Raw genomic sequence first — 57,671 nt, 5'->3', positions numbered from 1 at the left:
AGATCGCGGCGGCCATGGCGTCCTGGTCGCCGGTGTCGAGCAGGCCCTTCAGCACGACCCAACGGTCCGACACCGCCCGGTCGACGGCGAGGTAGATCCAGCCCAGGCCGCCGTGCGCGAGGCAGCCCACGACCTCGTACTGGCCGTGCACGACGTCGCCGGCCTTCAGCTTCGGGACGAACGAATACGGGTGGCCGCACTTGGTGCAGAAGCCCTCGGTGCGCCCGGGACGGTCCCCGCGGGCGCGGCCCACCGGCGCCCCGCAGTCCGAGCGCGAGCAGAACCGCTTGCGCTCCGGCACCTCCGGGTTGTCCAGGACCATCGCGCGCGGGTCGGGGCGCGGAACCTGCGGCACCTGGACCAGCCCGGCACCCAGCCGGCCACGGCCGGAGGAACCGGCGGTGGAGCCGGAGCTGCGCACCGACACCGAGCGGCCCGTCGAACGGCCCGACAGCGCGCGCGACAGCCGCCCCGACACCGAGCGGCGGGACTTCGACGACTGCGACGACGTACGCGAACTGCGCGCACTGGAACGTGAGCTGCCGCTGCCCGCCGAACCGCGCGAGCCCCGGCCGCCGCCCGTGATCCCGGTGGGCGGCGATGCGACCATGCCGCTGGCGGACACCACCGGCGCCAGGCCGCAGGTGTCGCAGTAGAGCTCACCACCGCCGACGTCCTCGTACGACCCCTCGCAGCCGGGCCGCTGGCAGGACTGCTGTGCCTCACTCATCTCGCTGCATCCCCCTTGTCGCTCACCGCGCCCGGCCCCCTGCGGTCCTGCGGCCCCGCCTGCCCCGGCACCCGCGGGGCGGTGCCGAGCAGATCGGCCGCCGTCTGCTGGTAGCGCTGCACGGCCTGTTCGGCGACCCGCAGGTCGCAGGGTGCGCTCCACAGCATGCGGCGCGCCGCGTCGTACCGCTCGATCAGCAGCGGGTCCTCGGCCAGTCCGTGCCGGGCGACCTTCGCCTTGTACGCGTCCAGACGGCCGCGCAGCTCCGCACGGACCGCCAGGGGTGCGGTGACGGCGGTCAACGACTCGCGGGCGCGCAGCAGTTCGTCCTCGGCCTTCTGCTCCAGGGACTCCAGGAGCGGCGACAGCCGGTGCCACTGGGCCTGTCTGCGGTACTCGGCGGCCGCCGCCAGCTGCTCCTGAAGTGCGGTCGGCGGTCCGCTGACGACCGGCACCTCCGTGGCGGCGATCTTGGCGAGGACCTCGCCGCGCGCGGTGCGGGCCTCGGCGAGCGTGCGGTCGGCCCGGGACAGCACGTCCCGCAGCTTGATCAGCCGCTGCTCGGCATCCTGGCGGACCGTCAGTACGGCGTCGATCTCCCGGCGCACCTCCTCCAGGGCGCGCGCCTCACGGTCGTACACCGTGGTGTCCGGTCTGCCGCCGCCCGGTGCCGAACTGCCCTCGGCGGGCAGCCAGAACGCCAGCGGATCGGAGACCACCTCTTCGCGCAGCTTCGTCAGCGTGCGCGTGATGCGCTCCAGGTCGTCGCCCGCCGGGTGCTCGCCGGGGCGCACGCCGACGGAGTGCGCGAGCCTGCGGGTGCGCTGGAGCTCGGCGGCCAGTAAATCGATCCGCGCGGGCAGCGCGGACCACACCGCGTCGGCGGCGACGACCATGTCCAGCGACGTCGCGTACAGCTCGTTCATCCGGTCCACCAGCCCGGCCAGCGAGAACTGCTGGCTGAGCTTGCCCGTGCCGTGCAGTGTGGGCGCGTTCGCCGTGGCCGCGGCGCTGCCGGCGACCATGACGGACTCGCCGCGCAGCAGCTCGGTCAGCTCCAGCAGGTCCTCGCGGCTGGACCAGCGGCGGCGGGCGCGGATCTCGCGGGCGGAGCGCAACGCGCCCGTGTACGCGTCGAAGTACGCCCACAGCAGCGTGATCGACGCCTCCGCGGCCGCCCAGCGCTCCTTGGTCGTGCCGGTGAGCTCGGCGCCCTCGAGGAGTCGGCGGCCCGCGTGGTCCTGCAGGGCGAGGAGCGAGGTCTCGATGGCCTCGTGTTCCGCGCCGAGCCGCGCCAGCGCACGGTCCACCTCGTCCCGGTCCATTACCGGACCGGAGGCTCCCGCGACGCCCATCGATCACCTCTCGTTGCTGGTGTGTTCCGTGCCGGCGTGTGCCGGTGTGTGCCGTCGGCCGTCCTTCATCCGGCCGTCTGCCGACGGCCGGTCATGCGTAGGTGGGCCGGGGCGGAGTCGCCGACTCCGAGTCACTGCCCAGCGTGGCCGACAGCCATGTGCCGTACGACCGCTTCCAGCCGCCGTCCTCGCGGTAGTCCTCCAGTATTCGGTTGACCCGGCGTACCAGATCGTCGGCGTCCTTCTTCATCGCCACGCCGTAGTACTCCGTGGTGAAGCGGTCGCCCTTCAGCTCCACCGTGGGGTCCTGCGCGGCCTGGCTCGCGGCGAGCGCGCCGTCCGTCACCACCGCGTCGACCTGGCCGAGTTGGAGCCGGACCAGGCAGTCGAGCTGGTTGGGAACGGTGACGGAGATGTCGGTGGAGGCGGGCAGCCGGCCGGCCTTCCGGTCCGCGTCCAGTTTGTCGTACGCCGTGGAGCCCTTCGCCGAGCAGATCTTCTGGTCGGCGAGGGTCTCGTCGTAGCCCTCGATCGTCGAGGAGGTGGGCGCGAGGACCTGCTGGCCGGTCAGGAAGTACGGGGCGGAGAAGGCCACCTGTTCCAGTCGGTCGCAGTTGATGGTCATCGTGCGCACCACCATGTCGACCTGCCCGCTCTGGATCGCGGGGATGCGCTGGTTGGTGGGGATGGCCTTGAACCGGATCTTGTCCGCATCGCCCAGCAGGTCCTCGGCGATCCGGCGGGCGAGGTCGATGTCGAAGCCCTCCAGCTCGACGTCCTTCGCCGTGCTGTTCGGGTTGCGGTAGCCCCAGCGGTAGCTGTTCTGGTCGACGCCCACCGAGACATAGCCGCGCTTCTTGATCGTCGCGATCGACGCGCCCTCGGCCGTCGACGGGGACAGGCTCTGGTCCTCGGGGTCCTTGCACTCCTCGGCCTTCGCGTGCGACCCGTCGGCCACGCCCTGGCCACCGACGCCCGTGCTGCCGTCGCCGGCCGGCCGGGTGTGCGGCAGCAGCAGCGCGAAGGCCACGGCGAGGGCGCAGACGACGGCCATCGCGCCCACGCCGCCCCAGCCCTTCAGGCTGGCCCGCAAACGTCGTGCATGCATCGTCACGCCCCCTTTCACCGGTACTCCGAAAGCCTGCGGCCGATGCCGAGCACCGCGCCGGCCGCGCCCAGCACCGCAGGGGCGGCCGCGCCGGCCGACAGGCCGGTCATCGCGTCCAGGCCGTCGCCCGCGGCCTGCTGGAACTCACGCTGTTCGTGCTTCAGGGCGGTGTCGAGGTTCTTGTCGACGTTGTCGAAGCACTCGCCCGTGGGTTTGTCGCTCTTCGCGCCGATGACCTTGTTCAGCGCCGCCTGGTAGTCACCCGCGTCGTCGGCGGCACGGGCCTGCTGGTGGCGGTCCTGCCATTCGTCCATGTTGCCCACCGCCGACCGCACGGGCTGCTCGCCGGACCGGTCGTCGGCGAGGGACTGCGCCGCGGTGAGGCCCTCGGCCAGGTCCTGCATCGACTCCTTGTAGGCGACGTCGAACTTGTCCTGGAACTCGCCCGGCTTGACCTCGACCGTCTCCGCACCCCGGCTGACCAGGGTGAGGTTCTCGTTGCCACGCGCCTTGAGGGAGGCGATGCGGGCGTCGTGCAGGACGTTCAGCGAGCGGACGCCGTGGTCGTAGGAGTCGTTGAGGCCGGCGCGGGCGACACTGTGGCCGACGACGAGCCAGAGCAGGACCACGGTGGTGGCGGCGCCGGCGGCGACCAGGCCGTGGTTCAGGACCCGGTTCGTGCGCCGGTAGTTGCGGTGCTGCGCCCAGGCGAGGGCCGCGAGGGCGACGATGCCGAGGGCGATGGCCGCCCACGGGTAGGGCGTGGCGTCCGCGTAGTCGCCGCGCAGCCGCTCGTTCTCCGACTTGTAGAGGTCCTCGGCCGCCGGGAGCATCTCGTTCTGCATCGTGTCGTTCGCGTAGCGCAGGTAGGCGCCGCCGAGCGGGTAGCCCTGGCGGTTGTTGGCGCGGGCGCGTTCGATGAGGCCCTTGTACTGCGGCAGGAGCCGGTTGAGTTCGGCGATCGTCGCGGCGGACGGGGAGCCGGGGTCGGAGTTGTTGGCGGCCGTGACGAGCTTGGCCGCCGCCGTGCGGATGCCCCTCTCGTAGCGGTCGCGGGAGGTCTTCGTCTCCTGACCGCCCGCCAGGAAACCGCTGGACGCCGCGGTGTTGGCGTCGGCGAGGGAACGGTAGATGTCGGCCGCGGCGGAGCTGAGGGGCTGGCTCTTGTGCAGGACGTCGTCGGCGGCGGACGCCCGGTCGGTGGCCTGCCAGGCGGTCACCGCGCCGAAGGAGACGACCAGCAGGGCGAGGACGGCGCCGATGATGCGCAGCCGGCCCGGCTCGGTGGTCGCGGCGGCGCGCACCCGGTCCACGCCCTCGGCGAACGCGGTGCGGCGGGGCGGCTCCCCGGCGGGTGCCGGGGAAGCGGGGGAGCCCGTGGAGGTGGGCTGCGGCGGGATGCCCGGCATCGTGGGCAGGCCGGAGCCCGACGCCGGGCCCGGTGGTGCCGTGCTGCTTTTCGGCGGTTGTGTCACTCTTGACCTCCCCCATGGTCATCCGTCGCCGCCAGTATCGCTGCCGGGACTGACATCCGCACCGGCCTTGCCCCGATCTTGATCGGATCGCAGTGCGGTGAAGCGTATTTCGGCGCACCGCGGAGCGCCCCGCACCGCCCCCTGCCCATGAATACGCCGGTGGAATCGGTTCGGTTCCACCGATCCGGCGGTCAGCCCTCGAAGTGCGCCCGCAGCCGCGCCTGCACCCGCCCTCCCGCGCCGATCCGGTCCAGCCCCAGCAGCGCCGCCCCCAGCACCGGGCTCGCCGTCACCACGCGGGGGACGGCCTTCGGCGCCCGGGCGCCCAGCAAGTCCCGGATGCGGTCGTCGAGTCGGGCGTGCCGGGCGGCGAGGACGCTGCCACCGAGCAGCACCGGGGTTTCCTCGGCCAGCAGGTCCAGCCGGGTCAGCGCCACCGTCGCCATGGTCACGACCTCGTCGGCGAGCCGGTCGACGATCGCACGGGCGACCGGGTCGCCGCCGGCCGCCGTGGCGAACAGAACCGGCGTCAGTTCGTGGCGCCGCGCGGGTTCCAGCCGCTCCAGGTGCAGTGCCTCGATCAGGGCGTACACGGAGTCCAGCCCGAAGTGCGCGGGCAGGGTCCGGGCCAGCTCGGTGGGGCTGCCGCGCCCGTCCTCCGCGCGGGCCGCGTGGAAGAGCGCCTCCTCGGCGAGTCCCCAACCTCCGCCCCAGTCCCCGGAGATACGCCCGACGGCAGGGAAACGGGCGGTGCGGCCGTCGGGGCGCATGCCCACGCAGTTGATGCCCGCGCCGCACACGACGGCCACCCCGCGCGGCTCGGGGACACCGGCCCGCAGGATCGCGAACGTGTCGTTGCGCACCTCGACGGTCGTCCCCCACGCGCGCGTGTGCAGCGCGGCCGTCAACCGCTCCTCCTCGACGGGGAAGTCGGCATTGGCGAGACAGGCGGAGACGTGCGTGACGGAGGTGACTCCGGCCATGGCCCAGGCACGTTCCACCGCCTCGGCGAGGGCGTCCGTCGCCGCCTCGACACCCACGGCCGGCGGCCGGAAACCGCCGCCGCGGGCCTCGGCGAGCACGGTTCCGTCGGCCGCCACGACCGCGACGTCCGTCTTGCTGTTGCCCGCGTCGACGGCGAGGACGGCTGCGGTCAGGCCCACGCGAGGTGCTCCCGGTTGTGTGCGATCAGCTGGTCGGTGAGGGTCTCGGCGTACTCGTACTGGCCGATGAGGGGATGCGCGAGCAGCGCCCGGAAGACCCGGTCGCGGCCGCCGCGCAGGGCCGCCTCCAGCGCCAGGTCCTCGTACACCGTCACGTTCGCCATGAGACCCGCGTACAGGGGGTCCACGGTGGCGACGGGCAGCGGAGCCGGCCCGCCCTCGGCCCGCACCGCCGCCTGCACCTCGATCACCGCGTCGTCCGGCAGGAAGGGCAGGGTGCCCCGGTTGAGGGTGTTCACCACCTGGTACGGGCTTCCCGCGCCGCTCAGCAGCGCCGCCGCCAGGTCCACCGCCGCCTCGGAGTAGTAGGCGCCGCCCCGCCGGGCCAGCAGCGCCGGCTTCTCGTCGAGCGCGGGATCGCCGTACGTCGTCAACAACTCCCGTTCCATCGCAGCCACTTCGGCCGCCCGCGAGGGCTTGGTGCGCAGCTCCCGTACGACCTCGTCGTGCGCGTAGTAGTAGCGCAGGTAGTAGGAGGGGACCACGCCCAGGCGGTCCAGCAGGGCGCGCGGCAGCCGGAGGTCCGCGGCGATCGCGTCGCCGTGCTCGCGGAGCAGCTCGGGCAGGACGTTCTCGCCGTCCACGCGTACGCCCGTCTCCCAGGTGAGGTGGTTGAGGCCCACGTGGTCGAGGTGGATGTCGGCCGGGGCGACGCCCAGCAGTGCGGCGAACTTCCGCTGGAGCCCGATCGCCACATTGCACAGCCCCACCGCCTTGTGACCGGCCTTCAGCAGGGCACGGGTGACGATGCCGACGGGGTTGGTGAAGTCGATGATCCAGGCGTCGGGGTTGGTACGACGCACCCGTTCGGCGATGTCGAGAACGACCGGGACCGTGCGCAGCGCCTTGGCCAGGCCGCCCGCGCCGGTCGTCTCCTGGCCGACGCAGCCGCACTGAAGCGGCCAGGTCTCGTCCTGCTCGCGGGCCGCCTGGCCGCCCACGCGGAGCTGGAGCAGGACCGCGTCGGCGCCTTCGACGCCCGCGTCCAGGTCGGAGGTGGTGACGACCCGCCCGTCGTGCCCCTGGCGGGCGAAGATACGGCGGGCCAGGCCGCCCACCAGGTCCAGACGGTCCGCCGCCGGGTCGACGAGGACCAGTTCCTCGATGGGCAGGGTGTCCCTGAGCCGGGCGAAGCCGTCGACGAGTTCGGGGGTGTAGGTGGAGCCGCCGCCTACGACGGTGAGTTTCATACGGTCTGTCAACCCCTTTGGGCGAGGCGCCGATGGAGCGTCAACAGCGAACGCCCCCGGGCAACGTAGTCGTTACTCAGGGGCGGGAGGGAACTGGTGGTCAGTTGTCGACGAAGGGCTTGGTATCCAGGGTGGGGTAGGGCGTAGGCAGGGGGAGCGGCTCACCGAAGTTGACCTTGTCGTCGGTTGCGTAGTAGGCCTCGGTGGGGTCGTCGCCGGGGAGGACGGGGTCTGTGTAGCAGTGAGCCGTCTTGGAGTGACGGTCGATGAGGACGTAGACCGGAACGCCCGCAGCGGCGTAGGCGCGGAGTTTGGGGCCTGTGTCCGTTTCATGGTTGGTGGAGGTGATCTCGCCGACCAGAGCGAGCATGTCGATGGGGTACCAACCCTTGTTGGCCTTGGAGTAAGCCTCGTCGAGCTCGGACGGTCGACGGCGGCGGACATAGAAGTCGGGGACCACCAAGGCCATGGTGCTGCCGTCCTTGTGGGCGGCGCGGTAGCCGTTGTTGAAGCCGGCCAGACGGACCCCGGCAGCTCGGAACTGGTAGTACAGCTCCCCGGCTCCGTCGTTGTGGTGGTCGTTCGGTTGCGGCGGCACGATGGCCATCCCCTCGACGTACTCGGGCCGAGTCGGCGCCACGGACGCCTCCTCGATCGCGATCAACAGATCGATGGGGTCCTGCTTCGGCTTCACGGCCTGCTCCGGGATGGGGTCGGCGGTCATCGCTGAATCTCCTCGTCGCGTCGCTGCCAGGCTACGCCCGTGCTGGGTGCCCCGGCAGAACCATGGAGTACGCGGCTCACGTGCGATCCCGGAATGCCCGACCGTTCACTCGAACGAGTGTGCTGAACCGTTCCGCTACTTCGTCACGCTCGGCGGCGTCAGCGGCGTGGCCGCCTGGGCCTGCGGGGACGTCGTGTTGGCGTACGCCGACGGGGCCGCCATCCCCGCCGTCGGGTCGGTGTCCGCCTCCGTCTCCTGCTGCAGCGGCAGGCCGCCGACGATGCGGATGCCCTCGCTGTCGAAACGGCGCTTGATACGCCAGCGCAGCTCGCGTTCGACGGTGAGGGACTTGCCCGGCATGGTCCTGGCGGAGACGCGGACGACCATCGAGTCGAGCAGGACGCTGTCCAGGCCCAGGATCTCGACCGGGCCCCACAGCATCTCGTTCCAGGGGTCCTCCTTGCTCATCGCCTCGCCGACCTCGGTGAGCACGGCCTTGACGTGGTCGAGGTCCTCCGAGGGGCGGACCGTGACGTCGACGCCGGCCGTGGCCCAGCCCTGGGAGAGGTTGCCGACGCGCTTGACCTCGCCGTTGCGGACGTACCAGATCTCCCCGTTGTCGCCGCGCAGCTTGGTCACGCGCAGGCCGACCTCGACGACCTCGCCCGAGGCGACGCCCACGTCGATGGAGTCGCCGACGCCGTACTGGTCCTCCAGGATCATGAACACGCCGGACAGGAAGTCCGTGACGAGGTTGCGCGCGCCGAAACCGATCGCGACGCCCGCGACACCCGCGGACGCCAGCAGCGGCGCCAGGTTGATCTCGAAGGTGGCGAGGATCATCAGGCCCGCGGTGCCGAGGATCAGGAAGCTCGCCACCGAGCGCAGCACCGAGCCGATCGCCTGGGAACGCTGCCGGCGGCGCTCCACGTTCACCAGCAGACCGCCGATCGCCGTACCGTCCACCGCCTGCACGGTGCGGTTCATGCGGTCTATCAGCTTGGTGATCGCCCGCCGTACCGCCACCCGCAGCACCGTCGCGATCACCACGATCAGCAGCACCCTGAGGCCGATCGCGAGCCAGGTCGACCAGTTCTCCTCGACCCAGCCGGCGGCGTTCGTGGCACTCTCCTGGGCGTCCCGGAGAGAGGGAACGGACGGGGCCGTCTCCGACGGGGACGGCGACGGCGACGAACCGGCGGCGAGCAGGTCCGAGAAGGGCGACACAGCAGGTACCTCCAGGTGCAGCGGTCCGCCCCCGGTACGGCGGTCACAGTTCAAGGTCGTGAAGGTGGTCAAGGTCACGGAAAGGTCACCGGGCGGGCGGATTCACCACACTATCGGGGCATCGTGCGGGGATCGTTGCGATGTTCGAGGGAGAGACGGCGTCCCCGTGGGGATGAACAGACCAGACGAACACCAGGTGGGACGAGCAGTGACACCAGGAGGGGGAATGAAGTGGTCGTGATCCGGGGGAGGAATCGGATGTGGTCGAAAACACTCCCAGCCCGTTACCGGGACATGGTGGCGCTTTCACCAGGCATGAGGGGAGACTGACTGCAGATCGTCCCGGCGCGAGCCACGCGCCGCCGGCGTACAAGGAGGCATCCGTGCCGCACGTCCTGGTCCTCAACGCGTCGTACGAGCCGCTCGGCGTCGTACCGCTCCGCCGCGCGCTCGTCCTCGTCCTCGAGAACAAGGCCGTATGCCTCGAGGAGTCCGGCGCCTTTATGCACAGCGCAACCGTCACAGTCCCCGCACCCAGCGTGGTCCGGCTCAAGCGATTCGTCCGGGTCCCCTATCGGGGACCCGTTCCATTGACCCGTCGAGCGCTGTTCGCGCGCGACGGGGGCCGGTGCATGTACTGCGGTGGCGTCGCAACCAGCGTCGACCACGTCATCCCGCGCTCACGCGGGGGCAAGCACGTCTGGGACAACGTGGTTGCGTCCTGCCGTCGCTGCAACCACGTCAAGGCCGACCGTCACCTCGGCGAGATCGGCTGGCGGCTGCGGCACAAACCCGCCCCGCCCACCGGCCTGGCCTGGCGCATCATCGGGACCGGCCATAGGGATCCGCGCTGGCTGCCGTACTTGCAGCCGTACGGCGCGGACGACGCCTTGGCCCGGATCGACGGCATTTCCGCCTGACGATCCGGGCTTTTGCATGTCCCGGCAGCGGGCCTGCCTACGGGACCGGGGAGACCTCCGTCACCCCGGTCCCGTAGGCGTGGCCTGTCCTGTCCTATGCGTACCGAAGCTCCCCCGGCCGCACCGACCGCCGCAGCAGCGGCAGGGAGGTGACCGCCGCCAGCAGGCAGGCGGCGTACACGCCGGCCGGCACCAGCAGCGCGGCCCACGGCGTCGACCAGCCGCCGCCGTCGGCGAAGCCGGCGTACCCGGTGCCGATCGCCATGCCTCCGGCGCCCGCGAGGAGCACCGCCGGTGCCAGCGGCAGCGCGGTCTCCAGCAGCAGAGCCTGGCCGAGCACCGCCTGCGGCACCCCGGCGGCGGCCTGCGCGGCCAGCCCCCGGCGGCGGGTGGCCAGGGACTCGGCCGTGCCGACGGCGAGCGAGGAGAGCGTGATCGCGAGGGCCACGGCGATGGCGGCGGCCGTCAGGTCGAGGCCGGTGGTGTAGTAGGAGGCGTCCTCGGACAGCTGCTTGTCCGAGTGCAGTACCTCCAGCAGCACCTGCCGGATTCCCACGAAGGCCGTCCCCACCATCGTCACCAGCAGCACCGCCGCATGCGTACGGGCGGCCGCCCACGGGTCGTCGCGCAGCCGTTCCGCCGCGATCAGCACCGCCGGGCGGTCGGTGCGCGACGCGAGCAGCCGTCCGGTCAGCCGGGCGGTGGCGCCGACCAGCCACAGTGCGGCCGTCCCCGTCACGATCAGCAGGGTGAAGACCAGCAGGGGCGCGGAGGGGGTGGACCGGTTGCCCGAGTCGGACACGACGGCGTACGACCCGAGCGCCACCCCCGCGAACAGCAGTACCGCCAGCAGGAACATCACCCCCGGACGGGACTGCGGCCGCACCCGGCGTACCCGGCCCAGCGGCGAGGCCACCACCCGGCGCAGCGCCAGCACGCTCACCAGGGCACCGGTCACCGGCACGGCCGCCGCCACCACCGCGATCCCGGCCCACGCGTAGCCGCTCGGCACCTCCCACGCCACCAGCAGAAGCAGCACCGAGAACACCGTCCCGACCGCCGAGCCCACCAGGCAGGCCAGCCCCGCCTCGGTAGCCGCGATCCGCCGCACCTGCCACGGCGAGGCGCCGGCCAGCCGCAGCCCGGCCAGCCGCCGGTCCCGGTGGACCGCGCCGATCCGGGCGCACTGGCCGAGGAACCCGAAGACCGGGATCAGCAGAAGCAGCAGCGCGACGACCACACCCCCACGCTCGCCCTGGTTGTCCAGCAGTCCGTTCGCGAACGGCACCCGATGGTGGCCGCGCAGCGCGGCCAGCGTCACCGCCGCCAGCGCGAACCCGGTAGCGAGCAGCGCGCCGAACGCCGTCAGCGCGACCCGCCACCACTCGCGCCGGTCGGATCCCCGCGTGAGCAGCCAGGCCAGCCGGATCTCGGCCCTCATGCGGCCACCTCCGCGCGAGCCACGGTCCCGTCGCTCAGCGTCACCTCGCGGTCCGCGTACGCCGCCACCTGCGCATCGTGCGTGATCAGCAGCACCGACGTGCCGGACTCGCGGGCCGTGTGCACCAGGGCCGTCATCACCTGCTCGCTCGCCAGCGAGTCCAGCGCGCCCGTCGGCTCGTCCGCGAAGACGACCTTCGGCCCGGTGACCAGGGCGCGGGCCAGTGAGGCCCGCTGCGCCTGCCCGCCGCTCATCTCGCCCGGCCGCAGCGCGCCCTGCCCGCGCACCCCGAACCGCTCCAGCCACTCGCCCGCCCGCTCCTGCGCCTGTCTGCGCCCGGCGCCGCCCAGCATCAGCGGCAGCGCCACGTTGTCCAGGGCCGTGAGCTCGGGGATCAGCTGCCCGAACTGGAACACCACACCGAACTCGGTGCGCCTGAGCTCGCTGAGCCGCCGCTCCGGAAGTCGGTCGATGTGCTCCTCGCCGTACGACACCGAGCCCCCGTCGGGCCGGACGATCCCGGCGAGGCAGTGCAGCAGCGTCGACTTTCCGCTGCCGCTGGCGCCGGTGACGGCGAGTATCTCGCCGGCCTGCAGTTCGACCGAGGCGCCGCGCAGGGCCTCGGTCCTGCCGTGCGCCTTGGTGAGGTCACGGGCCGCGAGCAGCGGCACTGGGTTGCTCATGCTGAGTCGACCTCCGCGGTCAGGGTGGTGAGCCGGGCCGCCGTGGTGGTCATCCAACGGAGGTCGGCGTCGAGGTGGTTGAGGGCGTAGTCCGCCGAGAGAACGGTCGCGAGGTCGGCGCCCGGGCCGGTCTTGACCGCCGTGAGCTGCCGCATGCGCTCCATATGGGCGGTGCGCTGGGCGTGCAGATAGGCGGCGGGATCGCCGCCGGACAGGATCGAGACGACGACCTTGGCGAAGATCTCGTTCGTGACGAACGGCGCGGGCGGGGCGACCTCCCCGGCCCAGTGGGCCAGTTCGCGCTCTCCGTCGGCCGTCGAGCGGTACTTGGTGCGCTCGGGGCCGCCGTCCGAGTCGGTGCCGTCGACCTCCGCGAGACCGTCGCGGACCAGGCGTTGCAGGGTCGTGTACACCTGCCCGTAGGCCAGCGGACGAGCCTGTGGGAAGCGCTCGTCGTGCCGTCGCTTCAGGTCGTAGCCGTGGCTGGGACCCGTGGCGAGCAGTCCGAGCAGGATGTGGCGGGTGCTCATGGAGATCATTATGTACTGAGTACATGTACTGAGTGAATAGTTGGCACGGAAAAAAACCGGACGGTCTGAGCAGGCTCGGTTCGCCACCGGAACGCACGAATGTGACGAGAAGGGCATTGTCGGTCGTGGGGCGTCTGGCTTCGCGTTCGCTGGGTAGGGCTGCGATGAACCCGTTGCCGAACAAGGAGGCCACCGTGGCCGCATCCGCACACCTGCTGCTCTCGGCCCTGTCCGAACGCTCCAAACGCCCGGCGGACCTCTCCGCCCACGCCGAGGACCTCCATCTGTGCATGTTCAGCGCGGAAGGAGCCTGCGCCCAGGCCCCGCTGACCAGCGAGCCCCCGCTGCCCGACGCCGAGCCCCTCACCAGCGAGCCGCCGCTCGCCGCCCCGGACGCCGACACCACGAGGCCGTAGATGACCGCATCCCGCCCGGGCGAACCCCCCGACGAAGACCTGTGCAGGCTCGCCGAGCTGCACGGCGTCGCCACCTCCTACAGTCCCTCCCCGGACCGTACGGTCACCGCCTCGGCTGCCGCGGTCGTCCGCACCCTGGGCGCCCTCGGCGTCGACGCCGGCACCCCCGAGGCCGTGCGCACCGCGCTCGCCGCCCGGCGCCGGGAACTGGACGAACGGCTGCTGCCGCCGACGGTGGTGTGCTGGGGCACCGCCGCGCCGGACGCCCTCGCGACGCTGCCCGCGGGAACCCGGCTGCGGATCGAGACCGAGCAGGGCGAGACCCGCGCCTCCGCCGAGCAACTCCCACTCGGCATCCACCGGTTGACGGCCGTGGCCCCTGACGGCCGTACGGCCGAGACCCACCTGGTCGTCGCCCCGGCCCGCCTGCCCACGCCCACGGGACGCTCGTACGGACTCCTCGTCCAGCTCTACTCCCTCCTGTCGCACCGCTCCTGGGGCATGGGTGACGCCGGTGACCTCGCGGAACTCACCGCCTGGGCCGGCCGCGCCCTCGGCGTCGGATTCGTCCAGGTCAACCCGCTGCACGCGGCCGTGCCCGGCGCCCCCACCGACCCCTCCCCCTACCGCCCCTCCTCCCGCCGCTTCCCCGACCCCGTCCACCTGCGCGTCGAGGCCGTCCCCGAGTTCGCGTACATCGGGGACCGCGAGCGTGTGCGGGCGCTGACCGAGCGGGCCGAACGGCTGCGGGAAACGGTGCTGGAGAAGGGCGCGTTGATCGACCGCGACGCGGTGTGGGAGCTGAAACGGGAGGCGCTGGAGCTCCTGCGCGACGTGCCCCTCGGCCCCGGCAGACGCGTCGCCTACTGCGACTACCTCGCCGAGCAGGGCCAGGCACTGGAGGACCACGCCACCTGGTGCGCCCTGGCCGAGGTGCACGGCCCGGACTGGCACCGGTGGCCCGCCGGTCTGCGCGACCCGCGCTCGACGGAAACCGCCCGCGCCCGCGGCGAGTTGATGGGCCGCGTCGACTTCTTCTCGTACCTCGCCTGGCTCACCGACACCCAGCTGACCGCCGCCCAGCACAGTGCGCGCGAGGCGGGCATGCCGGTCGGGATCGTGCACGACCTCGCGGTCGGCGTGCACCCCCAGGGCGCCGACGCCTGGGCGCAGCAGCAGTACTTCGCCGCCGGGATGTCCGTGGGCGCCCCGCCGGACGCCTTCAACGCCCGCGGCCAGGACTGGGGCCTGCCGCCCTGGCGCCCGGACCGGCTCGCCGCCGCGGGCTACGCCCCCTTCCGGGGCCTGCTCCGGGGCCTGTTCCGGTACGCCGGCGCGCTGCGCATCGACCACGTGATGGGACTGTTCCGGCTGTGGTGGGTGCCGCGCGGACTGCCGCCGACGGAAGGGACGTACGTCCGCTACGACGCCGAGGCCATGCTCGCCGTGCTGGTGCTGGAGGCCTCGCGGGCCGGGGCGCTGGTCATCGGCGAGGACCTGGGGACCGTCGAGCCCGGCGTACGGGAGACGCTGCGCGACCGCGGGGTGCTCGGCACGTCGGTGCTCTGGTTCGAACGCGACTGGGACGGCGACGGCCGGCCCCTGCCCCCCGAACGCTGGCGCGCCGACTGCCTCGCCACCGCCACCACCCACGACCTGCCGCCGACCGCGGCCCGTCTCACCGGCGAACACGTCGAACTCCGCGACCGCCTGGGCCTGCTCACCCGCCCCCTCGACGTGGAGCGCGCCGAAGCCGCCGCCGACACCGGCGAATGGCTGGCCCTGCTCACCCGGCTCGGCCTGCTGCGGGGCACGGGCGGCGGTCTGGTTACGTCGGAGGAGGAGGCCGAGATCCAGGCCGTCCACCGCTTCCTGCTGCGCACCCCCGCCCGGATGATCGGCGTATGGCTGCCGGACGGGGTCGGTGACCGGCGCCCGCAGAACCTTCCCGGGACGTGGGACGAGTACCCGAACTGGCGGCTGCCGGTGGCGGACGCGGAGGGGAGGCCGGTGACGTTGGAGGACCTGGCGGGGTCGGCGCGGCTGCATGCGCTGGCCGAGGTGCTGCGGGGGAACGTCGGTCGGTGTTGATCAGCCGACGCCGGTCTCATAGGGCACCCCGGACGCGCGTATCAAACCGGCGTTGGATACGTTGGCACCGTGGACAAGAAGAACGCCCCGCGCGCCGGCGCCCTGGCTGCCGGTACGACGCTGATGATGCTGCTCATGACGTCCCCCGCGCTCGCGCTCACCCCGGACGACGGTGACGACCCCGGCACGGGCCTGAGCGTCATCGAGACGCTGGGGCTGTTCGTCATTGCCCCGCTCGCGCTGTTCGCGGTCATCGCCGGGCTGGTGATGGTCCTGGACAAGTCGCACAAGCAGAAGGACACGACCAGCACCAACATCACGACCAAGGCCGGCTCGAAGGCCTGACGCAGGGCTCCGCACGAGCCCGCCGCGCACCTCCCGAGGGCGCCGTCCCCGTCGTCGTACGCACGCGCACAGCGCTGTACGCCGACGGGAACGGCGCCCTCGGCATGTTTCCGTGGGCGTGACTCAGGGGCTCACGGGCTCGGTGCGGTGAGGTAGCGCTGAAGCGTCGGTGCCAGCCAGGCCACGATCTCCTCGCGGACCAGCGCCACGACCGGCGGGAGCCGCAGGACGTAGCGGGTGAGCGCCAGCCCGAGCACCTGCGCCGCGCAGAGTGCGGCCCGGATCGGTACTTGTTCCGGGTCGGGGCAGACGTGGTGCGCGGTCGGCAGCAACTGGTCCCGGAAGATGCCCTGCATCCGCTCGGCCCCGGCCTGGTTGGTCACCCCGACCCGGAGCAGGGCCGTGAGCACCTCGTTCTCCTCCCACATGTCGAGGAAGTGCGTCACGAGGGCGCGGCCGACGTCGTCGCGGGGGAACGCGCCGAGGTCGGGCAGCTGGAGATCGATGGCGACGGCCGCGGCGAAGAGGCCTTCCTTGTTGCCGTAGTAGCGCATCACCATCGACGGGTCGATGTTCGCGTCCCTGGCGATGGCCCGGATGGTGGCCCGCTCGTATCCGTCGGCGGCGAAGCGCTCGCGGGCGGCGTCGAGGATGGCGGTGCGGGTTGCGTCGGAGCGGCGGGAGGCGGGCTTGGAGTCGCTGTCGTTCATGCCAACAAGCGTAGGCCAACACAAGTAGGCCAACAAGCGTTGACATCTCCGGCCGCTGCGCCCTACTGTTGCCAACAAGCGTTGACCAACAGACGTTGGCCAACAAGCGTTGGCACCCAGGAGGTCAAAATGAACGGCAACCTCGGCACCAGCACCCCCCGCTCCGTCATCGTCGTCGGCGCCGGCCCCACCGGCCTGCTCCTGGCCGGTGACCTCGCCGCCGCCGGCGTCCCCGTCACCCTCCTCGAAAGGCGCCCCCGCAAGATCAGCAACCTCTCCCGCGCCTTCGGTGTGCACGCCCGCACCCTGGAGCAGCTCGACGCCCGCGGCCTCGCCGACCCGCTGATCGACACCGGCGCCACCATCACCGAACTGCGACTCTTCCGCCGCCTGGCCCTCGACCTGGGCACGCTGCCGTCCCGCTTCCCGTTCCTGCTCATCACCCCGCAGTACGAGGTCGAGCGGCTGCTGGAGCGGCGGGCCCGCGAGCTCGGGGTCGAATTCGCCCACGAGAGCGAGGTCGTGGGGCTGCGACAGGACGACACCGGCGTCGACCTCGACGTACGCGGCTCGGACGGGACGGTCGTGACCCACCGCGCGGCGTATGTCGTCGGCGCGGACGGCCATCGCAGCGCTGTACGGGAGGCGATCGGCCTGCCGTTCCCCGGCGTCTCCGTCATCAGGTCCCTGATCCTGGCGGACGTCCGGCTCGCGCAGCAGCCCGAGGGCGTGCTCACCGTCAACGGCGAGGGCGACGCCTTCGCGATGATCGCCTCCTTCGGCGACGGCTGGTACCGCGTCATGGGCTGGAACCGTCGCCACGAGGTGTCCGACGACGCCCCGCTCGACCTCGACGAGGTCAAGGAGATCACCCGCCGCGCCCTGGGCACCGACTACGGCATGCACGACGCCCGCTGGCTGTCCCGCTTCCACAGCGACGAGCGCCAGGCGCCCAAGTACCGGGTCGGCCGGGTGTTCCTCGCCGGCGACGCCGCGCACATCCACTCCCCGGCCGGCGGTCAGGGCATGAACACCGGCCTGCAGGACGCGGCCAACCTCGGCTGGAAGCTCGCCGCGGCCGTCCAGGGCTGGGCGCCGGAGGGCCTCCTGGACACGTACGAGGCCGAGCGCCACCCGGTCGGCAAGGCGGTGCTGCGCAGCAGCGGCGGGCTGGTCCGGCTCGCGCGGGCGCACAGCCCCGTACTGCGCGCAGCACGCGCTCTCGTCTCGGCCTTCGTCAACCTGGCCCGCCCCGCCCAGCAAAAGGCCCTGGCCCAGATCTCCGGCATCGGCTACAAGTACGCGGCTCCCCGCGGCTCCCACCGCCTGACCGGCACCCGCATCCCGGACGTCGCCCTCAAGAACGGCCGCCTCTACGAGGCCCTGCGCGGCGGCCGCTTCGTCCTCATCACCCCCGCCGGGTCCTACGAGGAGTCCGGCGACCGCACGAACCGCCTGACCGTGGAGAGCTGGGCAGGCGACCGGCGTACGACCGTCCTGGTCCGCCCCGACGGCTACGTGGCCTGGGCGGCGGAGAACGCGGACGCCACGGCCGTGGAGACGGCCCTGACCGCCGCGCTCGGACGCTGAGCGCTCTGCCATCGCCGAAGGGGCGGGTGACCGGACCGGTCACCCGCCTTTTCGCACCGGCTACGCGGCCGCGGCGTCCGCCGCCCGGGCCTTCAGCGCACGCTCGATGCCCGCGCGCGACTCCGAGACGAGCCGGCGCAGGGCCGCGTTCGGCTCGGCCGAGGACAGCCAGGCATCCGTCTTGCGCAGGGTCTCCTCCGAGACCTGGACCGCCGGGTACAGGCCGACCGCGATCTGCTGGGCGATCTCGTGCGAGCGGGACTCCCACACGTCCTTGACCGACTCGAAGTACTTGTCGGTGTACGGGGCGAGCAGTTCACGCTGGTCGGTCTGGACGAAACCGCTGATCACCGCCTCCTGGACGGCGTTCGGGAGCTTGTCGGAGTCCACGACCGAGGCCCAGGCCTCCGCCTTGGCCTCCGGCGTCGGACGCGCGGCCCGGGCGGTCGCCGCGTGCCGCTCACCCGCTGCCGTCCTGTCCCGCTCGTACTCGCCCGCGATCTCCGCCTCGTCGAAGCGGCCCACCGCGGCCAGCCGCTGGACGAACGCCCAGCGCAGCTCGGTGTCCACGACCAGGCCCTCGATCGTCTGCGAACCGTCCAGCAGCGCCTCCAGCAGGTCCAGCTGCTCCGGCGTGCGCGAGGTCGCCGCGAATGCCCGCGCCCACGCCAGCTGGTGGTCGCTGCCCGGCTCGGCTGCCCGCAGATGCGCCAGCGTGGCGTCGGTCCAGCGGGTGAGCAGCGCCTCGCGGGTGGACGGGGCGGCGTACAGGTCGATGGCCAGCTTCACCTGCCGCTGCAGCGACTGCACGACGCCGATGTCGGACTCCTTGGCGATGCCCGACAGGACCAGGGAGAGGTAGTCCCGCGTGGCGAGCTCGGCGTCGCGCGTCATGTCCCACGCCGACGCCCAGCACAGCGCCCGTGGCATCGACGCCGAGAAGTCGCCCAGGTGCTCGGTCACGAACGCCAGCGACTGCTCGTCCAGGCGGACCTTGGCGTACGACAGGTCGTCGTCGTTGAGCAGGATCACCGCGGGTCGGCGCCGGCCGGCCAGGTGCGGTACGGCGGTCAGCTCACCGTCGATGTCCAGCTCGATCCGTCCGCCGTCGTCGTCCCGGATCAGCTTGCCGCTGTCCTCGTCGAGGTCGTACAGGCCGACCGCGATGCGGTGCGGGCGCAGGACCGGCTCGCCCTTGGCGCCGGCGGGCAGGGCGGGGGCCTCCTGGCGGATCGCGAAGGACGTGATGACACCGTCGGCGTCCGTCTCGATCTCCGGGTGCAGGATGTTGATGCCGGCGGTCTCCAGCCACTTCTTCGACCAGGTCTTCAGGTCCCGGCCGGAGGTCTCCTCCAGGGCGCCCAGCAGATCGGACAGGCGGGTGTTGCCGTACTCGTGCCGCTTGAAGTAGGCCTGCACGCCGCGGAAGAACTCGTCCTCACCGACGTAGGCGACGAGCTGCTTCAGTACGCTCGCGCCCTTGGCGTACGTGATGCCGTCGAAGTTGACGAGCACGTCGTCCAGGTCGCGGATCTCGGCCATGATCGGGTGCGTGGACGGCAGCTGGTCCTGCCGGTACGCCCAGGTCTTCATGGAGTTGGCGAAGGTCGTCCACGCGTGCGGCCAGCGCGACTCGGGGGCGGCCGCCTGGCAGGCGATCGACGTGTACGTGGCGAACGACTCGTTCAGCCACAGGTCGTTCCACCACTCCATGGTGACCAGGTCACCGAACCACATGTGGGCCAGCTCGTGCAGGATGGTCTCGGCGCGCGTCTCGTACGCCGCGTCCGTCACCTTCGACCGGAAGACGTACTGGTCGCGGATGGTCACCGCGCCCGCGTTCTCCATCGCGCCCGCGTTGAACTCCGGCACGAACAGCTGGTCGTACTTCTTGAACGGGTACGCGTAGTCGAACTTCTCCTGGAACCAGGCGAAGCCCTGCCGGGTGACCTCGAAGATCGCGTCCGAGTCGAGGTACTCGGCGAGGGAGGGACGGCAGTAGATGCCGAGGGGGACGCTCTGGCCGTCCTTCTCGTACACGCTGTGCACGGAGTGGTACGGGCCGACGATCAGGGCGGTGATGTACGTCGAGATCCGCGGGGTCGGCTCGAAGACCCAGACGTTGTCCTTGGGCTCGGGGGTGGGCGAGTTGGAGATGACGGTCCAGCCCTCCGGCGCACGCACGGTGAACTGGAAGGTCGCCTTCAGGTCCGGCTGCTCGAAGGACGCGAAGACGCGGCGGGCGTCGGGGACCTCGAACTGGGTGTAGAGGTAGGCCTGGTTGTCGACCGGGTCGATGAACTTGTGCAGGCCCTCGCCGGTGTTCGTGTACGCGCAGTCGGCGACGACCCGGAGGATGTTGCGCCCCTCCAGCAGTGCCGGCAGGGCGATCCGCGAGTCCTTGAACACCTCGTCGGGGACGAGCGGGTCGCCGTTCAGGGTGATCTCGTGGACGGTCGGGGCCACGAGATCGATGAAGGAGTCGGCGCCGTTCTCTGCGACATCGAAGCGCACCGTGGTCACGGACCGGTAGGTGCCGCCCTCCTGCGCGCCGGAGAGGTCGAGATCGATCTCGTACGAGTCAACGGTGAGCAGCTTCGCCCGCTGCTGCGCCTCTTCGCGAGTCAGGTTTGTGCCAGGCACGCGGTCATCTCCTCGTTATGTGTCGGTTGCGCCATCCTTCCACGGGACCTGCACGGAACGCGATGTCCGTTTACCGCCGGTGGGCGGAGCGGACGAAGGGGCGCCCACCGATCGAGCGGTGGGCGCCCCTCTGGCGTGTCGGCGGCGCCTACGCGCTCAGCTCTGCCGCCACCAGCTCCGCGATCTGCACCGCGTTCAGCGCAGCGCCCTTGCGGAGGTTGTCGTTGGAGACGAACAGGGCGAGGCCGTTGTCCACCGTCTCGTCGCGGCGGATGCGGCCGACGTAGGACGGGTCCTGGCCGGCGGCCTGGAGCGGGGTCGGGACCTCGGTGAGGGCGACGCCGGGGGCGCCGGCCAGCAGTTCCTTGGCCCGCTCGACGCTGATCGGACGGGCGAAACGGGCGTTGACCTGGAGCGAGTGGCCGGTGAAGACCGGGACGCGGACACAGGTGCCGGAGACCTTCAGCTCGGGGATCTCCAGGATCTTGCGGGACTCGTTGCGGAGCTTCTGCTCCTCGTCGGTCTCGTTGAGGCCGTCGTCCACGATCGAGCCGGCCAGCGGGAGGACGTTGTACGCGATCGGCGCCACGTACTTGTTCGGCGCCGGGAACTCGGCCGCCGAGCCGTCGTGGGTGAGCTTGGGTGCGTCCTCGCCGACCTTCTTGACCTGCTCGAACAGCTCGTCGACGCCGGCGAGGCCCGAGCCGGACACCGCCTGGTAGGTGGCGACGACCAGCGCCTCGAGGCCCGCCTCCGCGTGCAGCGGCTTCAGGACCGGCATCGCGGCCATCGTCGTGCAGTTCGGGTTGGCGATGATGCCCTTGGGGCGGCTCGCGATCGCGTGCGGGTTCACCTCGGACACCACGAGCGGCACCTCGGGGTCCCGGCGCCAGGCGGAGGAGTTGTCGATCACGACCGCGCCCTGCGAGGCGACCTTCTCGGCCAGTGCCTTGGAGGTGGCGCCGCCCGCGGAGAACAGCACGATGTCCAGGCCGGTGTAGTCGGCCGTCGACGCGTCCTCCACCGTCACACCGTCGAGGACCGTCCCCGCCGAACGGGCCGAGGCGAACAGGCGCAGCTCGGTGACCGGGAAGTTCCGTTCCGTGAGGATCCTGCGCATGACCGTGCCGACCTGACCGGTGGCTCCGACGATTCCGACCCTCACGGCGACTCCTTTACCTGGCTTGCGGGGCGCCCCGTCCCTGACCGGGGGCCTTTCCATCATGCGGGGCACCTGGGCCCCCGTGTCCAATTCTTTGCCCTTGTGCCCGAGGAATGGGACACCCACCCCGTCGGCGTCGGCTTTCCTGCGTGAACCTCCTCTCAGTTTCCGGACAGGTGTGACGTACGCCACAAATGGAGTCGAACGTTCCGGCCCGCACCCGCGTCATAGAGGAAACGCGGCGAGGGGAGGGGCGGCTGTGCTGCGCAGAAAGACCCGCCGCGACCAGGGGGGCGACGCCCAGGACGACCCGCTGGACGCGGCGCAGGAGCGCCGGGTGCGAGCGGTGCTCGCGCTGGGCGGGGTGCCGCAGGCGGACCTGCTGGACGGGGTACAGCAGGTCCGCCTGCGGCTGCTGGAGCGGGCGGCGAGCGGCCGGGAGGCGCCGCGGGACGTGTCCGCGTGGGCAGCGGTCGTCGCCTCCAACCTCGCCATGGACTGGCACCGGGCCAAACGCCGCCAGGAGCGGCTCGGCGAGCGGCTGGCCGCCCTGCGCCAGCCGGCGCACCCCTCCGGCGAGGACACCAGCGTGCTCTCGGTCGCCGTCGCCCAGGGCCTGGACGAGCTGCCCGACGCCCAGCGACAGGTCCTCGTGCTGCGTTTCTTCGCCGATCTGCCGGTGCGCGGGATCGCCGAGGAGCTCGGCATCCCGGAGGGCACGGTCAAGAGCAGGCTGCACACGGCGGTACGGGCTCTGCGCGCCCGCCTGCACGAGGACGAGGTGGTGTGACGTGACCGCCGAGCACAACACGCACGACGGAACCGGTGGACTGGACGCACTGCTGGCCGCGATCACGGACGAACCGCTCCCCGACGAGGCCCGCGCCGACGCCGCCTTCATGGCCGAGCACCGCTCGGCGACTGCCGACGTGGCGCTGCTGCGGGAACAGCTGGAGGTCATCGGACGGGTACTGACCGAGCCCGCGAAGCCGAAGGCGGCCCCCGAACCCGAACCCGAACCCGTGCCCGTACGTCCGCGTCGGCGCCGTCCCTTCGCCCTCGCCCTCGGTGCCGTCGGAGTGGCGGCGGCCGGTGCGATGGTCGTGGGCATGGGCTGGCTGTTCGTGCAGGCCGGGGGCGGCAGTGGGGACGACGCCGGTGCAACGAGCGCCGACAGCGCACAGTCCGAGTCCAAGGACGCCGGCCCCCTGGGCTCCCCGCCCTACCTCGCCTGCGCCCGCCTGGTCGCCGAGGGCGACGTGACGGACGTCCAGCCGGTCCCCGGCGAACGTCAGGAACGCATCACCCTGGACGTGACCCGTTCCTACAAGCCCGCGAAGGGCGAGGACGAGGTCACTTTCGTGATCCGGACGAGCGCGGGTCTCGACGAGGGCGATCACCTCCTGGTCGCCATCCCGCGCGGGTCCGCGTCCCCCGACTTCTGGTTCGTCGGCGAGCGCGACATCGCTCCCCAACGCCAGACCCTCACCTGGGCGTTGCCCGAGTCGCGGACCACGGCCTGCGAATAGCGGAAGCAGGAGAAAGGGCGGGCGCCCGCACGGACGCCCGCCCTTCGGTTCAGCCGCAGTCGGCTACGGCGTGACCTTCTCGATCTTCACGTTGCCCGCGCCCGCGACCGTGCCGCGCGCGTTGACCAGCTGGACCTGCCCGAAGAACTCACGTCCCTCGGGCGCGGCCGCCAGGGCGGTGACGCTGCCGGAGACCGTCGTGGAGTCGCCGGTGCCGAGCTTCACCGGCGACTCGTCGACGGTGACGGAGCCCAGGACGGCGGAGAAGAACATGTCCTGGTAGTCGTACGCGGTGGAGCCGGCCGGCACCGAGTAGCCGACGACCCGGACGGTGTACGTACCGGCGGCCGGGGAGGCGATCGAGACCGCCTCTTCCGAGTCGCCGTCGGCGGCGGAGCCGACCTCCTCGCCGGACGCGTCGTACACGTACAGGTCGAGGTCGGCGGCCGCGTCCGAGACGTTGCCGACGGCCACGTCGAGCGAGGTGGCGCCCGCGGGCACCTCGACCGTGGTGGTCTGCGTGGCACCCTGCGCGATGGTCGGGCGGGTCGTCTTCGACGAGCCGAGCGGGCCGCCGGCCAGCTTGCCGTCGATCGCGGCGTAGCCGTTGGTCACCTTCCAGGAGGCGGCGGCCGGGGTGCCGACCTTGGCCTCGGGCACGGTCACGGTCTCCGGGTCGAAGGCCGCGCCGAGGACGGTGACGTCCAGCTTGTAGGGGTTGTCGAGCAGCGGCGACGTACGGCGCGACTCGACCTCGATCTCCCAGACGCCCGGCTGCGGGTCGGCGTACGAGCGCACGTCCGGGCGGCAGGTGTTGGCCGGGTTGGTGTAGTTCGGGTAGCAGTTGATCGTCGACGTCGGGTCGGACGGGACGCCGAACGGGTGGATGGCGATGAACCGGGTCTGGCTCTTGTCCTTCAGCCCGCCGATCGCCACCTCCAGCGACTTGGCGCCCTCGGGCACGGTCACGAAGTACGACTTGGTGCTGTTGCGCTGCACCGAACCCGACGCGGAGTAGGTGTACTTCAGCGGCGCCGAGACCACGACCGTGCTGAGGACCTGCTTGTCGACGCCCTCGGTGCGCGGGTCGTCGACCTCGAGGATCGCGCTCTTGAGGCCGGCGGACTTCGGCGCGGCCTGCACCTTGACGGTCACCGGCTGGTTCAGCGGCAGCCGCACCTCGTCGGAGCCGACGATCCGGAACGTGTCGCCGGCGTTGTTGTCGAAGTCCAGCTCGTGCCGGACGGCACGGTCGGCGCCGGACGTACGGGTGAGGGTGATCTCGTACGTCTTCTTCTGACCGGCCTTCAGACCGCCCTCACGGTCGTAGAGGCCCGTGCCGTAACCCGGCGTCTTCAGCGCCCAGTCGATCGCGGTGTCGACCGGCGCCTTGACCGTGTACGTGTGGGCGGTGGCGCCGCCGCGGATGGCGTCCCAGGCGTCCACGATGTCGATCAGGCCCGCGCCCTCCTCGTAGGCCTGGACCCCGCTGATGTGGTCGGCGGTCGAGGTGAGCGCCGTGCGCAGGGTCGCCGGGGTGAGGTCGATGCCCTTCTGCTTGGCGGCGGACAGCAGCAGCGCGGAGGCGCCGGCCGCCTGCGGGGAGGCCATCGAGGTGCCCTGGAGCATCGAGTAGCCGGCCGGGAGCTGGTACCCCGCCTCGGCGACCGGGCCGCCGGGCGACCAGGTCTGGGTGGTGTTGATCGCGGCGCCGGGCGCGGACAGCGTCGGCGTGAAACCGCCGTCCTCACGCGGGCCGCGCGAGGAGAACGGCATCATCGCGTACCGCTTCTCCACCTTCGAGCCGTAGTTGGCCGCCCAGGTCTCCTTGGAGATGGTCGCGCCGACCGAGATCACCTTGTCGGCGAGGGACGGGTCGCCGATGGTGTTGGCGCCGGGGCCGGAGTTGCCCGCGGAGATCACCAGCTGGACGCCGTACTCGTCGATCAGGCGGGTGTACAGCTCGGCGCGCGCGTTGTTGCCGTCGTTCAGCGCCGGCAGACCGCCGATCGACATGTTGACGATGTCGACGCCCCGGTTGACCACGAGGTCGATCATGCCCTCGGTGAGCGCGACGTTGGTGCAGCCGCCGGACCAGGTGCAGGCCCGGGAGGAGACCAGCTTCGCGCCGGGCGCGGCGCCGTTCATCTCGCCGCCGAACAGGCCGTTCGCGGCGGTGATGCCGGCGACGTGGGTGCCGTGCGAGCCCTCGATGACGCCGATGCTGACGTAGTCGGCCTTCGCACCCGCGGCGTTGTAGACGACGTCCTTGCGGATCTCTACGACGAACGGGATGCGCTCGACGACGTCGGTGGCCGGGTCGTCGGTGCCGAAGTAGCCGACCTGGAAGCCGTCCTTGTACGGCTTCATGGCCTGGTCGTCGGTGAAGTCGAGGTCGTCGTCGAGGTCGACGCGGGCCGTGCCCGAGGCGGCGTCGTACAGCACACCCCAGACGTCCGTCTTGTCGCCGTCGCGGTTGAGGTCGCCGGCCATGTCGCCGCCGGTGGTGGCGGACTCGGAGAAGTAGTCGAACTTGTAGGTGCCCTCGGGCGCCTTGAACGTCTCGGTGCCCAGTGACTCGGTGGTGATCGAGAACGTCGGGCCGGAGACCGAGGTGGTCATCCGCCGCCAGGTGCCGTCGCCGTCGGTGACCGGGTCGGTGGCGGTCACCCAGTCGACGATCTTGCGCTCACCGGTCGTCGTCTTCTGCAGCGCCGGGTGCCCGAGGTCCACGCCCGAGTCGAGGATGCCGATGGTGATGCCGCGGCCGTCCGCCTTCGGGTGGTCCTCGACGAACTCGACGGCGCCCGTCTCGAAGGAGGGGTTGTACGGGTTCTCGGCGGGGGTCTTCTCGCCGGGGGCGGGATACGTCCCCGTGGCACCGGCCTCTTGTGAGCCGTTCGGCGCCGGGTCGTCCAGCGGGATCTCCTCGCGCAGGTCGATGCCGTGCACGGAGGACAGCTTCACGGCGGCGGCAATGGCCGCGTCCGCCTTGCCGGTCGGGACGGTGGCACGGACGTAGCCGAGCTTGTCGTGGGTACGGCCGACCAGGCCGCCGTCGACCGAGTCGAGCTGCTCGGCGACCTGCTCGGTCCGGCCGGGCGCGGTCGCGACCATCATCGTGACGCTCTTGGCGCCGTCGGCCTTGGCCTCGGCGAGCAGATCGGCGTCGTCGGAACCGAGCTTTTCGTGGGCGGACTTGACGCCCGGGTCGGCTGCCGCCGGGGTCTGGTCCGCGGCGAGGGCCACGGGTATCGGCCCGGCCGCGGAGAGCGCGGCCACCAGACCGGCGGCCACGGCGATACGGGCCACGCGTCTCGCGCCCGATATCGGATCGCTCTGGGAGGAGGGGGTCATCGGCATCCTTGTTGGTAAAGGAACGAGACAGTCCGGAATTTGATCCCGGACGACCGCTCAGCCTTACGCAAGAGGCGCATGTTTGGGGAGGGTTGACCGAATCGCAATGGATGCATGGGGAAAACCCGCGATGCGCATGCAGGGACACATGGGGTGAGCGGAACTTTTCGGGTGTCGGTCGGCATTCCCGGTTCCACGGGTTAACGTCCCTGCGTGCGCAAGAAGCTGAGGGTGGCGGCCTACGCCATATGCGTCCGCGACGGCCAGGTCCTGCTCGCCCGCTCCCCGGCACCCGACGGCACTCCCGAGTGGGTGCTGCCCGGCGGCGGCATGGAACACGGGGAGGACCCGTACGACACCGTCCGCCGTGAGGTGCGCGAGGAGACCGGCTACCGCATCGAGGTCACCGGCATCCTCGGCGTCCACTCCCTCCACCGCACCTTTCCCGGCCGCCGCTTCCGTCAGGCGACCGACCAGCACGGCGTACGCCTCGTGTACGAGGGGACGGTCGTCGGCGGCGAACTGCGGCACGAGATCGGCGGTTCCACCGACATGGCCGCCTGGCACGAACTGGACGCGGTGGCCGCCCTGCGCCGCATCGGGCTGGTCGACCTGGGCCTGAAACTGTGGCGCGAGCGCCCGGCCGCGGGGCGGGTCGACCCGGCCTAGGGACAGGTGTGTTACCCCGTCAGATGAACGCCGAGTGACCGCTCACGGGCCGTTCGACAAGCGGTCGTGGGCGCGCAGGGTAGTCCAAGATCGACGTACGGTGATCGGCGCTGCCCGTTGGCGTCTCATTAACGCGCAGGTCATTCCCGGTGCCAACGATCCAGAGCGAGCGGGGGGTTCGCGACGCGGCCGTCCGCGACCACTGCCGACGCGTTCGCACTCGGGGAGAGAAGCGCCATGTCGCGCATACGCTCTGTCGCCAGCTCCGCCGCCTCCGCACTGGCGGTCGACCGCCGTACGGTCCTCGCCGCCGCCGGAGCGGTGTCCCTGTCCGCCGGCGTCGGCTACGCCCTGCGCCCCACCGACAGCGAGGCCGCGCCCGCTGCCGCCGCCTCGGAGGGCGAGGCGCCGATCGCGTCCTCCCGCAAGGCGCCCGTCGGGCCGCTCGCCCCGTACGCCCGCGGCACCACCCTCGCCACCGTCGCCGCGCCCCGCACCAGCTCCGGTTACCGCCGGCTCGGCGACGGCCCCGGCTGGCGACGTGTCGTACGCAACGAACTCGCCGCCCCCAAGTCCGGCCGCGGCGAACGCCGTACCGCACTCGCCGCGTTCGTGCAGCTGACTGACCTGCACATCATCGACGCCCAGCACCCGCTGCGCCTGGAGTTCCTGCGCTCCACCGACGTGCACGCCTGGCGGCCGCAGGAGCTGCTGACCGTGCAGGGTGCGGTCTCACTGGTCGAGCGGGTCAACGCGCTGCGCGGCGCCCCCGTCACCGGCGCCCCGCTGCACTTCGCCATGACGACCGGCGACAACACCGACAACAACGCCCGCACCGAACTGGAGTGGTTCCTGACCGTCATGAGCGGCGGCCGCATCACCCCCAACTCCGGTGACCTGCGCCGCTACGAGGGCGTCCAGAACAGCGGCCTGAAGCAGTTCTGGCAGCCCGACTCCAGCGTCCGCGACGCCGACAAGGAACGCGGCTTCCCGCACCTCGACGGCTTCCTCGCCGCCGCCGTCCGCGAACTGCGGAGCCCCGGCCTCAACCTGCCCTGGTACTCCACCGTCGGCAACCACGACTCCCTCCCGCTCGGCTGCTACGGTCACGGCGACTCCTACCTCGCCGACTTCGCCGTCGGCGGCAGGAAGCTGATGAGCCTCGCCCCGGCCGAGGCGAAGAAGCTCCAGGACACCATCAAGCAGGCCACGGACCCGATCGGCACCCAGTTCCGCGACCTGCTCAAGGCCCACACCCGCGACCTGCGCCCCATCACCCCGGACGAGCGCCGCGCCCCCTACACCCCGGCCGAGTACGTCAAGGCCCACCTCGACCCCGCGTACACCGGCCCGGGCCCGGTCGGCCACGGCTACTCCACGGCCAACGTGGAGGCGGGCACCCAGTACTACAGCTTCCGCATCGCCGACGACGTCATCGGCATCAGCCTCGACACCACCGACCCCGGCGGCCACTACGAGGGCTCCATCGGCTCGGCGCAGCTGCGCTGGCTGGACCGCACGCTGCGCGAGAACAGGGACTCGTACGCGATCGTCTTCAGCCATCACACCAGCAAGACGATGGACAACCCGCGCCCCGACCCGGCCCGTCCGAACGAGCGCCGGCACAACGGCGACGACGTCCTCGCCGTGCTCGGTCGCCACCGCACCGTCCTCGCCTGGGTGAACGGCCATATCCACCGCAACGACATCACCCCGCACACCGGCTCCGCCGGCCACTCCTTCTGGGAGATCTCCACCGCCTCGCACGTCGACTTCCCGCAGCTCGCCCGGATCATCGAGCTGGTCGACAACAAGGACGGCACCCTGTCGGTCTTCACCACGCTGGTGGAGTCGGCGGCCCCGCACCGTACGGACTTCACCGACCTCTCCCAGACCGGCCTCGCCGCCCTCTACCGCGAAATCTCCTTCAACGCCCCCGGCGCCCGCACCGACCTGGCCGGCGCCGCACGCGACCGCAACACCGAGCTGCTGCTGAAGAAGGGCTGAAACCCGCCCGAGCGGGGCGCGGCCGGGTCATGCACGAGGAGGGGCCGCTGGGTTCGGCGGCCCCTCCTCTCCCCTCCTGGCGACTGTCCCGGTCCGTCACTAGCGGGGCAGCACCACGACATACGCCGCCGGGTCCCGGTCCGCCGACGCCATCAGCGCCGTACGGACGACGGTCGCCTGCTGTTCCATCGAGTCCCGCAGCTTCTTCGGCGTGAGGTGGACGACCGTGATGCCCAGCCGCTCCAGGTGCTCACGTTTGCGGGCGTACTCCGACCACAGCCCGTCGTCGTCCTGCCGATGGCCCTGACGCGGTGCCCGGGTGTCCAGCTCGAGGGCGACCGCCTGCTCCGGCCAGTAGGCGTCCAGACCGCCGAGGTGGGGGCCGCCCGGCAGCCGCAGATCGACGTTCCAGACCGGGTCCGGCAGGCCGTACTCCCGCACCATCCGGTACAGCCGGTCCTCCGCGATCGCCCGGCCCTCGGCCAGCAGCGAGTCCACCGCGTCCACCACATGCGGCCGGCTCAGCAGCTTCGCGTTGGTCAACTCCCGTACCACCACCGCCGGTTCGCAGTGCCGACCGCGCACCGCCTCGGTCAGCAGCCGGCGCACGGCACCCGCGTCCGCCAGATCCGCCACGGCGTCGGCCAGCGCGCGCGGCACCGGAGCCACCGGTACGCCGGTGATCTGCCGGGGGGTGGGCAGGGCCGAGGTGCGGACGATGCGCACACAGCCCGTCGAGCGGAGCCGGCGCAGCCGGGGGACCAGGACGTCGAGACGGTCCAGGGAGAGCAGCGGGGGAGCGGCCGAGAAACCGTGCAGGTTCAGTGCCGCGAGACCGGTGATCATCGCCTCGGCGTACACGGGACGGTGCGGGTCGTCCGCGTCCGGTTGGGAGGGCACGCCCGGCGACGACTCGCGGGCCGCGTACATCAGCACCGCGTGCAGTCGCTCCTCGCTGGTCGGCGGGCCGGGGTGGAGGAGGAACACGCCCGGCAGGATCTGCTGCCAGGGGCCGCCGGAGCGGCACTGCTCGTTCATCTCCGCGGCGGGGACACCGTGCGAGCGGAGCTGGGCGGCCGTCATGACACGGCGGTGCACCTCGGAGAGGTGACGCAGGGGGCGGGGGGAGAGCGGGGTGTTGTGGTTCATGACCCCGAAGTTCCCGTACCCGAACGGCCCCCTAACCGCTGTTACACGCCCGTCGACAATTCCGGACAAGCTCGCCCTAAAGGACGGATGTTCGGATGCCGAAACCTCCTGGTCCGTTCGGGTGGGCCAGAAGGGTTACGGTTCCGATTACCCGGATTCAGTAACGACTTACGACCGCCCGGCTACCCGCCCCAGCGACAGCTAACCGGCCGCCGCATCACACGCCTGCCCGCGCAACGCCCGAGCCAGATCGTCCCGCGCCTCGAGCACCAGCCGCCGCAACGCCGGCGCAGCCCCCTCATGCGCCGTCAGCCACGCGTCCGTCGCCGCCAACGTCCCCTCGGAGTCCTGCAACCCCGGGAACAACCCCCGCACCACATCCATCCCGATCTGAATCGACCGCTCCGCCCACACCCGCTCGATCACCGCGAAGTACTTCTCGGCGTACGGCGCCAGCAACTCCCGCTGCGACGGCTGCCCGAACCCCGCGATCGTCGCCTCGACCAGCGCGTTGGACAGCACGTCCGACTCGACGACCTGCGCCCACGCCTGCGCCTTGACCGCCGCAGAGGGCCGCGCGGCCAGGCAGCGGACCTGGTGACGCTTGCCGGACGCCGTGTCGTCGCGCGCCAGCTCCGCCGCCAGCCGCTTCTCGTCGGCGACCCCGTGCGCGGCCAGCGGCTCCAGGAACGCCCAGCGCAGCTCCTGGTCCACGTCCAGACCGTCGATCTTCTCCGTCCCCTCCAGCAGCCCGAGCAGCAGCTGGAGGTCGGCCTCGGCAGCCGCCGTGGACGCGACGAACCGCGCCCACGCCAGCTGGTGCTCACTGCCCGGCTCGGCGCGCCGCAGCTCGCGCAACGCACCGCCGGCGAGGAGCCGCTCGCCGGTCTCCCGCCAGTCGGGCGCCGCGTAGTGGACGAGCGCCGAGTTCGCCCAGGCGTGCAGCATCTGGAGCACGCCGATGTCGGACTCGCGGCCCCCGTACCGCAGCACCAGGTCGATGAAGTCCCGCGCCGGCAGCAGCGCGTCCCGCGTCATGTTCCACAGCGCCGACCAGCACAGGGCGCGGGCGAGCGGATCGGTGAGGTCGCCCAGCCCGTTCTTCAGCGTCTCCAGCGAGGCCGTGTCGAAGCGGATCTTGCAGTACGTGAGGTCGTCGTCGTTGACCAGTACCAGCTCGGGCGCCTCCGCCCCGGCCAGCTCCGCGACGACCGTACGCGGACCGTCGACGTCCGCCTCGGCCCGCGCGTACCGCTCCAGTGCACCGGATGCGGCGCGTCGGTACAGCCCCACCGCCACCCGGTGCGGCCGCAGCTCCGGGTGCGACTCGGCCGCCTCCTGCACCACGGTCAGCTCGCCGACCCGGCCCTGCGCGTCCAGCAGCACCTGCGGAGTCAGCGAGTTGACCCCGGCCGTCTGCAGCCAGGCCCGCGCCCACGCCCCCATGTCCCGCCCGCTGGTCTCCTCCAGGACCGACAGCAGGTCACCGAGGCGCGTGTTGCCGTACGCGTGCCGCTTGAAGTAGCGCCGCGCGCCCTCCAGGAACGCGTCCTGACCGACGTACGCCACCAGCTGCTTGAGCACCGACGCGCCCTTGGCGTACGTGATGCCGTCGAAGTTGAGCTTGGCGTCCTGCAGGTCACGGATGTCCGCCGTGATCGGGTGCGTGGAGGGCAGCTGGTCGGCGCGGTACGCCCAGGCCTTGCGGCGGTTGGCGAAGGTGATCCAGCCGTCCTTGAAGCGGGTCGCGCCGACCAGTGAGAAGGCGCCCATGAAGTCGGCGAAGGACTCCTTGAGCCACAGGTCGTCCCACCACTCCATGGTGACCAGGTCGCCGAACCACATGTGGGCCATCTCGTGCAGGATGACGTTGGCCCGGTTCTCGTAGGACGTCTGCGTGACCTTCCCGCGGAAGATGAACTCCTCCTTGAAGGTCACCAGGCCCGGGTTCTCCATCGCGCCGAGGTTGTACTCGGGCACGAACGCCTGGTCGTACTTGCCGAACGGGTACGGGTAGTCGAAGTGGTCGTGGAAGAAGTCCAGGCCCTGCTTGGTGACCAGGAAGACGTCGTCGGAGTCGAAGTAGGGCGCGAGGCCCTTGCGGCACATGGCGCCGAGGGGGACCTCCAGCGTCGTACCGTCGTCGAAGGTACGGGAGTACGTGTCCGTCACGTAGTGGTACGGACCCGCCACCACGCAGGTGATGTACGTGGAGATCGGCTTGGTCTCCGCGAACCGCCATACCCCGTCGGCGAGTTGGCCGACACCGTTGCTCCACACCGTCCAGTCCTCCGGCGCCTGCACCTCGAAACGGAAGGGCGCCTTCAGGTCCGGCTGCTCGAAGGTGGCGAAGACCCGGCGGGAGTCGGCGGGCTCGTACTGCGTGTACAGGTACACCTCGCCGTCCTCGGGGTCGACGAAGCGGTGCAGGCCCTCACCGGTGCGCGAGTAGGCGCACCGGGCGTCGACGATCAGTTCGTTGTCGGCGGCGAGGTCCTCCAGCAGGATGCGGGTGCCGTCGAAGACCTCACTGGGGTCGAGGTCCCTGCCGTTGAGCGAGACCGCGGTGACGCTCGGTGCGACCAGGTCCGCGAAGCTCGCCGCGCCCGGCTCGGCGCAGCGGAACCGGATCGTGGTCACGGACCGGAAGGTCCGCGGCCCGCCGTCCCCGGCGTCGGCGCCCACCGCGGAGCGCACGTCGAGGGACACCTCGTACCCGTCGACGGACAGCAGGGCGGCCCGCTCCCGGGCCTCGTCGCGGGACAGATTCTCACCGGGCACGGGCGGCACTCCCTCAAGGCTGGTCGGTTACGGCTGATCAGGACCGATCCTGCCATGTGCCCCTGACGCCGGGCAGCAGGGAATGAGCGGCGGGCCGACGATGTTGCCGCGTTCAAAGACCGCTTACCGAGGAGAGCCATGTCCGAGACCGCGACGACCTCCACCGAGAAGACCCGAGTCGACTTCTGGTTCGACCCCCTGTGCCCGTGGGCGTGGATGACCTCCCGCTGGGTGCTGGAGGTGGAGAAGGTCCGTGACATCGAGGTGCACTGGCACATCATGAGCCTGGCGGTGCTGAACGAGGACAAGCTGGACGAGCTGCCCGAGGAGTACCGGGAGATGCTCGCGAAGACGGCCTGGCAGCCGGCCCGGGTGGTGACCGCGGCCTGGCAGAAGCACGGTGCCGAGGTCCTGGGCCCGCTCTACACCGCTCTGGGCACCCGCTTCCACAACCGTGGCGAGGGCCCGACCCGGGAGGCCGTCGCCGCCGCCCTGGCCGAGGTGAACCTGCCCGCGGACCTGATCGACTACTTCGACCAGGAGGACTTCGAGTTCGACGCCGAGCTTCGCGCCTCCCACAAGGAGGGCATCGACAAGGTCGGTCAGGAGGTCGGCACCCCGGTCATCGCCGTCCCGGGCCCCGACGGCGAGCAGATCGCCTTCTTCGGCCCGGTCGTCACGCCCGCTCCCAAGGGCGAGGAGGCCGCCCGCCTGTGGGACGGCACCCTCGCGGTGGCATCGGTCCCCGGTTTCTACGAGATCAAGCGCACCCGCACCAAGGGCCCGGACTTCAGCAACCTGTGAGCTCCCCGACGGAGGCGGCCCCGCGAGTCACGTCCTCGCGGGGCCGCCCCTTTTCTCCGCCTGCCGCGTGAAAGGTGAGAAGACGATCACGAGGCAGGACGACTCGACGGGCCGTTACGGCGCCGGCAGCAGCACATCCGCCCGGGACTTCGCGGCCTCGTAACGCCGGGCCACGTCCTGCCCGACGTCGCCCTGGAACCCTTATTGCAAGTAGCTTGCAACTACACGTTAGCAACAAAAAGGCCCTCACGTGGGCAACGTGAGGGCCTGTGGGCAGGGGTGGAAACGCGTCAGTTCCGGGGGCGTGCCTTCTGCCAGGCGTACCCGATCAGCGCCAGGACCAGCGTCATGCCGCCCGTCGAGTACAGCTGCACCCGCGTGTCCGGCTCCCGCACCATGAGGACGAAGATCGAGGCCATGCCGGCCAGCGCGATCCAGGTCAGCACCGGGAACGCCCACATCCGCACGACCAGCTTCTGCGGCGCCTCCCGCTCCAGCCGGCGCCGCAGCCGCAGCTGCGAGACCGCGATGAAGATCCAGACGACCAGGATGACCGCGCCGATCATGTTCAGCAGCCAGGGGAAGACGTCGTCCGGACGCCAGTAGCTGAGGACCACGCAGACGAAGCCGAAGACGCAGGAGGCGAGCACGGCGAGGCGCGGTACGCCGCCGGAGACCTTGCCCAGCGCCTTGGGGCCCTGCCCGCGCTGCACCAGCGAGTAGGCGATGCGCGAGGAGCCGTAGATGTTGGCGTTCATCGCGCTCAGCAGCGCGACCAGCACGACCACGTTCATCACCTGTCCGGCGCCCGGGATGCCGAGGTGCTCGAGGGCGGCCACGTACGGGCCCTTCTCGACGACGGCCGCGGAGTCCCACGGGACGAGGGTGACGACGACCGCCATCGAGCCGATGTAGAACAGCGCGATGCGCCACATCGCCGTACGGACCGCGCTCGCCACGCCCTTGACCGGGTCCTCCGACTCGGCCGCGGCGATGGTGACCGTCTCCAGGCCGCCGTACGCGAACACCGAGGCGAGCAGGCCGATGACCAGCCCCTCACCGCCGCCCGGCAGGAAGTCGGTCAGATTGCTCGCGCCGGGGGAGTCGGTGCCGGGCAGGACGCCCGCGATCGCCAGCACGCCGAGGACCAGGAACAGCGAGATCGCGCCGACCTTCAGCGCCGCGAACCAGAACTCGAACTCGCCGAAGTTCTTCACGGCGGCCAGATTGGCCCCGCAGAACACCACCATGAACAGCGCCACCCACGCCCACTCCGGCGTGCCCGGCAGCCAGCCGGTGACGATCTTCGCGGCGCCGATGCCCTCCAGGCCGACGGCCGTGCACAGCAGCACCCAGAACGACCAGCCCGCGGTGAACCCGGCCCACGGCCCGATCGCCCGCTCGGCATGCGCGGAGAAGGACCCCGAGGAGGGATACGCGGCGGACATCTCGCCCAGCATCCGCATCACCAGCATCACCAGGAGGCCGGAGAGGATGTAGGCGAGGACGATCGAGGGCCCGGCAGCGGCGATACCGGCGCCGGAGCCGACGAACAGCCCGGCGCCGATCACGCCACCGAGGGCGATCATCGACAGGTGGCGCTGCTTCAGGCCATGGGAAAGAGACACGTCCGGCTTCGGCGGCGTCTCGACAGAGGTGCTGGGCATGGGCGCGGCTCGTCCATTACGTCGTACGGGAGAGGGGTAAAACGCCCACAGTCTGGGCGGCGTTCCCGCTCGCGGGGGCGCGGTGTTCACTATCCGGACACCGGAGACACGGAGTGTACGGCTACGCTCACGGGCGGCTCGAGCGCATGTGGATGGGTGTGCGGATTGGTGGAACCCTACAGTCCGCTCCCTGTCCGCCCCTCGTGACGCACTCATCCTCACCTCAGTGACCAGCGTCACGCCCACTCACGTGTAACCACCACTCTTTGTGCAGAGCCCACTACGTCGCGGCTCCCGCCTTTGTGAGCGGTGACGGTGTCGGCCTCAGGCGCCCTGGGTTAGCGTCACGGTGTCCCGAACCGCCCTCACTCGCGGAGTCCCCATGAGCACCGCTGCCGCCACCCCCGCCCTCCAGGGACGGGTCCTCGCCGACCTGCTCCCCTCCTCCCGTGTCCGGGACGTCGCCCTGGTGGCCGGCGGTGCCGTGCTCACCGGCCTCGCGGCCCAGCTCGCCGTGCCCGTACCGGGCTCCCCGGTGCCGGTGACCGGCCAGACCTTCGCCGCGCTGCTCGTCGGCACGGCCCTCGGCGCCGGTCGCGGTTTCCTCTCGCTCGCGCTGTACGCGCTGGCCGGTATCGCAGGTGTGCCGTGGTTCGCGGAGGGCGGCTCCGGTGCGGCCGCCCCGTCCTTCGGCTACGTCATCGGCCTGCTGCTCGCCGCCACCGCCGTCGGCGCCCTGGCCCGCCGCGGCGCCGACCGCTCCCCGTGGCGCATGGCCGGCGCGATGCTGCTCGGCGAGGCGATCGTCTACGCCGTCGGCGTCCCCTACCTGGCCCTCGCCACCGGCATGTCCGCCTCCGCCGCGATCGCGGCCGGCCTCACCCCGTTCCTGATCGGCGACGCCCTGAAGGCCGCCCTGGCGATGGGCGTGCTGCCCACCGCCTGGAAGCTCGTCGACAAGCGCTGACCGAGTCTTGCCGGACACCGACCGGGGCGCGGGAAACCGTGCCCCGGTCGGTGTTTTTTTGGTGCTCATCCCTCCTGTTGCCGCCTCGGCCGCCGCTGCGACCACCACAGACCCGCCGCTCCGGCCGCGACCAGCGCCCCGCCGGCCGCGGCCAGCGGCAGGACGTCCCGTCCGACGCCGGTCCTGGGCAGCTCGTCGCCGCCCGGCGCGACGGGCTTGTTGTCGGTGCCGAGCAGCAGCGGCGTGGCCGGGGCGTTCGGCGACGGGTTCGCCGTACCGAACGGAACCGGGCCCTGCTGCCAGAACGTCTTGCTTCCGTCACCGTTCTGGACGGGCAGGCAGATCTTCCCGGTCCTGCCCAGGTCGTAGGCCGCGTCGACGTCGTACGACTTCGACGCACCGGCGGCGAGACTGTCGAGCGAACAGCTGAATCCGCTGTTCGAACCCTCGGGCAGATCCTTTTCGGCGATCGGGGAGCAGCCTGGGACATTCCTGACCGTCAGCCCGTCGAAACCGACGACCCAGAGCCTGATCGGCCCGCTGTCAGCAGTCCCCTCATTCTTCACCGTGGCGGTGATCTCCGTTTCCTCCGAACCGTTGTCGACCGAGATCTTCTCGGGCAGCAGCGTGCTCAGTTCCACCCCCGCCGGTGCCTCGTCGACGGCCTTTCCCCCCTTACTGCTTCCGGGTCCCTGATCGTCCGCGCCGGCGGTGAAGGAAAGGATCATCACCGCCGAGAAAGATGCCGCGACCAGCGATCCCGCGATTGTCGTCGTACGACGAGCACTCATGTTCGTCCCCCTTGGCTGCGCCTGAATTCGCAGTACTTGAAGAGGTACCACAAGATTTCTCCGCACTATGCTGGTACGGCCTGAAGTGTGGCCATTGTGTTTCAGTCATGGGGTTGTCGAGGGGGTGCAGCGAATTGCCGGGGAATACGCGAAGTGGCGGTGTTCCAGGGTTATTGGTGACCGGGCGTTATCGGTTGGTCGAGAGCATCGGCCAGGGGGGAATGGGGCGGGTGTGGCGGGCCGCCGACGACATGCTCGACCGGCCGGTCGCCGTCAAGGAAATGCGTATCGACGGCCTGGACGCGGAGGACGCCCGGACCCGCCGTGAACGCACGTTGCGCGAGGCCCGGGCCACCGCCCGCATCGACCATCCCAACGTGGTGCGCGTGTATGACGTCGTGGACGAGGGCGAACGCCTGTGGATCGTCATGGAGTTGGTCGACGGCCGCTCTCTGGAACGGATCATGGCCGAGGACGGGCCGCTCGGACCGCGCGAGACGGCACGGATCGGACTCGGCCTGGTGGAGGCGCTGCGCCAGGTGCATGCGCGCGGAGTGCTGCACCGTGACATCAAGCCCGGCAACGTCCTGGTCGAGCACGACGCCCGGCGGATCGTGCTCACCGACTTCGGCATCGCCGCGATCCAGGACGCCAAGGCGCTCACCATGGTGGGCATGCTGGTCGGCTCGCCCGACTACATGGCCCCCGAACGGGTCTCCGGCCGCCCGCAGGGACCGCCCTCGGACGTCTGGTCCCTGGGCGCCACCCTCTGCGCGGCGTTGGCCGGCCGCTCTCCCTTCTCCCGCGACACCACCCTGGCCACTCTGCACGCCGTCCTCTACGAGGAACCCGAACTCCCCGCCGCGGCAGGTCCGTTGCGGGACATCCTGGCCGCCCTCCTGCAGAAGGAGCCGTCCGCCCGACCGGGGCTGGAGGAACTGGAGACGGCGTTGCGGCCGGTGGCATTCCCGGAGCCGACGCCGACGGTGATGGGACCGGGGGCGGTGCCGGGGCCGGTGCCCTTGCCGGAGCCGCAACCTGTGGCGCACCCGGTACCGGAGCCGCAACCTGTGGCGCACTCGGTACCGGAGCCGGAACCCGTGGCGCATCCGGCGCCGGAACCGATGGCGAACCCCGTCCCGGAGCCGCCGGAGCCGGCCCAGGAGCAGCCGACACCGCTCCTCGTACAGCCGCCGCACCTGCGCCCACCCCCCGAGGGGCCCCGCCCGCCGGGCGTTTCACTCCTGCGGGCCGAGGCGGTGACGGAACGGCGACCGGCCGCGATACCGCCGGGCAGCGAACTGCCCGGCCCCGCCGTCCCGTCCGCGCCACCCCGGCGAACCCGGCGCCGCACCACCCTGGTGGCCGCCACCGGCGTGCTCACGGCCGCCGCGGTGGCCGGGATCGTCCTCGCGGCGACCGCGGAGTCACCGGACGACACCCGGACGGACACCAAGCCCCCGCCTCCTCCGTGTACTCCTCGTCGCCCACCGTCGAGGGCACCTCCAGGCCGCCGACCCTGCCGCCGGGCGCGCGGGAGGAGGCCGGAGGGTTCGCGTGGACGACACCCGAGGGCTGGCGCCGGGACGTGAAGACGGGAGCGGAGGTGCACTACACCTCCCCGGCCGGCACCCAGGAACTCGTGGCGAAGTCCTCCCTCGCCCGCGGCGACCTCATGGACTCCTGGCGGACCTCGGAACGCAACGCCCACCAGGGCCAGGACTACCGCAAGATCCGCCTGGAGGAGACGACGTTCCGCGGCCACCCGGCGGTGGTGTGGGAGTACACCTTCAGGCTGGAGGGCGTCCCCTGGCACGCCCGCCTGCTGGGCTTCGAGGCGAAGGGGAAGTCGTACCAGATCAACACCTGGTACCAGCCGGCCGGAGAGGGAAAAGCCCTCGCGATCTACGAGGACGTGAAGAAGAGCTTCACCCTGCTGTGAGGGACATCGGACGCCCTACGCAGCCGAGGGCCCCGCGGCGCGACGCCACGGGGCCCTCGACCACCACTGAGGAGGCGGCGCGTCAGTCGCCCACCGACACCTTGTCAGGAGCACCGACGGCACCCCGGCGCTTCTGCCGGACCACGGCGATCGCCAGCACCACGGCCGCGACCAGCAGCGACAGCAGCACGGTCTTGCGTCCGTCGTGCTCGGTGTCGGTCAGCATGTAGCCGAGCACGAACACGATCAGCGCGGCCGTCGCCCAGGTCAGATACGGGTACAGCCACATCCGCACGACCAGCTTCTCCGGCGCCTCCCGCTGGATGATCTTCCGCATCCGCAGCTGCGAGAAGCAGATGACGAGCCAGACGAACAGCGCCACGGCCCCGGAGGAGTTGACGAGGAACAGGAAGACCGAGTCCGGGAACTTGTAGTTGAAGAACACGGCCACGAACCCGAACACGACGGAGACGAGAATCGCCGTCCGCGGCACACCGCGACCCGTCGTCCGTGCGAAGGCCTTCGGCGCATCCCCGCGCTCGCCCAGCGAGAACGCCATCCGGGAAGCGGTGTAGAGGCCGGAGTTGAGGCAGGACAGCACCGACGTCAGCACGATGAAGTTCATGATCTGACCGGCGTGCGCGATGCCGAGGGAGTCCAGGGCGGCCACGTAGGAGCCCTTCTCGGCGATGGCGGGGGCGTCCCAGGGCAGCAGGGCGACGACGACGAAGATCGACCCCAGATAGAACACGGCGATACGCCAGATGATGCTGTTGGTCGACTTGGTCACGGCCCGCTGCGGGTCCTCGGACTCGCCGGCCGCGAGGGTCGCGATCTCGCTGCCCATGAAGGAGAAGACGACGAGCAGCACACCGGTGAGGACGGCGCCGGGCCCGTTGGGCAGGAAGCCGCCGTGCTCCGTGAGGTTGGAGAGTCCGGCCTGCTCACTGTCGGCCCCGGGCAGCACACCGAAGACGGCGAGCCCGCCGACGACGATGAACGCTCCGATCGCGACGACCTTGATCCCGGCGAACCAGAACTCGAACTCACCGTAGGAGCCGACGGAGACGAGGTTGGTGGCGGTCAGCACCACCATCACGATCAGCGCCCACCCCCACTGGGGCACGGCGGGAATCCACCCCTCCAGAATCGCGGCCCCGGCGGTCGCCTCCACCGCCAGCACGACGACCCAGAAGAACCAGTACAGCCAGCCGATGGAGAACCCGGCCCAGGGGCCGAGCGCGCGGTCGGCGTGCGCCGAGAACGAGCCGGACGTCGGATTCGCCGCGGACATCTCACCGAGCATCCGCATCACGAGCACGACGAGCGTGCCGACGAGGGCGTACGACAGGAGGATGCCGGGGCCGGCGGTGGCGATACCGGAACTGGACCCGACGAACAGGCCTGCGCCGATGACACCACCAATGGCGATCATCGACAGATGACGGTTCTTGAGCCCGGCCTGGAGGCCGTGGCCGGGGTCACCGGTGCCTCCGGGGTCGGTTCCGGCCTTCGTCAGGGTCGGCTGCGAAGTCATGGGACGGGTTTCCTTTGCGCCGGTCGAGCAGTTTCCCCGTACGAGCCCGCCCGAGCGGTGTGCGGGGGGTGTACGAATCGGTCCAGTGAATCGGAGGTGAACGAATTCGGGAACCTTTGATTCCGGATCGTTACTTGAGGTTTTCTTGAGATTCTGTAGTGTTACTCACACTTTCCGCCTCGCCGACCCGACGCGCCTGCCCCGAAACCGGCATGACACACTCGTTTCCATGCGCGTGTACCTCGGCTCCGACCATGCCGGTTTTGAACTCAAGAACCACCTCGTCGAGTGGCTCGAAGCGGCCGGCCACGACCCCGTCGACTGCGGCCCCCACATCTACGACGCCCAGGACGACTACCCGCCCTTCTGCCTCCGCGCCGCCGAGCGCACGGCCGCAGACCCCGAAGCCCTCGGCATCGTGATCGGCGGCTCCGGCAACGGCGAGCAGATCGCCGCGAACAAGGTGAAGGGCGTGCGCGCGGCGCTCGCCTGGAGCGAGGAGACGGCGTCGCTGGGCCGCCAGCACAACAACGCCAACGTGGTCGCGGTGGGCGCGCGCATGCACGCCCTCGACGAGGCGACGAAGTTCGTGGAGACGTTCCTGAACACCCCGTTCTCAGGCGACGAACGCCACGCACGCCGCATCGAGATGCTGAAGAGCTACGAGACAACCGGCGAACTCCCCCCGATCCCGCCGCACCACCCTCAGCAGTAACTGCCCGGGCAGGGCGAAGCCCGGCGACGGCGGCTGGACACCCGCGAGGAGCGTGCGGAGACGCAGTCCTGCGGGGGGTGCGGAGACGCACCCCCGCAGGGGAGCAGGGACGCAGTCCCACAGGGATGCAGGGACGCACCCCCGCAGAGATGCAGGGACACAGTCCCGCAGGGGTGCAGGGGCGAAGCCCCGCGAGGGGTGCAGGGGACGCAGTCCCCGCCGGGGTCTGGGGCGGAGCCCCAGGCCGAGGGGCACTTCCCTCCCGACCGAGTCGGGCGGGTGGGTGGGCGAGGCCGGGGTCTGGGGCGGAGCCCCAGGGGCGTTCACCCTGAACGGACCGAGTCGGGTGGGTGGGCGAGCCCCGCGGAAGCGCAACACCCCTCACCCAACCGGAAGCAACCGCGTAAGAAAGGAGCCGCCCCGTGCCGGAGGGCCACACCATCCACCGCCTGGCTCAGGACTACGCCGCCCGCTTCAAGAACCGCGGCCCCGTCCACATCACCAGCCCCCAGGGCAAGTTCTCCGACGCCGCAGCCCTCCTCGACGGCTCAACCCTCCACACCGCCGACGCCCACGGCAAACACCTCTTCCTCGGCTTCCGGGACCCCGCCCCCGAAAACACCGACTGGATCCACATCCACCTCGGCCTCTTCGGCAAGGTGACCCTCGGCGAGGCCAGCGCCAGCGCCCCCGCACCCCCGCCCACGAACACCGTCCGCCTCCGCCTCGCGAACAGCGCGTCGTACGTCGATCTCCGCGGCCCCACGACCTGTGCGTTGATCACGGACGGCGACAAGCGTGCGATACACGACCGCCTCGGCCCCGACCCCCTGCGTGAGGACGCCGACCCGCACCTCGCCTACCGGCGGATCTCCCGTAGCCGTACGACCATCGCCGCCCTGCTCATGGACCAGAAGGTCATCGCGGGCGTCGGCAATGTCTACCGTGCCGAGGTCCTCTTCCGGCACCGCATCGACCCGTACCGCGCGGGCAAGGACATCACCCCCGCGCAGTGGGACGCCATCTGGGCGGACCTCGTCGAGCTCATGCGCGAGGGTGTCCGCAACAACCGCATCGACACCGTCCGCCCCGAGCACACCCCGGAGGCGATGGGCCGCCCGCCGCGCGTCGACGACCACGGCGGCGAGGTCTACGTCTACCGCAGGGCCAATCTGCCCTGCCACATCTGTGGCGGCGAGATCCGCACCGCCGATCTCGCCGCCCGCAACCTCTTCTGGTGCCCGGAGTGCCAGACGCCGTAACGCGGCTGACCCCGCGTCAGAACCCGTGCGGCAGCCAGGGCGCCACCGTGGACGCGAACCCCACCGACGCCTCCGCCAGCGCCCCCGCCCGCAGCTCCCGCACCCGTCCGGCCGCCGCCAGCGACCCGAGGCTCACCCCGCCGAGATACACCGCCCCCAACTCCCGTACGGACAGGGCGAGATCAGCCGCATCCGACGTACGCACACACGACGCCCCCTTCGCGTCCCCCGTCAGCCGCCAACGCCCGGCGTTCCAGGGGCAGAAGTCGTCCGCCACCTCGAACACCACGTCCACCGGCGCCTGATAGGTACGCGCCTCCAGCGCGGCCCCGACATCCACCAGCCGCACGTAGAGCGAGTCCCGCAGCCGTGGCTGGCACCGCCGGATGTCGGACACCAGGTGCTGCCACGCTTCGTCGACCGGCCGCCCGCGCACGGTCAGCGTCGTCGTCAGGTCGATCCCGAACAGGAACCGCCACAGCGCGGCCTCCGTCACCGGGTCGAGGGCGGCCGAATCCGCCAGCGCCACCGTGCCGTTGTGCCCGGTCACGCCCCATCCCAGCCTGACTCGGAAGCGCGCGTAGCCGGTGACCTCCCCGTCCCGTTCGGCGACGACGCACTGCAGCGGCGACGCTCCGTCCCGCTCGCTCTCCGGGTCGAGCAGCCCCACCCGCTCCCAGCCCGGCTGCCGCGCGAGCATCCCGGGACGCCGGGGCACCAGCCGCGCGTAGACCGCCTCGCACGCGTCGAGCACGTCCGCGGGCGCCGCGTACCGCAGTCGTACGTCATCGGTGCCGGCCGGCACCGACAGCTGAACCCGGCTCGTGTCGATCTCGGCGCTGAGTCCGAACGTCGCGGCGGCGTACCCGAACCGGCCGTAGATCGCCGGCTCGGAGGCGGTGAGCACCGCCAGCGGCTCGCCCCAGGAGCGGACGTCGTCCAACTGCCGCCGCATCATGGACGTCAGCACCCCGCGCCGGCGGTGCGTGGCGGCGACACTGACCATCGTCACGCCCGCCGCGGGCACCGACGCCCCGCCGGGCACGCTCAGCCGGAACGTGAACGCCCCGGCCGTCCCCACGCAGGCATCGCCCTCCCAGGCGCCGAGGGACCGGTCGTACTCGGTGAGCGCGTCCCACAGTTCCCGCTCCTCGGCCGACTCCGGCATGCCACCGAAGGCGCGGATCAGGGTGTCGTACCACCGGTCCCATTCGTCCTGCCGCAGCACCCGTAGCTCTGCCGCCGGGCCTGCCGCGAAGTCTGTCGCCATGAGCCCATGCCTACCAGGGCGCTGCGGGACGAGCGAGGGAATTTCTCCCGGACGGCGGCGCGGCGGCTTTCCGTGGAGTTCACTGTGGAGTCGAGCCTCGGACGGGGGACAAGTGGGACCTCCCGTGCCAAGCAGCTGGTCCGATGGATAGGGTCCCGAACTAATGGCAGCAGGACGAGAGCGGCGCGCGGCGGCCGATACGTTCCCGGCCCGGTTGAGGATGAGGTGGCACCGGGCCCGCGTCGGCGTGCGCAGAAGCGCCGTCGACTACTTCCGCGGCGACGGTTCGGACTGGATCGCGCTGGCCGGACTGCTGCTCACCGTCCCGCTGATCACGATGATCACGCTCGCCAACTCGGTGTGGTGCTCCCCGGCCGCGCTGGTCCTGCCGATCGTCGCGGGCGGTCTGCTGCTGCGTCCGGCGAGCCTGCTCGGCCTGTACGCGGCGGCGGCCACGGCGCTGATCGTGGAGTCGATACAGCTGGGCCCGTACACGGAGGGGCCTTCACGCGTGACCCCGGGCGTGGTCCTGGTGGTGGCCGCGTGCGGTTTCTTCGGGCTGCTGATCGCGCAGTTCCGCAGCCGGGTCGGCGTGCCCTGGCGGCGCGGCGGCACCATGCTGTTCGACCTGCGCGAGCGGATCCGGGTGCAGAGCAAGCTGCCGAAGCTGCCGCAGGGCTGGCACCGGGAGATGGCGCTGCGGCCGGCGGGCGGCCAGTCCTTCTCGGGCGACTTCGTGGTCGCGGCCCGCACGAACGGCGGCCGCACCCTGGAGGTCGTCCTCACGGACGTCTCCGGCAAGGGCATGGACGCCGGCTCGCGCGCCCTGCTGCTGTCGGGTGCCTTCGGCGGTCTGCTCGGCTCGCTGCCGCCGCACGCCTTCCTCCCGGCGGCGAACGGCTACCTCCTCCGCCAGGACTGGGACGAGGGCTTCGCGACCTCGATCCACCTGGTCCTCGAGCTGGACTCCGGCGACTACGAGCTGTACTCCGCGGGCCATCCGCCGGGCCTCCAGCTCAACGCGGGCAGCGGCCGCTGGGAGGAGAAGGCGGCGGAGGGGCCGCTGCTGGGGGTCTACGAAGGCGCCCAGTTCGACTCGGTGAAGGGCTCGCTGCGGCCCGGCGACGTGCTGATGCTGTTCACGGACGGTCTGGTGGAAACGTCCGACCGGGACATCGTCGAGGGCCTCGACCGCCTCACCGGCGAGGCCGACCGCTATGTCGCCGGCGGCTTCCACGGTGCCGCCTGGCACCTCATCGAGGCGGTGGCGAAGGACGTCAACGACGACCGAGCCCTCCTGCTGATCTGCCGTGAGGGCCCGACGGCCCTGGCGGCGGCGGCCCGCTGAGACACTCGACGAGTGACCGAGAACCCGCACCTCACCCTGGCCGAAGTGGAGGCCGTCGCCCGCGCCGCCCACCAGGGGCAGACGGACAAGGCCGGCCGCCCCTACGCCGAACACCTCGCCGCCGTCGCCGACGGCGTCCGTGCCCGTGGCGGTGACGAGGAGCAGATCGCGGCGGCCTGGCTGCACGACGCGGTCGAGGACGAGGCCCTGTCCGAGCAGTGGCTGCACGAGGCCGCGCTGAGCCGCCGTACGAAGGACGTGGTACGTGCGGTCACCAAACGGGCGGGGGAGTCACCGGAGGCGTACGCCGCCCGCATCCTCGCCACGCCGGGCGCACTCCTCGTCAAGGAGGCGGACCTGGCCCACAACGCGGACCCGGCCCGCCTCGCACGCCTCGACGAGCCCACCCGCACCCGACTGACCGAGAAGTACGCCCGCATGCGCACACTCCTCGGCCTGCCGGACGACTAGGCGTCCGCCTTCTGCAGCTGCTTCTCCCGCGCCCGCTCGCGCTCGCGCGCAAGGTCCGCGGCGTCCCGCCTGAACGCCCACTCCATCTTCGGCTCCATCGCGAACCGGAAGACCCGCTGGACGGGCTTGGTGCACAGCAGCGTGACGGCGACGGCCGCGAGGACGCTCACGAGGATCTCGCCGTACGGCCGGTGCAGCCAGGCGTGCTCGTACCAGCCCCCGTACCCACCGGCCTTGACCAGGAAGCCGTGCAGCAGATAGCCGTACAGCGTGCCCGCGCCGAGCGCCGTGAACCACATCTGCCGGCCCGGCACCCAGGCGAAGAAGCAGGCCGTCAGCAACAGCGAGCAGCCGAACAGCGCGAGCACCATGACCGGCCCGGTCCACCAGGGCGCGCCCAGTTCCTGCGCGGCGTCCCGGTGGTAGAACCACCCGGTGTTCATCCGCGGCACCGCCCACCAGCCGACGACACCCGCGGCCGCGAACACCGGCACCGACAGGATCCGCACCGAACGCCGGCGCACCATCCGGAAGTGCTCGGGCTTCATGCACAGGCCCAGCACGAAGAACGGCAGGAACTGCAACACCCGCTGCAGATCCAGGTCGTCGCCGATTCCCGGGGTGGCGGACGCCAGCATGGCGATACCGAGCGCGAGAGGGAGCGGCCACCGCACCAGCTTCCAGATGGGGGTGGTCAGCCGCCAGATGAACAGCGCGATCAGGAACCAGGTCAGATACCAGGGGTCGAGCAGGCTGATCTTCTGTTCCGGGTCGTCGCCGAAGTGGCGCTCGCCGAGCGAATAGGCGGTTTCGAAGACGAGGTACGGCACCACGACACCGGTGACGAGCCGCTGGAGCCGGTCCGCGCGCATGTCGAAACTGCGGGAGAAGAAGCCCGAGACGACAATGAACGCCGGCATGTGGAACGCGTACACGACCATGTACGCGGCCTCCAGGGTCCGGCTGTCCCCCTTCAACGGCTCCCATGCGTGGGCCACGGCCACCAGGACGATCGCCAGGTACTTGGCGTTGTCGAAGAAGGCGTCGCGCTGTCGAAACATCTGAGGCACCCTAGCGTCGTCTGCGGGTTCCCGTAAAACCCTCGGCGTCATTCCTGCTTTTCCGCCGCGCCTACCCGTGTTTCCGCAGAGTTGGCATGGCGGACGACGTGACGGTCAACACAGTGAATCAACGCGGCGGATGACGGAATGTCCGCTTCCTCTCTTTATGCGCAACAAATCGAATTTCCTGCGAACGTGTTGTGCGGAGACGGAAACGAACCAGTCGAATTCCTTGCGCAGTTGACTGTCGAATTGTGTCGCCGGCTGCGACAGGGGTGTGTGCACGCCCGGACGGGTCCGGACTTGTCGGACACGGGTGTGGCGGACGATGCGTCACGGCCCGCATACCGGGGCCCTGTTGGTGGCACGATGGTTCTGCCGGGGGTGTGCGGGCTGCATCCCAGGCCGGGAGAGCGGACCGACCGAGGGTGTGATCAGTTGTGGCCATTTCGCTGTCAGTGGTGCTGCTATTGGCGATCATCCTGGTGGTGATGATCAGGGCAGGGAACATCAAGGCGGGCCCCGCGATCGTTGCGGTCCTCTTCGGCTTCTTCCTCGCCTCGACCGGCATGGCCGACGACATACAGCGCTTCCTGGACTCGATAGCCCAGACCATCAACGAGATCCAGTTCTGACCGGCCGGTCCCGGCGCTGATCAAGAGCGGACGTACGCGACCTGTGGAACACGAAGGGCCCGGTTCCGAGGAACCGGGCCCTTCGCCGTACAGAGCGGGCGACGGGAATCGAACCCGCGTAGCCAGTTTGGAAGACTGGGGCTCTACCATTGAGCTACGCCCGCACACAACGCGCCGCAGGTCAGCCGACCGCGGCACTGCAGGCATCCTAGCGGGTCGGCCCCCCTCACCGCACACCCCATCCGTGCGGACGCCGACACCGCGCCGGTGCTCGGGAAATGCGGCAGCCGCGCTGCCTGCGGGCATGTACCCTACGTGTCGCACCAGACGGGGTGTGGCGCAGCTTGGTAGCGCGTCCGCTTTGGGAGCGGAAGGCCGTGGGTTCAAATCCCGCCACCCCGACCACCCATCCGATCACTTTGCGTGATCGCCTTTTGGGTCGTGTAGCCGCTGCCGTTACTATGCAAGCTGCACGCCCGTGTGTCTCATCACTGATTAGTCCTCCGGGCGGCCACATCCGCCGGACCCGTCGGGTCCCGGCAGAACCCGAGAAGTCAGCCACAAGGAGACCGAACCGTGAAGAGCGCCGTGGAGAACCTGAACCCGACCCGGGTTCGGCTCACTGTCGAGGTGCCCTTCGAGGAGCTCAAGGACAGCCTCGACGCGGCGTACAAGAAGATCAACCAGCAGGTCACGGTGAAGGGTTTCCGCAAGGGCAAGATCCCGGCCCGGGTCATCGACCAGCGGTTCGGCCGTGGCGCCGTGCTGGAGGAGGCCGTCAACGACGCGCTTCCGAAGTTCTACACGGAGGCGGTCAACGAGGCCGAGATCGACGTGCTGGGCCAGCCCGAGGTCGACATCACCGAGCTGAAGGACGGCGAGACGCTGAACTTCACCGCCGAGGTCGACATCCGCCCGGCCATCGAGATCCCGGACTACTCCGGCATCGAGGTCGAGGTCGACGCCGTCGAGGTCAGCGAGGAGGACGTCGACAAGGCGGTCGAGGAGCTGCGTGAGCGCTTCGCGTCCACCTCCCCGGTCGAGCGTGCCGCCGAGGACGGCGACGTCGTCACGATCGACCTGGAGGCCAAGGTCGGCGGCGAGGTCCTCGAGGACGGCGTGGCCGAGGGCGTCTCGTACACCATCGGCTCCGGCGAGCTGCTCGACGGCATCGACGACGCCGTGAAGGGCCTGGAGGCCGGTGGCGAGGCCACCTTCACCTCCGAGCTCAAGGGCGGCTCCGCGGCCGGCCAGGAGGCCGAGGTCACGGTCAAGGTCAGCCAGGTCGCCGCGCGCGAGCTGCCCGAGCTGGACGACGACTTCGCTCAGCTCGCCTCCGAGTTCGACACCCTCGAGGAGCTGAAGGCCGACAGCCGCAAGCGCCTGGAGAACATGAAGCAGTTCGACCAGGCCACGCAGGCCCAGGAGCGCGTCCTGGAGAAGCTGCTCGAGCTGGTCGAGGTCCCCGTCCCCGAGAAGCTGCTCGAGGACGAGATCAACACCCGTAAGCACAACCTCGAGCACCACCAGCTCGGCCAGATGGGTCTGACCCTCGACAAGTACCTGGAGATCCAGGGCAAGACCGCCGAGGAGTTCGAGACCGAGACCCGCGAGGCCGCGGTCAAGGGCATCAAGACCCAGTTCGTGCTCGACGAGCTCGTCAAGCAGGAGAAGCTCAACGTCAACCAGGAGGAGCTCACCGAGCACCTCATGCGGCGCGCGGCCTCCTCCGGCATGTCCCCCGACCAGTTCGCGCAGGCCGTCGTCGAGCAGGGCCAGGTCCCGCTCCTGGTCGGCGAGGTCGCCCGCGGCAAGGCCCTGGCCGTCGTCGTCGAGGCCGCGACCGTCAAGGACACCAACGGCGAGATCGTGGACCTGGAGGACGAGGACGAGGACGAGACCGCCACCGAGACGGTCGAGGCCGCCGAGGGCACGGCCGAGGCCGAGGAGAAGACCGAGGGCTGAGCCCACGGCGCCTGAACGTCGTACGAGGGGCCCTGGGGTGCACAACGCGCCCTGGGGCCTTTCGTCGTACGGTGAGGGAAATGCCCTTAAAGGGGGCGCGGGGAACCGCGCGATCAGCCACATCGGACTCGCAGCCGCCCACAATCCGGCGGAGTCACGGTGAGGAAGCCCGGCGAACCATGCGCTCACAGCGAACACCGGCTGAACCGGGATTGCACCGCAGGGTCACCGCGTTAGGGTCCATGAATACGGGGGCAGGGAACTCGGCGAAACCGCCGGAGGCCCCCCGCAGGGAAACGTGAGACGGCCCGGCGCCGTCGTAAGACGAGCAGGTGGATACGTGACGAATCTGATGCCCTCCGCCGCCGGCGAGCCTTCCATCGGTGGTGGCCTCGGCGACCAGGTCTACAACCGGCTGCTCAACGAGCGAATCATCTTCCTCGGCCAGCCGGTCGACGACGACATCGCGAACAAGATCACCGCACAGCTGCTGCTCCTTGCCGCGGACCCGGACAAGGACATCAACCTCTACATCAACAGCCCCGGCGGATCGATCACGGCCGGTATGGCGATCTACGACACGATGCAGTTCATCAAGAACGACGTGGTGACGATCGCCATGGGCCTCGCGGCCTCGATGGGGCAGTTCCTGCTCAGTGCGGGCACTCCCGGCAAGCGCTTCGCCCTGCCCAATGCCGAGATCCTGATCCACCAGCCGTCCGCCGGCCTGGCCGGCTCGGCCTCGGACATCAAGATCCACGCCGAGCGGCTGCTGCACACCAAGAAGCGCATGGCCGAGCTCACGGCCCTGCACACCGGCCAGTCGGTTGAGCAGATCACCCGCGACTCGGACCGCGACCGCTGGTTCGACGCCCATGAGGCCAAGGAGTACGGCCTCATCGACGACGTGATCGCAACGGCGGCCCACATGCCGGGCGGCGGCGGCACCGGAGGCGGCTCCTAAGGGCCGCTCGGGCCCGCAAAGGCCCCCGCGGTCCCGCGGTCCCTTCAGCCCCCAGCCACCGCTCCAGCCCCCTTCAGGAGACACCGTGAACGACTTCCCCGGCAGCGGCCTCTACGACCGTACGCGTGCCGAGTACACCGGCCCGGCGGCCGAGTCCCGCTATGTCATCCCGCGCTTTGTCGAGCGCACCTCCCAGGGCATTCGCGAGTACGACCCGTACGCGAAGCTCTTCGAGGAGCGCGTGATCTTCCTGGGCGTCCAGATCGACGACGCCTCCGCCAACGACGTCATGGCGCAGCTGCTGTGCCTTGAGTCGATGGACCCCGACCGGGACATCTCGGTCTACATCAACAGCCCCGGCGGCTCCTTCACCGCGCTGACGGCGATCTACGACACGATGCAGTTCGTGAAGCCGGACATCCAGACGGTCTGCATGGGCCAGGCGGCCTCCGCCGCCGCCGTCCTGCTGGCCGCCGGTACGCCCGGCAAGCGCATGGCGCTGCCGAACGCGCGTGTGCTGATCCACCAGCCGTACAGCGAGACCGGCCGCGGCCAGGTGTCCGACCTGGAGATCGCCGCGAACGAGATCCTGCGGATGCGCTCGCAGCTGGAGGAGATGCTGGCCAAGCACTCCACCCAGTCGATCGACAAGATCCGTGAGGACATCGAGCGCGACAAGATCCTCACCGCCGAGGACGCGCTGGCGTACGGTCTGATCGACCAGATCATCTCCACGCGCAAGATGAACAACGAGTCGGTCCGCTGACGCGGATCCTGTATCGTCTGCCGCCCCTTGGCGCGCTGTGTCACCGTGCATCGCAAGGTGCACGTCAAAGTGAACCGTGCCAAGGGGGGCCCGAACGGGGGGCTCGGCAAGGTACCGTCGGACATAAGGCAGCACCAGGAGCCGCTGGACTCATCGCGTCCAGGCGTCTCCCAGGCGAAGGGGAAGCACACCGTGGCACGCATCGGTGACGGCGGCGATCTGCTCAAGTGCTCGTTCTGCGGCAAGAGCCAGAAGCAGGTCAAGAAGCTCATCGCAGGCCCCGGTGTGTACATCTGCGACGAGTGCATCGATCTCTGCAACGAGATCATCGAGGAAGAGCTCGCGGAGACCAGCGAGGTGCGCTGGGAGGAACTGCCCAAGCCGCGCGAGATCTACGAGTTCCTCGAGGGGTACGTCGTCGGCCAGGAGCCCGCCAAGAAGGCCCTCTCCGTCGCGGTGTACAACCACTACAAGCGTGTCCAGGCCGGTGAGAACGGCGGCGCCCAGGGTCGCGACGACGCCATCGAGCTGGCGAAGTCCAACATCCTGCTGCTGGGCCCCACGGGCTCCGGCAAGACCCTCCTCGCCCAGACCCTGGCCCGCATGCTGAACGTCCCGTTCGCGATCGCCGACGCCACGGCGCTGACGGAGGCCGGCTATGTCGGCGAGGACGTCGAGAACATCCTGCTGAAGCTGATCCAGGCGGCGGACTACGACGTCAAGAAGGCCGAGACGGGCATCATCTACATCGACGAGATCGACAAGGTGGCCCGAAAGAGCGAGAACCCGTCGATCACCAGGGATGTGAGCGGAGAGGGAGTCCAGCAGGCGCTCCTGAAGATCCTCGAGGGCACCACGGCCTCGGTCCCGCCCCAGGGCGGCCGCAAGCACCCCCACCAGGAGTTCATCCAGATCGACACGACGAACGTCCTGTTCATCGTGGGCGGCGCCTTCGCCGGTCTGGAGAAGATCATCGAGTCCCGGGCCGGCGCGAAGGGCATCGGCTTCGGCGCGACGATCCGCTCGAAGCGGGAGCTGGAGGCCAAGGACCAGTTCGAGGACGTCATGCCGGAGGACCTGGTCAAGTTCGGCATGATCCCCGAGTTCATCGGCCGCCTCCCCGTCATCACCTCCGTCCACAACCTCGACCGCGAGGCCCTGCTCAAGATCCTGGTCGAGCCGCGCAACGCCCTCGTGAAGCAGTACCAACGCCTCTTCGAACTCGACGGTGTGGAACTGGACTTCGAACGCGAGGCCCTGGAAGCCATCGCCGACCAGGCCATCCTCCGCCAGACGGGCGCACGCGGCCTGCGCGCCATCATGGAGGAAGTGCTCCAGGGCGTGATGTACGAGATCCCCTCCCGCAAGGACGTCGCCCGGGTCGTCATCACGGCGGACGTCGTCCACTCCAACGTCAACCCGACGCTGATTCCGCGGGATGCGCGGGGGCGGGGGACGGGCGAGCAGAAGTCGGCGTAACGCCGCAGCAGCAGAGCAGACAAAGCGAAGGGGCCCCGGTCAACCGACCGGGGCCCCTTCGGTGTTGAGTGGGTGTCAGGCCTTGACGCGGACCTGTTCGCGCAGCTTGGCCGTCATGTCGATCGCGGTGTCCTTGCCGACACCCGTGCTGGTGTTGTCGCCGGGCGAGACCATGGCGACCGTGCTGTAGTCGGCCCAGGCGCAGAACCAGTCGGTCGACTCCTTCTTGGTGAGCGCGTTGGTGCTCTTGGTCGACTGGCACTTGGCGACCGCGCCGTCGATCTCGACCTCCTCGGGCTCGCCGACCAACTCCGCGTTCTGCATGGTGTTCGAGTCGCTTGAGGAGGACTCCTTGACCTCCTTCTGGATGGAGGCGAAGAACTTGTCCAGGGTGGCCTGGGGGTCGGCGATCTCGCCGTAACCGCCCACCATGGTGATGCCCTTGGCGGTCAGCAGCTCGGACTGGTCGGGAATGGTGGAGGGGTCCTGCGGGTCGTAGTTGCTGAAGTCGGCGGTCGACCACTGCCCGACGACGGCCGTACCGCTCTTGACGCCGCTCTTCTCCATGTCCTTCGCGGTGTCGGAGTCGCTGACCTGGTTGCCCTCGCCGACCCGCTTGTACTCGGTGAGCGCCGTCGCCGGCGTCGTCAGCTTGTGCGGGCCGTCGTCCTCCAGGCCGCCCGCGCCGCCACCCCCGCCGATCACGAAGTACGCGCCCACGCCGATCGCCGCCACGACCGCCACCGCGCCGATGATGAGGCCCGTCTTCTTCTTGCCGCCGCCCGGGGCCGGGGGCATCGGGGCGCCGTACGGGGCCTGGCCGTAGGGAGGCTGCTGGCCGTACGGGGGCTGCTGGGGCGGGACGCCCTGCGGGGGCTGCTGGGGGTAGCCGTAGCCGGGCTGCGGCGGGGCGGGCTGCTGAGGGTAGCCGTAGCCGGGCTGCGGAGCCTGCGGCTGCTGGCCGTACGGACCCGGCTGGCCGTACGGTCCGGGCTGCTGGGGCTGCCCGCCGTACGGGCCCGGCTGGTTGTAGCTCATTACTGGGTTCCCCTCCAGATGCTTATGTGTTCCTGACATCCTGGCGCAGACACAGCGCACGCATCGCATCGGGGGGCGCACCGTTACAGAGAAATCGAGTTTCGGGACACGCCCGCGACACCCCTAAACTGAGCCCGTGACCGAGAACGCTCAGCAGCAGCCATCAGCGCCCACGACCGAACTGCCGACCCAGTACGCGCCGGCCGAGGTAGAGGGGGCGCTGTACGAGCGCTGGGTGGAGCGGGGTTACTTCGAGGCGGACGCGAAGAGCGACAAGCCGCCGTTCACCATCGTCATCCCGCCGCCGAACGTCACGGGCAGCCTGCACCTGGGGCACGCCTTCGAGCACACCCTCATCGACGTCATCACCCGCCGCAAGCGGATGCAGGGGTACGAGACGCTGTGGCAGCCCGGCATGGACCATGCCGGTATCGCCACGCAGAACGTCGTCGAGCGGGAGCTCGCGAAGGAGGGCAAGTCCCGGCACGACCTGGGACGCGAGGCCTTCGTCGAGCGGGTCTGGCAGTGGAAGGCCGAGTCCGGTGGGCAGATCTCCGGGCAGATGCGGCGCCTCGGCGACGGCGTTGCCTGGTCGCGTGAGCGGTTCACCATGGACGAGGGCTTGTCCAAGGCCGTTCAGACCATCTTCAAGCGGCTCTACGACGACGAGCTGATCTACCGCGCCGAGCGCATCATCAACTGGTGTCCCCGGTGTCTGACCGCCATCTCGGACATCGAGGTCGAGTACCAGGACGACGACGGCGAGCTGGTCTCCATGAAGTACGGGGAGGGGGACGACACCATCGTCGTCGCCACCACCCGTGCCGAGACGATGCTCGGCGACACGGCCGTCGCCGTCCACCCCGACGACGAGCGGTACCGGCACCTCGTCGGCAAGCTCATCAAGCTGCCGCTGACCGACCGTTCCATCCCGGTCGTCGCGGACGAGCACGTCGACCCCGAGTTCGGCACGGGTGCCGTCAAGGTCACCCCGGCACACGACCCGAACGACTTCGAGATCGGCCAGCGGCACGACCTGCCGGCCGTCACGATCATGGACGAGCACGCCGTCATCACCGCCCACGGCCCCTTCCAGGGCCTGGACCGGCTCGAGGCCCGCTCCGCGATCGTCGCCGCGCTGCGCGCCGAGGGCCGGATCGTCGCCGAGAAGCGGCCGTACGTCCACTCCGTCGGCCACTGCTCGCGCTGCAAGACCACCATCGAGCCGCGGCTGTCCATGCAGTGGTGGGTCAAGGTCGGGCCGCTCGCCAAGGCCGCCGGTGACGCGGTCCGCGAGGGCAAGGTCACCATCCACCCGCAGGAGATGGAGAAGCGGTACTTCGACTGGGTCGACAACCTCCACGACTGGTGCATCTCGCGGCAGTTGTGGTGGGGGCACCGGATTCCGGTCTGGTACGGGCCCGATGGCGAGGTCGTCTGTGTCGGTCCCGACGAGGAGCCGCCGAGCGGTGAGGGCTGGCGGCAGGACTCCGACGTCCTCGACACCTGGTTCTCGTCCGGCCTGTGGCCGTTCTCCACGCTCGGCTGGCCGGAGCAGACCGAGAGCCTCGCGAAGTTCTACCCGAACTCCGTCCTGGTCACCGGCTACGACATCCTCTTCTTCTGGGTCGCCCGCATGATGATGTTCGGGCTGTACGCGATGGACGGCACCCCGCCGTTCCACACCATCGCCCTGCACGGCATGGTCCGTGACCAGAACGGCAAGAAGATGTCGAAGTCCTTCGGGAACGTCGTCAACCCGCTGGACTGGATGGACAAGTACGGCAGCGATGCGCTCCGGTTCACCCTCGCGCGTGGTGCCAACCCCGGCGTCGACGTCCCGATCGGTGAGGACTGGGTCCAGGGGTCCCGGAACTTCGCCAACAAGATCTGGAACGCCACGCGCTTCGCGCTGATGAACGGCGCGACGGTGGAGGGCCCGCTGCCGGACGCGTCGAAGATGTCGTCGACGGACCGGTGGATTCTGTCGCGACTGAACTCGGTGGTCGCCGAGGTCGACGCGTACTACGAGGACTACCAGTTCGCGAAGCTGTCCGACGCGCTGTTCCACTTCGCGTGGGACGAGGTCTTCGACTGGTACGTCGAGCTGTCCAAGACGACGTTTGCCGGCGGCGGCGAGGCGGCCGAGGTCAGCAAGCGGGTTCTGGGTGAGGTCCTGGACGTCACGCTGCGGCTGCTGCACCCGGTCGTTCCGTTCGTCACGGAGACGCTGTGGACGACGCTGACCGGTGGTGAGTCGGTCGTCATCGCCGAGTGGCCCACGGACTCGGGCTTCCGGGACGCGGACGCCGAGCGGGAGATCGAGACGCTGCAGGCCGTCATCACGGAGGTGCGGCGGTTCCGGGCGGACCAGGGGCTGCAGCCCGGTCAGCGGGTTCCGGCCCGTCTCGCCCTCGACGGCTCGGTCCTCGCCGTGCACGAGGCCGCGATCCGTCAGTTGCTGCGGCTCCAGCCGGAGGGTGAGGGGTTCGCGGCGACCGCGACGCTGCCGGTGGCGGGGGTCGAGGTCGCGCTGGATCTGTCCGGCGTGATCGACGTCGCCGCGGAGCGGAAGCGGTTGGCCAAGGATCTTGCCGCTGCGGAGAAGGAGAAGGCGCAGGCCACGGCGAAGCTGGGGAACGAGGCGTTCCTTTCCAAGGCGCCGGACAACGTCGTGGAGAAGATCCGTACGCGGCTTGCCAAGGCGGACGAGGACATCGCGCGGATTCAGGCGCAGCTGGAGCGGTTGCCTTCGGCGTAGGGCGGTGGTTTTACGTCGGTGCAGGCCCCCGGAGCTGGTTGGTTCCGGGGGCCTAGTGCTGGGCGGGGCGTTGCGCGGCCCGGCGCTGGCAGGGTGCCGCTGCGCCCACCCTCCCCCACTCTCGGCTTCGCTCGAGCGGGGGACCCCCATCGCCCCAGCGGCACGACTGCCCGCAGCTGCGTACGTACCCAGCGGCACGGCTGCCCGCAGCTGGGTGTGGTGTGCTGCGTACGTAGACTGGCCCTGTGAGTGAGCTCCCCCCGGATGACAGTAGCGAGCAGCCCGATCCCGTTGAGGCGTTTGACGAGATCATCGCCGCCGAGACCGAGCGTGACCCCGACCTCGCCGTGATCGAGGCCGGCAGCCGGACCCTGCGGACGCAGGGCGGTCCGCCGCAGGCCGACGTGCCGGGGCGGCCCGAGGATCCCGAGGTCGACAAGGCGCTGCGGGAGGTCGAGGCGGAGCTCGCCACGCGCTGGGGCGAGACCAAGCTGGAGCCCTCCGTCGCGCGGATCTCCGCGCTGATGGATGTGCTCGGGGAGCCGCAGCGGTCGTACCCCTCCATTCACATCACCGGCACCAACGGCAAGACCTCCACCGCCCGCATGATCGAGGCCCTGCTGGGCGCCTTCGAGCTGCGTACCGGGCGGTACACGTCGCCGCACGTGCAGTCCGTCACCGAGCGGATCAGCCTCGACGGGGCGCCGGTCTCCGCCGAGCGGTTCATCGAGACGTACCACGACATCAAGCCGTACATCGAGATGGTCGACGCCCAGCAGGAGTTCCGGCTGTCCTTCTTCGAGGTGCTGACCGGCATGGCGTACGCCGCCTTCGCCGACGCGCCCGTCGATGTCGCTGTCGTCGAAGTGGGCATGGGCGGCTCCTGGGACGCCACCAACGTGATCGACGGGGACGTCGCCGTCGTCACGCCGATCGACCTCGACCACACCGACCGGCTCGGTGCCACGCCCGGTGAGATCGCCGCCGAGAAGGCCGGGATCGTGAAGCCCGGCTCGACCGTGATCATGGCACAGCAGCCGGTGGACGCGGCGCAGGTGCTGCTGAAGAAGGCCGTCGAGGTCGATGCGACCGTGGCGCGGGAGGGACTCGAGTTCGGGGTGGTGGACCGGCAGGTCGCCGTCGGCGGACAGCTCGTCACCCTGCGCGGGCTCG

At 70.6% G+C, this 57,671-nt stretch carries 47 protein-coding genes and 2 tRNA genes (2 of these 49 cut by a window edge); 25 read left to right on the top strand and 24 right to left on the bottom strand.

Translation table 11 applies throughout. The features are described 5' to 3' along the window. From ACFV7R_RS07520 to ACFV7R_RS07485, 8 genes are all read right to left on the bottom strand, one after another. On the bottom strand, positions 1–730 hold the 5' portion of the coding sequence (locus tag ACFV7R_RS07520; RefSeq protein ID WP_385260988.1) for a tetratricopeptide repeat protein. Its footprint begins 1,814 nt before the window's first position; 730 of the gene's 2,544 nt are visible here — the first part of the coding sequence; its start codon is at positions 728–730; its stop codon lies off the left edge, out of view. Further along, complete coding sequence (locus ACFV7R_RS07515) at positions 727–2,085, bottom strand: hypothetical protein (RefSeq protein ID WP_385260986.1); 1,359 nt, start codon at positions 2,083–2,085, stop codon at positions 727–729. Before ACFV7R_RS07515 ends, ACFV7R_RS07520 begins: the two co-directional genes overlap by 4 nt. A 91-nt stretch (positions 2,086–2,176) precedes the next feature. Beyond that, positions 2,177–3,193 (bottom strand): glutamate ABC transporter substrate-binding protein, encoded by a 1,017-nt coding sequence (locus tag ACFV7R_RS07510; RefSeq protein WP_385260984.1) that lies wholly within the window; start codon positions 3,191–3,193, stop codon positions 2,177–2,179. 14 nt (positions 3,194–3,207) lie between these two features. Further along, positions 3,208–4,668 (bottom strand): hypothetical protein, encoded by a 1,461-nt coding sequence (locus ACFV7R_RS07505; RefSeq protein ID WP_385260982.1) that lies wholly within the window; start codon positions 4,666–4,668, stop codon positions 3,208–3,210. 191 nt (positions 4,669–4,859) lie between these two features. Further along, positions 4,860–5,831: an N-acetylglucosamine kinase gene (locus ACFV7R_RS07500; protein WP_385260981.1), complete on the bottom strand. Its 972-nt coding sequence runs from the start codon at positions 5,829–5,831 to the stop codon at positions 4,860–4,862. After that, complete coding sequence (locus ACFV7R_RS07495) at positions 5,822–7,081, bottom strand: 6-phospho-beta-glucosidase (protein ID WP_385260978.1); 1,260 nt, start codon at positions 7,079–7,081, stop codon at positions 5,822–5,824. The genes ACFV7R_RS07500 and ACFV7R_RS07495 overlap by 10 nt, the downstream gene beginning before the upstream one ends. 100 nt (positions 7,082–7,181) lie before the next feature. Next, entirely contained in the window at positions 7,182–7,805 is a 624-nt protein-coding gene (locus ACFV7R_RS07490; RefSeq protein ID WP_385260975.1) for a Uma2 family endonuclease, read from the bottom strand. Between the two features lie 135 nt (positions 7,806–7,940). Further along, positions 7,941–9,032, bottom strand: coding sequence for a mechanosensitive ion channel family protein (locus tag ACFV7R_RS07485; RefSeq protein WP_385260973.1), 1,092 nt, complete (start codon positions 9,030–9,032; stop codon positions 7,941–7,943). A gap of 383 nt (positions 9,033–9,415) precedes the next feature. Here ACFV7R_RS07485 and ACFV7R_RS07480 point away from each other — a divergent pair, with 383 nt between their 5' ends. After that, complete coding sequence (locus tag ACFV7R_RS07480) at positions 9,416–9,952, top strand: HNH endonuclease (protein ID WP_224738406.1); 537 nt, start codon at positions 9,416–9,418, stop codon at positions 9,950–9,952. 94 nt (positions 9,953–10,046) lie between these two features. Here ACFV7R_RS07480 and ACFV7R_RS07475 read toward each other — a convergent pair whose 3' ends face one another. From ACFV7R_RS07475 to ACFV7R_RS07465, 3 genes are read right to left on the bottom strand one after another with little or no spacing between them, the layout of a single operon-like run. Further along, entirely contained in the window at positions 10,047–11,393 is a 1,347-nt protein-coding gene (locus ACFV7R_RS07475) for an FtsX-like permease family protein (RefSeq protein ID WP_385260970.1), read from the bottom strand. After that, complete coding sequence (locus ACFV7R_RS07470; RefSeq protein WP_385260968.1) at positions 11,390–12,076, bottom strand: ABC transporter ATP-binding protein; 687 nt, start codon at positions 12,074–12,076, stop codon at positions 11,390–11,392. The genes ACFV7R_RS07475 and ACFV7R_RS07470 overlap by 4 nt, the downstream gene beginning before the upstream one ends. Next, positions 12,073–12,606: a PadR family transcriptional regulator gene (locus ACFV7R_RS07465; RefSeq protein ID WP_385260965.1), complete on the bottom strand. Its 534-nt coding sequence runs from the start codon at positions 12,604–12,606 to the stop codon at positions 12,073–12,075. The genes ACFV7R_RS07470 and ACFV7R_RS07465 overlap by 4 nt, the downstream gene beginning before the upstream one ends. 194 nt (positions 12,607–12,800) lie before the next feature. Here ACFV7R_RS07465 and ACFV7R_RS07460 point away from each other — a divergent pair, with 194 nt between their 5' ends. The 3 genes from ACFV7R_RS07460 (at position 12,801) to ACFV7R_RS07450 (ending at position 15,458) form a co-directional block, all read left to right on the top strand. Next, on the top strand, positions 12,801–13,022 hold the full coding sequence (locus ACFV7R_RS07460; RefSeq protein ID WP_385260962.1) for a hypothetical protein: 222 nt from the start codon (positions 12,801–12,803) through the stop codon (positions 13,020–13,022). Beyond that, positions 13,023–15,113, top strand: coding sequence for a 4-alpha-glucanotransferase (malQ, locus tag ACFV7R_RS07455; RefSeq protein ID WP_385260959.1), 2,091 nt, complete (start codon positions 13,023–13,025; stop codon positions 15,111–15,113). It begins immediately after the preceding gene. A gap of 69 nt (positions 15,114–15,182) precedes the next feature. After that, a complete protein-coding gene (locus ACFV7R_RS07450) occupies positions 15,183–15,458 on the top strand; it encodes a hypothetical protein (RefSeq protein ID WP_385260956.1) in 276 nt (91 codons plus the stop codon). A gap of 131 nt (positions 15,459–15,589) precedes the next feature. Here ACFV7R_RS07450 and ACFV7R_RS07445 read toward each other — a convergent pair whose 3' ends face one another. Continuing rightward, on the bottom strand, positions 15,590–16,168 hold the full coding sequence (locus tag ACFV7R_RS07445; RefSeq protein WP_385260954.1) for a TetR family transcriptional regulator: 579 nt from the start codon (positions 16,166–16,168) through the stop codon (positions 15,590–15,592). 129 nt (positions 16,169–16,297) lie between these two features. On the opposite strand from ACFV7R_RS07445, the gene ACFV7R_RS07440 reads away from it, so the two are divergent. Continuing rightward, positions 16,298–17,758 carry an FAD-dependent monooxygenase gene (locus tag ACFV7R_RS07440; RefSeq protein WP_385260951.1) on the top strand — a complete coding sequence of 487 codons (1,461 nt, stop codon included), beginning with the start codon at positions 16,298–16,300 and terminating at the stop codon, positions 17,756–17,758. Positions 17,759–17,818: 60 nt separating this feature from the next. On the opposite strand, the gene pepN (ACFV7R_RS07435) is transcribed toward ACFV7R_RS07440, so the two are convergent. Together pepN (ACFV7R_RS07435) and ACFV7R_RS07430 are read right to left on the bottom strand one after the other, a co-directional pair. Further along, positions 17,819–20,401, bottom strand: a complete 2,583-nt coding sequence (gene pepN, locus ACFV7R_RS07435; protein WP_385260949.1) for an aminopeptidase N — start codon at positions 20,399–20,401, stop codon at positions 17,819–17,821. Between the two features lie 148 nt (positions 20,402–20,549). Then, positions 20,550–21,566, bottom strand: coding sequence for an aspartate-semialdehyde dehydrogenase (locus tag ACFV7R_RS07430; protein WP_385260946.1), 1,017 nt, complete (start codon positions 21,564–21,566; stop codon positions 20,550–20,552). 256 nt (positions 21,567–21,822) lie between these two features. Between ACFV7R_RS07430 and ACFV7R_RS07425 the strand changes: the two genes are divergently transcribed. Both ACFV7R_RS07425 and ACFV7R_RS07420 read left to right on the top strand, forming a co-directional pair. After that, positions 21,823–22,353: an RNA polymerase sigma factor gene (locus ACFV7R_RS07425; protein WP_385260942.1), complete on the top strand. Its 531-nt coding sequence runs from the start codon at positions 21,823–21,825 to the stop codon at positions 22,351–22,353. A 1-nt stretch (position 22,354) separates the two neighbouring features. Then, positions 22,355–23,092, top strand: coding sequence for a hypothetical protein (locus ACFV7R_RS07420; RefSeq protein WP_385260940.1), 738 nt, complete (start codon positions 22,355–22,357; stop codon positions 23,090–23,092). A gap of 63 nt (positions 23,093–23,155) precedes the next feature. Here the strand turns inward: ACFV7R_RS07420 and ACFV7R_RS07415 are convergent, their stop codons facing one another. After that, positions 23,156–26,449 carry a S8 family serine peptidase gene (locus tag ACFV7R_RS07415; protein WP_385260937.1) on the bottom strand — a complete coding sequence of 1,098 codons (3,294 nt, stop codon included), beginning with the start codon at positions 26,447–26,449 and terminating at the stop codon, positions 23,156–23,158. Positions 26,450–26,662: 213 nt separating this feature from the next. On the opposite strand from ACFV7R_RS07415, the gene ACFV7R_RS07410 reads away from it, so the two are divergent. Together ACFV7R_RS07410 and ACFV7R_RS07405 are read left to right on the top strand one after the other, a co-directional pair. Then, positions 26,663–27,118, top strand: coding sequence for an NUDIX hydrolase (locus ACFV7R_RS07410; protein ID WP_385260935.1), 456 nt, complete (start codon positions 26,663–26,665; stop codon positions 27,116–27,118). A gap of 237 nt (positions 27,119–27,355) precedes the next feature. Next, entirely contained in the window at positions 27,356–29,125 is a 1,770-nt protein-coding gene (locus tag ACFV7R_RS07405) for a TIGR03767 family metallophosphoesterase (protein ID WP_385260933.1), read from the top strand. A 99-nt stretch (positions 29,126–29,224) separates the two neighbouring features. Here ACFV7R_RS07405 and ACFV7R_RS07400 read toward each other — a convergent pair whose 3' ends face one another. Both ACFV7R_RS07400 and pepN (ACFV7R_RS07395) read right to left on the bottom strand, forming a co-directional pair. Beyond that, the gene (locus ACFV7R_RS07400; RefSeq protein ID WP_385260930.1) at positions 29,225–30,274 is read right to left on the bottom strand and encodes a hypothetical protein; all 1,050 of its coding nucleotides are present in this window, start codon (positions 30,272–30,274) and stop codon (positions 29,225–29,227) included. A gap of 201 nt (positions 30,275–30,475) precedes the next feature. Further along, positions 30,476–33,055: an aminopeptidase N gene (gene pepN, locus ACFV7R_RS07395; protein WP_385260927.1), complete on the bottom strand. Its 2,580-nt coding sequence runs from the start codon at positions 33,053–33,055 to the stop codon at positions 30,476–30,478. A gap of 138 nt (positions 33,056–33,193) precedes the next feature. On the opposite strand from pepN (ACFV7R_RS07395), the gene ACFV7R_RS07390 reads away from it, so the two are divergent. Beyond that, positions 33,194–33,859 (top strand): DsbA family protein, encoded by a 666-nt coding sequence (locus ACFV7R_RS07390; RefSeq protein ID WP_385260925.1) that lies wholly within the window; start codon positions 33,194–33,196, stop codon positions 33,857–33,859. 290 nt (positions 33,860–34,149) lie between these two features. On the opposite strand, the gene ACFV7R_RS07385 is transcribed toward ACFV7R_RS07390, so the two are convergent. Next, a complete protein-coding gene (locus tag ACFV7R_RS07385; RefSeq protein ID WP_385260923.1) occupies positions 34,150–35,526 on the bottom strand; it encodes an amino acid permease in 1,377 nt (458 codons plus the stop codon). 382 nt (positions 35,527–35,908) lie between these two features. On the opposite strand from ACFV7R_RS07385, the gene ACFV7R_RS07380 reads away from it, so the two are divergent. Further along, complete coding sequence (locus ACFV7R_RS07380) at positions 35,909–36,493, top strand: biotin transporter BioY (protein ID WP_129802313.1); 585 nt, start codon at positions 35,909–35,911, stop codon at positions 36,491–36,493. Between the two features lie 65 nt (positions 36,494–36,558). On the opposite strand, the gene ACFV7R_RS07375 is transcribed toward ACFV7R_RS07380, so the two are convergent. Continuing rightward, positions 36,559–37,284 (bottom strand): hypothetical protein, encoded by a 726-nt coding sequence (locus ACFV7R_RS07375; RefSeq protein WP_385260920.1) that lies wholly within the window; start codon positions 37,282–37,284, stop codon positions 36,559–36,561. Positions 37,285–37,460: 176 nt separating this feature from the next. On the opposite strand from ACFV7R_RS07375, the gene ACFV7R_RS07370 reads away from it, so the two are divergent. Next, the gene (locus ACFV7R_RS07370; RefSeq protein ID WP_385260917.1) at positions 37,461–38,876 is read left to right on the top strand and encodes a protein kinase; all 1,416 of its coding nucleotides are present in this window, start codon (positions 37,461–37,463) and stop codon (positions 38,874–38,876) included. Then, the gene (locus ACFV7R_RS07365) at positions 38,873–39,226 is read left to right on the top strand and encodes a hypothetical protein (RefSeq protein WP_385260914.1); all 354 of its coding nucleotides are present in this window, start codon (positions 38,873–38,875) and stop codon (positions 39,224–39,226) included. Before ACFV7R_RS07370 ends, ACFV7R_RS07365 begins: the two co-directional genes overlap by 4 nt. An 82-nt stretch (positions 39,227–39,308) precedes the next feature. On the opposite strand, the gene ACFV7R_RS07360 is transcribed toward ACFV7R_RS07365, so the two are convergent. Then, entirely contained in the window at positions 39,309–40,763 is a 1,455-nt protein-coding gene (locus ACFV7R_RS07360; RefSeq protein ID WP_385260912.1) for an amino acid permease, read from the bottom strand. A gap of 229 nt (positions 40,764–40,992) precedes the next feature. Here ACFV7R_RS07360 and ACFV7R_RS07355 point away from each other — a divergent pair, with 229 nt between their 5' ends. Then, positions 40,993–41,478 (top strand): ribose-5-phosphate isomerase, encoded by a 486-nt coding sequence (locus ACFV7R_RS07355; RefSeq protein WP_385260909.1) that lies wholly within the window; start codon positions 40,993–40,995, stop codon positions 41,476–41,478. A gap of 422 nt (positions 41,479–41,900) precedes the next feature. After that, a complete protein-coding gene (locus ACFV7R_RS07350; RefSeq protein WP_385260906.1) occupies positions 41,901–42,740 on the top strand; it encodes an Fpg/Nei family DNA glycosylase in 840 nt (279 codons plus the stop codon). Between the two features lie 16 nt (positions 42,741–42,756). Here ACFV7R_RS07350 and ACFV7R_RS07345 read toward each other — a convergent pair whose 3' ends face one another. Beyond that, entirely contained in the window at positions 42,757–44,010 is a 1,254-nt protein-coding gene (locus ACFV7R_RS07345; RefSeq protein WP_385260904.1) for a GNAT family N-acetyltransferase, read from the bottom strand. A gap of 163 nt (positions 44,011–44,173) precedes the next feature. On the opposite strand from ACFV7R_RS07345, the gene ACFV7R_RS07340 reads away from it, so the two are divergent. Both ACFV7R_RS07340 and ACFV7R_RS07335 read left to right on the top strand, forming a co-directional pair. Further along, positions 44,174–45,358 (top strand): PP2C family protein-serine/threonine phosphatase, encoded by a 1,185-nt coding sequence (locus ACFV7R_RS07340; RefSeq protein WP_129802319.1) that lies wholly within the window; start codon positions 44,174–44,176, stop codon positions 45,356–45,358. 12 nt (positions 45,359–45,370) lie between these two features. Beyond that, positions 45,371–45,829 (top strand): HD domain-containing protein, encoded by a 459-nt coding sequence (locus ACFV7R_RS07335; protein ID WP_129802320.1) that lies wholly within the window; start codon positions 45,371–45,373, stop codon positions 45,827–45,829. Here the strand turns inward: ACFV7R_RS07335 and ACFV7R_RS07330 are convergent. Beyond that, positions 45,826–46,941, bottom strand: coding sequence for an acyltransferase family protein (locus tag ACFV7R_RS07330; RefSeq protein WP_385260901.1), 1,116 nt, complete (start codon positions 46,939–46,941; stop codon positions 45,826–45,828). The two genes, ACFV7R_RS07335 and ACFV7R_RS07330, sit on opposite strands and share 4 nt — an antisense overlap. Positions 46,942–47,330: 389 nt before the next feature. On the opposite strand from ACFV7R_RS07330, the gene ACFV7R_RS07325 reads away from it, so the two are divergent. After that, the gene (locus tag ACFV7R_RS07325; RefSeq protein WP_129802323.1) at positions 47,331–47,525 is read left to right on the top strand and encodes a hypothetical protein; all 195 of its coding nucleotides are present in this window, start codon (positions 47,331–47,333) and stop codon (positions 47,523–47,525) included. 93 nt (positions 47,526–47,618) lie between these two features. On the opposite strand, the gene ACFV7R_RS07320 is transcribed toward ACFV7R_RS07325, so the two are convergent. Continuing rightward, positions 47,619–47,689 (bottom strand) — tRNA-Gly (locus tag ACFV7R_RS07320). A 164-nt stretch (positions 47,690–47,853) separates the two neighbouring features. Here ACFV7R_RS07320 and ACFV7R_RS07315 point away from each other — a divergent pair. From ACFV7R_RS07315 to clpX, 5 genes are all read left to right on the top strand, one after another. Further along, positions 47,854–47,930 (top strand) — tRNA-Pro (locus tag ACFV7R_RS07315). 171 nt (positions 47,931–48,101) lie between these two features. Next, positions 48,102–49,490: a trigger factor gene (gene tig, locus ACFV7R_RS07310; protein WP_385260898.1), complete on the top strand. Its 1,389-nt coding sequence runs from the start codon at positions 48,102–48,104 to the stop codon at positions 49,488–49,490. A gap of 352 nt (positions 49,491–49,842) precedes the next feature. Next, entirely contained in the window at positions 49,843–50,454 is a 612-nt protein-coding gene (locus ACFV7R_RS07305) for an ATP-dependent Clp protease proteolytic subunit (protein WP_165396475.1), read from the top strand. An 85-nt stretch (positions 50,455–50,539) separates the two neighbouring features. Further along, positions 50,540–51,220 carry an ATP-dependent Clp protease proteolytic subunit gene (locus ACFV7R_RS07300; protein WP_129802326.1) on the top strand — a complete coding sequence of 227 codons (681 nt, stop codon included), beginning with the start codon at positions 50,540–50,542 and terminating at the stop codon, positions 51,218–51,220. Between the two features lie 192 nt (positions 51,221–51,412). After that, positions 51,413–52,699, top strand: coding sequence for an ATP-dependent Clp protease ATP-binding subunit ClpX (clpX, locus tag ACFV7R_RS07295; protein ID WP_385260895.1), 1,287 nt, complete (start codon positions 51,413–51,415; stop codon positions 52,697–52,699). Positions 52,700–52,774: 75 nt separating this feature from the next. Here the strand turns inward: clpX and ACFV7R_RS07290 are convergent, their stop codons facing one another. Further along, positions 52,775–53,737: a hypothetical protein gene (locus ACFV7R_RS07290; protein ID WP_385260893.1), complete on the bottom strand. Its 963-nt coding sequence runs from the start codon at positions 53,735–53,737 to the stop codon at positions 52,775–52,777. A gap of 136 nt (positions 53,738–53,873) precedes the next feature. Here ACFV7R_RS07290 and ACFV7R_RS07285 point away from each other — a divergent pair, with 136 nt between their 5' ends. Then, complete coding sequence (locus tag ACFV7R_RS07285; RefSeq protein WP_385260891.1) at positions 53,874–56,498, top strand: valine--tRNA ligase; 2,625 nt, start codon at positions 53,874–53,876, stop codon at positions 56,496–56,498. 245 nt (positions 56,499–56,743) lie between these two features. After that, positions 56,744–57,671, top strand: the 5' portion of a protein-coding gene (locus ACFV7R_RS07280; RefSeq protein WP_385260887.1) for a bifunctional folylpolyglutamate synthase/dihydrofolate synthase. It continues 593 nt past the right edge of the window; the window shows 928 of its 1,521 coding nt (coding positions 1–928); its start codon is at positions 56,744–56,746; its stop codon lies beyond the right edge, outside the window.

The organism is Streptomyces sp. NPDC059866 (genome assembly GCF_042731325.1).
Taxonomy (GTDB): Bacteria; Actinomycetota; Actinomycetes; order Streptomycetales; family Streptomycetaceae; genus Streptomyces; species Streptomyces flavusporus.
The sequence above is the reverse complement of the archived record's forward strand: the minus strand, read 5'-3'. Positions and strand labels throughout refer to the sequence as shown.

What these genes read in the sequence shown, in the direction of transcription:
- ACFV7R_RS07400 (WP_385260930.1), bottom strand. Translation starts at nt 30,274, where the DNA reads ATGAACCACAACACCCCGCTCTCCCCCCGCCCCCTGCGTCACCTCTCC.
- ACFV7R_RS07375 (WP_385260920.1), bottom strand. Translation starts at nt 37,284, where the DNA reads ATGAGTGCTCGTCGTACGACGACAATCGCGGGATCGCTGGTCGCGGCA.
- ACFV7R_RS07495 (WP_385260978.1), bottom strand. Translation starts at nt 7,081, where the DNA reads ATGAAACTCACCGTCGTAGGCGGCGGCTCCACCTACACCCCCGAACTC.
- ACFV7R_RS07390 (WP_385260925.1), top strand. Translation starts at nt 33,194, where the DNA reads ATGTCCGAGACCGCGACGACCTCCACCGAGAAGACCCGAGTCGACTTC.
- ACFV7R_RS07305 (WP_165396475.1), top strand. Translation starts at nt 49,843, where the DNA reads ATGCCCTCCGCCGCCGGCGAGCCTTCCATCGGTGGTGGCCTCGGCGAC.
- ACFV7R_RS07465 (WP_385260965.1), bottom strand. Translation starts at nt 12,606, where the DNA reads ATGAGCACCCGCCACATCCTGCTCGGACTGCTCGCCACGGGTCCCAGC.
- ACFV7R_RS07360 (WP_385260912.1), bottom strand. Translation starts at nt 40,763, where the DNA reads ATGACTTCGCAGCCGACCCTGACGAAGGCCGGAACCGACCCCGGAGGC.
- ACFV7R_RS07405 (WP_385260933.1), top strand. Translation starts at nt 27,356, where the DNA reads ATGTCGCGCATACGCTCTGTCGCCAGCTCCGCCGCCTCCGCACTGGCG.
- ACFV7R_RS07355 (WP_385260909.1), top strand. Translation starts at nt 40,993, where the DNA reads ATGCGCGTGTACCTCGGCTCCGACCATGCCGGTTTTGAACTCAAGAAC.
- ACFV7R_RS07510 (WP_385260984.1), bottom strand. Translation starts at nt 3,193, where the DNA reads ATGCATGCACGACGTTTGCGGGCCAGCCTGAAGGGCTGGGGCGGCGTG.
- ACFV7R_RS07385 (WP_385260923.1), bottom strand. Translation starts at nt 35,526, where the DNA reads ATGCCCAGCACCTCTGTCGAGACGCCGCCGAAGCCGGACGTGTCTCTT.
- ACFV7R_RS07475 (WP_385260970.1), bottom strand. Translation starts at nt 11,393, where the DNA reads ATGAGGGCCGAGATCCGGCTGGCCTGGCTGCTCACGCGGGGATCCGAC.
- ACFV7R_RS07340 (WP_129802319.1), top strand. Translation starts at nt 44,174, where the DNA reads ATGGCAGCAGGACGAGAGCGGCGCGCGGCGGCCGATACGTTCCCGGCC.
- malQ (WP_385260959.1), top strand. Translation starts at nt 13,023, where the DNA reads ATGACCGCATCCCGCCCGGGCGAACCCCCCGACGAAGACCTGTGCAGG.
- ACFV7R_RS07330 (WP_385260901.1), bottom strand. Translation starts at nt 46,941, where the DNA reads ATGACGCCGAGGGTTTTACGGGAACCCGCAGACGACGCTAGGGTGCCT.
- ACFV7R_RS07515 (WP_385260986.1), bottom strand. Translation starts at nt 2,085, where the DNA reads ATGGGCGTCGCGGGAGCCTCCGGTCCGGTAATGGACCGGGACGAGGTG.
- ACFV7R_RS07415 (WP_385260937.1), bottom strand. Translation starts at nt 26,449, where the DNA reads ATGACCCCCTCCTCCCAGAGCGATCCGATATCGGGCGCGAGACGCGTG.
- ACFV7R_RS07290 (WP_385260893.1), bottom strand. Translation starts at nt 53,737, where the DNA reads ATGAGCTACAACCAGCCGGGCCCGTACGGCGGGCAGCCCCAGCAGCCC.
- ACFV7R_RS07345 (WP_385260904.1), bottom strand. Translation starts at nt 44,010, where the DNA reads ATGGCGACAGACTTCGCGGCAGGCCCGGCGGCAGAGCTACGGGTGCTG.
- ACFV7R_RS07380 (WP_129802313.1), top strand. Translation starts at nt 35,909, where the DNA reads ATGAGCACCGCTGCCGCCACCCCCGCCCTCCAGGGACGGGTCCTCGCC.
- ACFV7R_RS07445 (WP_385260954.1), bottom strand. Translation starts at nt 16,168, where the DNA reads ATGAACGACAGCGACTCCAAGCCCGCCTCCCGCCGCTCCGACGCAACC.
- ACFV7R_RS07490 (WP_385260975.1), bottom strand. Translation starts at nt 7,805, where the DNA reads ATGACCGCCGACCCCATCCCGGAGCAGGCCGTGAAGCCGAAGCAGGAC.
- ACFV7R_RS07440 (WP_385260951.1), top strand. Translation starts at nt 16,298, where the DNA reads ATGAACGGCAACCTCGGCACCAGCACCCCCCGCTCCGTCATCGTCGTC.
- ACFV7R_RS07470 (WP_385260968.1), bottom strand. Translation starts at nt 12,076, where the DNA reads ATGAGCAACCCAGTGCCGCTGCTCGCGGCCCGTGACCTCACCAAGGCG.